The organism is Ralstonia sp. UBA689, assembly GCF_002298975.1.
In the GTDB taxonomy this organism is placed as follows: domain Bacteria; phylum Pseudomonadota; class Gammaproteobacteria; order Burkholderiales; family Burkholderiaceae; genus Ralstonia.
Window position 1 is genome coordinate 1 of sequence record NZ_DBMV01000044.1, and the last position, 57,671, is coordinate 57,671.

43 protein-coding genes, 1 tRNA gene and 1 pseudogene (1 of these 45 running past the window's edge) are annotated in these 57,671 nt (G+C 62.7%); 11 read left to right on the plus strand and 34 right to left on the minus strand.

Going from position 1 to position 57,671, the window contains the following annotated elements; all coding sequences use genetic code 11:
* Positions 1-59: 59 nt before the first annotated feature.
* From B4F51_RS21530 to cyoA, 4 genes are read right to left on the minus strand one after another with little or no spacing between them, the layout of a single operon-like run.
* The gene (locus B4F51_RS21530) at positions 60-428 is read right to left on the minus strand and encodes a cytochrome o ubiquinol oxidase subunit IV (protein ID WP_296228741.1); all 369 of its coding nucleotides are present in this window, start codon (positions 426-428) and stop codon (positions 60-62) included.
* Entirely contained in the window at positions 429-1,070 is a 642-nt protein-coding gene (cyoC, locus tag B4F51_RS21535; protein WP_296228742.1) for a cytochrome o ubiquinol oxidase subunit III, read from the minus strand.
* A 3-nt stretch (positions 1,071-1,073) separates the two neighbouring features.
* Complete coding sequence (gene cyoB / locus B4F51_RS21540) at positions 1,074-3,053, minus strand: cytochrome o ubiquinol oxidase subunit I (protein WP_296228743.1); 1,980 nt, start codon at positions 3,051-3,053, stop codon at positions 1,074-1,076.
* Positions 3,054-3,062: 9 nt separating this feature from the next.
* Entirely contained in the window at positions 3,063-4,040 is a 978-nt protein-coding gene (gene cyoA, locus B4F51_RS21545; RefSeq protein ID WP_414706806.1) for a ubiquinol oxidase subunit II, read from the minus strand.
* A gap of 651 nt (positions 4,041-4,691) precedes the next feature.
* On the opposite strand from cyoA, the gene B4F51_RS21550 reads away from it, so the two are divergent.
* The 3 genes from B4F51_RS21550 to B4F51_RS21560 all read left to right on the plus strand — a co-directional run bounded on the left by B4F51_RS21550 (position 4,692) and on the right by B4F51_RS21560 (position 8,511).
* A complete protein-coding gene (locus B4F51_RS21550) occupies positions 4,692-5,189 on the plus strand; it encodes an RNA polymerase sigma factor (RefSeq protein WP_296228744.1) in 498 nt (165 codons plus the stop codon).
* Between the two features lie 13 nt (positions 5,190-5,202).
* Complete coding sequence (locus tag B4F51_RS21555) at positions 5,203-6,030, plus strand: FecR family protein (protein ID WP_296228745.1); 828 nt, start codon at positions 5,203-5,205, stop codon at positions 6,028-6,030.
* 111 nt (positions 6,031-6,141) lie between these two features.
* A complete protein-coding gene (locus B4F51_RS21560) occupies positions 6,142-8,511 on the plus strand; it encodes a TonB-dependent siderophore receptor (protein WP_296228746.1) in 2,370 nt (789 codons plus the stop codon).
* 59 nt (positions 8,512-8,570) lie between these two features.
* Here B4F51_RS21560 and B4F51_RS21565 read toward each other — a convergent pair whose 3' ends face one another.
* From B4F51_RS21565 to B4F51_RS21575, 3 genes are all read right to left on the minus strand, one after another.
* Positions 8,571-10,214, minus strand: coding sequence for an Nramp family divalent metal transporter (locus B4F51_RS21565; protein ID WP_296228747.1), 1,644 nt, complete (start codon positions 10,212-10,214; stop codon positions 8,571-8,573).
* 35 nt (positions 10,215-10,249) lie between these two features.
* The gene (locus tag B4F51_RS21570; RefSeq protein ID WP_296228748.1) at positions 10,250-10,465 is read right to left on the minus strand and encodes a hypothetical protein; all 216 of its coding nucleotides are present in this window, start codon (positions 10,463-10,465) and stop codon (positions 10,250-10,252) included.
* Between the two features lie 336 nt (positions 10,466-10,801).
* A complete protein-coding gene (locus B4F51_RS21575; protein ID WP_414706807.1) occupies positions 10,802-12,139 on the minus strand; it encodes a carbohydrate porin in 1,338 nt (445 codons plus the stop codon).
* Between the two features lie 675 nt (positions 12,140-12,814).
* Between B4F51_RS21575 and B4F51_RS21580 the strand changes: the two genes are divergently transcribed.
* Positions 12,815-13,504 (plus strand): nuclear transport factor 2 family protein, encoded by a 690-nt coding sequence (locus B4F51_RS21580; RefSeq protein ID WP_296228836.1) that lies wholly within the window; start codon positions 12,815-12,817, stop codon positions 13,502-13,504.
* A gap of 314 nt (positions 13,505-13,818) precedes the next feature.
* Here the strand turns inward: B4F51_RS21580 and B4F51_RS21585 are convergent, their stop codons facing one another.
* The 17 genes and pseudogenes from B4F51_RS21585 to petA form a co-directional block, all read right to left on the minus strand.
* A complete protein-coding gene (locus B4F51_RS21585; RefSeq protein ID WP_296228751.1) occupies positions 13,819-17,571 on the minus strand; it encodes a M48 family metallopeptidase in 3,753 nt (1,250 codons plus the stop codon).
* A gap of 150 nt (positions 17,572-17,721) precedes the next feature.
* Positions 17,722-18,567, minus strand: coding sequence for a peptidyl-prolyl cis-trans isomerase (locus tag B4F51_RS21590; RefSeq protein WP_296228752.1), 846 nt, complete (start codon positions 18,565-18,567; stop codon positions 17,722-17,724).
* 75 nt (positions 18,568-18,642) lie between these two features.
* Complete coding sequence (locus B4F51_RS21595) at positions 18,643-19,353, minus strand: hypothetical protein (RefSeq protein WP_296228754.1); 711 nt, start codon at positions 19,351-19,353, stop codon at positions 18,643-18,645.
* Positions 19,353-21,080: a ShlB/FhaC/HecB family hemolysin secretion/activation protein gene (locus tag B4F51_RS21600; RefSeq protein ID WP_296228756.1), complete on the minus strand. Its 1,728-nt coding sequence runs from the start codon at positions 21,078-21,080 to the stop codon at positions 19,353-19,355. Before B4F51_RS21600 ends, B4F51_RS21595 begins: the two co-directional genes overlap by 1 nt.
* A gap of 11 nt (positions 21,081-21,091) precedes the next feature.
* A complete protein-coding gene (locus B4F51_RS21605) occupies positions 21,092-23,635 on the minus strand; it encodes a filamentous hemagglutinin N-terminal domain-containing protein (protein ID WP_296228757.1) in 2,544 nt (847 codons plus the stop codon).
* Positions 23,636-24,373: 738 nt separating this feature from the next.
* Positions 24,374-24,832 (minus strand): DUF2846 domain-containing protein, encoded by a 459-nt coding sequence (locus B4F51_RS21610; RefSeq protein ID WP_296228759.1) that lies wholly within the window; start codon positions 24,830-24,832, stop codon positions 24,374-24,376.
* A gap of 265 nt (positions 24,833-25,097) precedes the next feature.
* Positions 25,098-25,505 (minus strand): hypothetical protein, encoded by a 408-nt coding sequence (locus B4F51_RS21615; protein ID WP_296228760.1) that lies wholly within the window; start codon positions 25,503-25,505, stop codon positions 25,098-25,100.
* A 10-nt stretch (positions 25,506-25,515) separates the two neighbouring features.
* On the minus strand, positions 25,516-34,233 hold the full coding sequence (locus tag B4F51_RS21620) for a hemagglutinin (RefSeq protein ID WP_296228762.1): 8,718 nt from the start codon (positions 34,231-34,233) through the stop codon (positions 25,516-25,518).
* 937 nt (positions 34,234-35,170) lie between these two features.
* Complete coding sequence (istB, locus tag B4F51_RS21625; protein ID WP_296228764.1) at positions 35,171-35,956, minus strand: IS21-like element helper ATPase IstB; 786 nt, start codon at positions 35,954-35,956, stop codon at positions 35,171-35,173.
* Positions 35,946-37,472, minus strand: coding sequence for an IS21 family transposase (gene istA, locus B4F51_RS21630; RefSeq protein WP_296228766.1), 1,527 nt, complete (start codon positions 37,470-37,472; stop codon positions 35,946-35,948). The genes istB and istA overlap by 11 nt, the downstream gene beginning before the upstream one ends.
* Positions 37,473-37,575: 103 nt before the next feature.
* Positions 37,576-37,656: pseudogene (locus B4F51_RS21635) on the minus strand (site-specific recombinase); the annotation flags it as partial.
* 97 nt (positions 37,657-37,753) lie between these two features.
* Positions 37,754-37,829, minus strand: a tRNA-Thr gene (locus tag B4F51_RS21640).
* A gap of 29 nt (positions 37,830-37,858) precedes the next feature.
* Positions 37,859-38,356: a ClpXP protease specificity-enhancing factor gene (locus B4F51_RS21645; RefSeq protein WP_296228767.1), complete on the minus strand. Its 498-nt coding sequence runs from the start codon at positions 38,354-38,356 to the stop codon at positions 37,859-37,861.
* Positions 38,357-38,428: 72 nt separating this feature from the next.
* Positions 38,429-39,040, minus strand: a complete 612-nt coding sequence (locus tag B4F51_RS21650; protein ID WP_296228769.1) for a glutathione S-transferase N-terminal domain-containing protein — start codon at positions 39,038-39,040, stop codon at positions 38,429-38,431.
* A 150-nt stretch (positions 39,041-39,190) separates the two neighbouring features.
* Positions 39,191-39,937: a cytochrome c1 gene (locus B4F51_RS21655; RefSeq protein WP_296228771.1), complete on the minus strand. Its 747-nt coding sequence runs from the start codon at positions 39,935-39,937 to the stop codon at positions 39,191-39,193.
* A gap of 26 nt (positions 39,938-39,963) precedes the next feature.
* A complete protein-coding gene (locus B4F51_RS21660; RefSeq protein ID WP_296228837.1) occupies positions 39,964-41,367 on the minus strand; it encodes a cytochrome b in 1,404 nt (467 codons plus the stop codon).
* A complete protein-coding gene (petA, locus tag B4F51_RS21665; protein WP_296228772.1) occupies positions 41,367-41,975 on the minus strand; it encodes a ubiquinol-cytochrome c reductase iron-sulfur subunit in 609 nt (202 codons plus the stop codon). The genes B4F51_RS21660 and petA overlap by 1 nt, the downstream gene beginning before the upstream one ends.
* Before the next feature lie 245 nt (positions 41,976-42,220).
* Between petA and mscL the strand changes: the two genes are divergently transcribed.
* Positions 42,221-42,655, plus strand: coding sequence for a large conductance mechanosensitive channel protein MscL (gene mscL / locus B4F51_RS21670; protein ID WP_296228773.1), 435 nt, complete (start codon positions 42,221-42,223; stop codon positions 42,653-42,655).
* Between the two features lie 13 nt (positions 42,656-42,668).
* On the opposite strand, the gene B4F51_RS21675 is transcribed toward mscL, so the two are convergent.
* Positions 42,669-43,415 (minus strand): Nif3-like dinuclear metal center hexameric protein, encoded by a 747-nt coding sequence (locus tag B4F51_RS21675; RefSeq protein ID WP_296228774.1) that lies wholly within the window; start codon positions 43,413-43,415, stop codon positions 42,669-42,671.
* 19 nt (positions 43,416-43,434) lie between these two features.
* On the opposite strand from B4F51_RS21675, the gene B4F51_RS21680 reads away from it, so the two are divergent.
* The gene (locus B4F51_RS21680; protein WP_296228775.1) at positions 43,435-44,640 is read left to right on the plus strand and encodes a Do family serine endopeptidase; all 1,206 of its coding nucleotides are present in this window, start codon (positions 43,435-43,437) and stop codon (positions 44,638-44,640) included.
* 458 nt (positions 44,641-45,098) lie between these two features.
* On the opposite strand, the gene B4F51_RS21685 is transcribed toward B4F51_RS21680, so the two are convergent.
* Complete coding sequence (locus tag B4F51_RS21685; RefSeq protein WP_296228777.1) at positions 45,099-46,217, minus strand: porin; 1,119 nt, start codon at positions 46,215-46,217, stop codon at positions 45,099-45,101.
* A gap of 333 nt (positions 46,218-46,550) precedes the next feature.
* A complete protein-coding gene (locus tag B4F51_RS21690; protein ID WP_296228778.1) occupies positions 46,551-47,702 on the minus strand; it encodes an ABC transporter substrate-binding protein in 1,152 nt (383 codons plus the stop codon).
* Positions 47,703-47,797: 95 nt separating this feature from the next.
* Here B4F51_RS21690 and B4F51_RS21695 point away from each other — a divergent pair, with 95 nt between their 5' ends.
* From B4F51_RS21695 to B4F51_RS21715, 5 genes are all read left to right on the plus strand, one after another.
* Positions 47,798-48,502, plus strand: coding sequence for a response regulator (locus B4F51_RS21695; protein WP_296228780.1), 705 nt, complete (start codon positions 47,798-47,800; stop codon positions 48,500-48,502).
* Positions 48,499-50,022, plus strand: coding sequence for a sensor histidine kinase (locus B4F51_RS21700; RefSeq protein ID WP_296228781.1), 1,524 nt, complete (start codon positions 48,499-48,501; stop codon positions 50,020-50,022). Before B4F51_RS21695 ends, B4F51_RS21700 begins: the two co-directional genes overlap by 4 nt.
* A 112-nt stretch (positions 50,023-50,134) precedes the next feature.
* Complete coding sequence (locus tag B4F51_RS21705; protein WP_296228782.1) at positions 50,135-51,253, plus strand: ABC transporter substrate-binding protein; 1,119 nt, start codon at positions 50,135-50,137, stop codon at positions 51,251-51,253.
* A gap of 86 nt (positions 51,254-51,339) precedes the next feature.
* Positions 51,340-53,151 carry an ABC transporter permease gene (locus B4F51_RS21710; protein WP_296228783.1) on the plus strand — a complete coding sequence of 604 codons (1,812 nt, stop codon included), beginning with the start codon at positions 51,340-51,342 and terminating at the stop codon, positions 53,149-53,151.
* A complete protein-coding gene (locus B4F51_RS21715; RefSeq protein ID WP_296228786.1) occupies positions 53,144-54,220 on the plus strand; it encodes an ABC transporter ATP-binding protein in 1,077 nt (358 codons plus the stop codon). Before B4F51_RS21710 ends, B4F51_RS21715 begins: the two co-directional genes overlap by 8 nt.
* Before the next feature lie 64 nt (positions 54,221-54,284).
* On the opposite strand, the gene tatC is transcribed toward B4F51_RS21715, so the two are convergent.
* The 7 genes from tatC to hisF all read right to left on the minus strand — a co-directional run.
* Positions 54,285-55,088, minus strand: a complete 804-nt coding sequence (gene tatC, locus B4F51_RS21720; protein ID WP_296228787.1) for a twin-arginine translocase subunit TatC — start codon at positions 55,086-55,088, stop codon at positions 54,285-54,287.
* A 60-nt stretch (positions 55,089-55,148) separates the two neighbouring features.
* Entirely contained in the window at positions 55,149-55,667 is a 519-nt protein-coding gene (gene tatB / locus B4F51_RS21725; RefSeq protein WP_296228788.1) for a Sec-independent protein translocase protein TatB, read from the minus strand.
* Positions 55,668-55,685: 18 nt separating this feature from the next.
* Positions 55,686-55,934 carry a Sec-independent protein translocase subunit TatA gene (gene tatA / locus B4F51_RS21730; protein ID WP_296228789.1) on the minus strand — a complete coding sequence of 83 codons (249 nt, stop codon included), beginning with the start codon at positions 55,932-55,934 and terminating at the stop codon, positions 55,686-55,688.
* Between the two features lie 63 nt (positions 55,935-55,997).
* Positions 55,998-56,372: a DUF4870 family protein gene (locus B4F51_RS21735; protein ID WP_296228790.1), complete on the minus strand. Its 375-nt coding sequence runs from the start codon at positions 56,370-56,372 to the stop codon at positions 55,998-56,000.
* 46 nt (positions 56,373-56,418) lie between these two features.
* Positions 56,419-56,793 (minus strand): phosphoribosyl-ATP diphosphatase, encoded by a 375-nt coding sequence (locus B4F51_RS21740; protein ID WP_296228791.1) that lies wholly within the window; start codon positions 56,791-56,793, stop codon positions 56,419-56,421.
* Positions 56,786-57,208 carry a phosphoribosyl-AMP cyclohydrolase gene (gene hisI / locus B4F51_RS21745; protein ID WP_296228792.1) on the minus strand — a complete coding sequence of 141 codons (423 nt, stop codon included), beginning with the start codon at positions 57,206-57,208 and terminating at the stop codon, positions 56,786-56,788. The genes B4F51_RS21740 and hisI overlap by 8 nt, the downstream gene beginning before the upstream one ends.
* A gap of 2 nt (positions 57,209-57,210) precedes the next feature.
* Positions 57,211-57,671, minus strand: the 3' portion of a protein-coding gene (gene hisF / locus B4F51_RS21750) for an imidazole glycerol phosphate synthase subunit HisF (protein ID WP_296228793.1). 310 nt of this gene lie beyond the right edge of the window; 461 of the gene's 771 nt are visible here — the last part of the coding sequence; its start codon lies off the right edge, out of view — the gene reads right to left on this strand; the stop codon is at positions 57,211-57,213.

Consider the following 57,671-nt stretch of genomic DNA (forward strand, 5'->3'; position numbering starts at 1 on the left):
CTTAACTGAACGGCATTAGCCCGCTAGGGGCGCCCTTCCGATGCAGCAAAAGGCGAGCCTCAGTGCATCATCATGTTGGCGTTCATGTTGTGCATGACCCACAGCGAACCGACGATCACGATCGCCAGGATCAGCAGCGTGAACAGGAAGGCCATCACGTTCCAGCGCTGAGCGGACGAGCCATCCAGGTGCAGGAAGTAGATCAGGTGCACGACGATCTGCACGACCGCCAGTGCCATCACCGTCACCAGCACGGTGCTGTGCGAGTAGCTGCCGTCCATCACCATGTGGAACGGGATGAGCGTGAGGATCACCGCCAGCACGAAGCCGATCAGATAGCCCTTGACGGTGGCGTGGGCCGCGCCGCCGGCAGCGTGACCGTGAGCCTCGCCGTGCGCGGCGGCAGCCGTTACGTTGGTCTGTTCCATTTACATCGCTCCCAGCAGATACACGACGGTGAACACGCCGATCCACACCACGTCCAAGAAGTGCCAGAACAGGCTCAGGCACGCCAGGCGGGTCGATTGGGTCGGGGTCAGGCCCTTGGCAGCGATCTGCCACATCAGGACGGCGATCCACAGCAGGCCGCTTGCCACGTGCAGGCCGTGGGTGCCCACCAGCGTGAAGAACGACGACAGGAACGCGCTGCGGTTCGGGCCCGCGCCTTCAGCGATCAGGTGGTGGAACTCGTTGAGTTCCATGCCGACGAACGCGGCGCCCAGCAGGAAGGTGATACCCAGCCACAGCATGACCTGATCCTTGCGGTTGGCCTGCAGGCCGACCATCACCATGCCGTACGTAATGGACGACACCAGCAGGATGCCGGTTTCGATCAGCACGTACTTCAGGTCGAACAGCTCCTTGCCGTTCGGGCCACCGGCTGTCGCGTCGCGCAGGACACAGAACGTGGCAAACAGCGACGCGAAGATGATCAAGTCGCTCATCAGGTACACCCAGAAGCCGAAGACCTTGGTGTCTGCGGCATCGTGGTGGTGCGCATGATCATGCGCGTGGTCGTGGCCGGACGTGTGACCGTGCGCGGCGTGACCGTCTAGAACATTGGAAGCCATGGTTTAAGCCTGCGAACCGATACGTTGGAAGTAGGCCGACTCGGTCTCGTGGACCTCTTGAGCGGGCACGTAGTAATCGATGTCGTCGTTGTTGCTGCGGAGGATGAAGCTGCCGATCATGCCGACCAGACCCAGCACGGCCATCCACCAGATGTGCCAGATCAGCGCAAAACCCATCACGATCGAGAACATGCCGATGAAGAAACCGGCGCCGGTGTTCTTCGGCATGTGGATCTTCTCGTAGCTGGCTGCAACTTGCGTCGGCACCTCGCCGCGCGCCTTCAGGTCGGCAAAGGCGTCGACGTCACGGATGACCGGCAGGGTCGGGAAGTTGTAGTGCGCCGGCGGCGACGACGTCGCCCACTCCAGCGTGCGGCCGCCCCACGGGTCGCCCGTCAGGTCAGCCAGCGCATGACGATTGCGGATGCTGACGAAGATCTGGATGAGCTGCGAAGCGATACCGCAGGCGATGATCGCGGCACCGATCACGGCGACGATCAGCCACGGCTGCCAGGCCGGGTTGTCGGTATGGTTCAGACGACGCGTCATGCCCATGAAGCCCAGCACGTACAGCGGCATGAAAGCCATGTAGAAGCCGACGAACCAGCACCAGAAAGCACGCTTGCCCCACTTCTCGTCCAGCTTGAAGCCGAAAGCCTTCGGGAACCAGTACGTGATACCAGCCAGGTAACCGAACACCACGCCACCGATGATGGTGTTGTGGAAGTGAGCGATCAGGAACAGGCTGTTGTGCAGCAGGAAGTCGGCGCCCGGCACGGCCAGCAGCACGCCGGTCATCCCGCCGATCACGAAGGTGATCATGAAGCCGATCGTCCACAGCATCATCGAGTTCAGTTCGACGCGGCCGCGGTACATCGTGAACAGCCAGTTGAAGATCTTCACCCCGGTCGGGATGGAGATGATCATCGTGGCGATGCCGAAGAACGCGTTGACGTTCGCGCCCGAGCCCATGGTGAAGAAGTGGTGCAGCCACACCAGGAACGACAGCACGGTGATGCCGGCGGTCGCCCACACCATCGACGTGTAGCCGAACAGCTTCTTGCGCGAGAACGTGGAGACGATTTCCGAGAACATGCCGAATGCCGGCAGGATCAGGATGTACACCTCGGGGTGACCCCAGATCCAGATCAGGTTCACGTACAGCATGGCGTTGCCGCCCAGCTCGTTCGTGAAGAAGTGCATGTCCAGATAGCGGTCAGCGCCCAGCAACGCCAGCGCCACGGTCAGCACCGGGAAGGCGGCGACGACCAGAATCATGGAGCACAGGGAAGTCCAGGTGAAGATCGGCATGCGCATCAGCGTCATGCCCGGCGCGCGCATCTTGAAGATGGTCGCGACGAAGTTCACCCCGGTCAGCAAGGTCCCCAACCCGGATATCTGTAGCGCCCAGAGGTAGTAGTCGACCCCCACGCCCGGGCTGTAGGCCAGTTCCGACAGCGGCGGATACGCCAGCCAGCCGGTGCGCGCGAACTCACCGACACCCAGCGACACGTTGATCAGCACCACGCCTGCCGCGGCCAGCCAGAACGACAGCGTGTTCAAGAACGGGAACGCCACGTCGCGCGCGCCAATCTGCAGCGGCACGATCAGGTTGATCAGGCCCGTCATCAGCGGCATGGCCATGAAGAAAATCATGATCACGCCGTGCGCGGTGAAGATCTGGTCGTAGTGCTCAGGCGGCAGATAGCCGGCACCGCCGCCCGAGGCGACCGCCAGTTGCGAGCGCATCATGATGGCGTCGGCAAAGCCGCGCAGCAGCATCACGATGGCCAGAATGCAGTACATCACGCCGATTTTTTTGTGATCGACCGAGGTGATCCACTCATTCCAGAGGTACGTCCACTTCTTGAGGTAGGTGATCAGGCCGAACACGCCCGCGCCACCCAGCAGAATGGCCGACACCGTCACGACCACGATGGGCTCGTGCAGCGGAATGGCCTCCAGACTCAACTTGCCAAACATCGTCAACCCCTAGGAATTCTTGCGCGCGGCGGCGGACGCCGGCAGGGCGGACTGCACCGGCAGCGGACGCGTTGCCGCTTCAGCCGTGGCCGTGGTGCAGTTGGCGCCTTCGAGCGCCTCGTCGAGCGTCAGGACCTTGTCCGAGTCGCTCATGTATTTGTGCAGGATGCTGTGATAGAGCGTCGGGTCCACCGAGGCGTACATCGCCGGCGGCACCTTCTCGCTCGGCTTGGCCAGCTCGGCGTAGCCTTCCTTGGTCAGGTTTTGCGACGACTCACGAACTTGCTTGACCCAGGCGTCGAACTCTTCGTTCGTCATGGCCGTGGCCTTGAACTTCATGCCCGTGAAGCCCGAGCCGCTGTAGTTCGACGACATGCCGTCAAACACGCCCGTCTCGTTTGCGATCAGGTGCAGCTTGGTCTGCATGCCAGCCATGGCATACACCTGGCTGCCGAGCTGCGGGATGAAGAACGCATTCATCACCGTGTCGGACGTGATCTTGAAGTTAACCGGGGTGTTGGCCGGGAACGCGAGCTGGTTGACCGTCGCGATCTTCAGTTCCGGATAGATGAACAGCCACTTCCAGTCGAGCGAGACGGCTTCGACGGTGATCGGCTTCACATCCGACTCGATCGGCTTGTACGGATCAAGCGCGTGCGTCGAACGGTAGGTGATGACGCCCAGCACGATGATGATCAGGCACGGGATCAGCCACACCACGGCCTCGATGGCGTTGGAATGCGACCAGTCCGGCTCGTAGCGGGCCTTGGTGTTGGTGGAGCGGTACTTCCACGCAAACACCAGCGTCAGCACGATCACAGGAATGACCACCAGCAACATCAGGCCGGTCGCCACCAGGATCAGCGTCTTCTCCTCCGCCGCGATCATCCCCTTCGGGTCCATGACCGTCAGGTTGCAGCCCGCCAGCAGGAGCGGGAGGCTTGCGGCCAAGAGCCGCTTCATATGTGGAACGAGTGTGTTCTTCATGTCTTGCACAGTTGCGCCGGCGACGCTTACCAACATCACGGAAGCCGAACAGCCCAAACAACGGGCCATAGGCGGAAAACGCGGGAAATGAGAAAAGACCGTACTGGAGGGACCCCGGGATCACCCGGGTGCCACAGCGGATCTTCGATCACATCTGGCGCCGGTCAGGGAGAAGCTGAACCCAGCGCACCCCTCTGGCGAGGCGGACTTCGGCCATGGCTGGCATGGACGAGGATGAACACCGCCGCATCGCACAAGGCGACGGATGACAGTCGGGGCGCGGATGGAGTCGGAGCAGGCACTACGTCATGCGCTTGTTGGGGCAAGCGCGGTTGGAAGTGGAATGCGGGCGCGATCTTACCGCCAGACAGCGCTTCGGATTGCTCAATTTGCCCAGGCAAATAGAAATCCAGACCGATTGACAAGCGCAGCCCGCCAAGCACGGCTAGGGTTTACGCGGCTTTGCGGGTAAGCAAATCGAAAGTGGATGTTGTTGCACTGCGACAATCAGCCACAGTGGTGCGCACCCCACGGCGCCCCCAGATGTGCGCCCCAGCACGTAATTGCAAATAAGAATCCATCTCATTTACAATCAAGCGCTTTCCTGCCTCGCATCGCCGACCGGTGTCCTGCGATTCCTCCGTCCCGCCCTTGCTCACTGCACTCGTCCGTCATTACGACGAACTGGTCGAGCTGCTGCGCCGGCGTTTCGGGGCTGACCGCAGCCTTGCACGCGATGTCGTGCACGACGTGTGCGTGAGCCTGCTCGCCGAACCGCCCTGCCAGCCGGTCACCACGCCGGTGGCCTACCTGCGGCGCGCAACCGTCAACCTCGCCATCGACCGGCATCGTGTTGAAACAGCCCGCCGCGCCTGGGTCGACAGCGCCGACGAACTGCCCGAATCCGCAGACGAGGCTCCCGGCCATGACCGCCACATCGACGCCGGCCGCGAACTGGATCGCCTGTCGGCAGCCATTGCTCAATTGCCGCCGCGCTGCCGGCAGGTTTTTGTGCTGCATAAGATCCACGAGATACCTCAGGCCGAAGTGGCGATACGATTGGGGATTTCGCGCAAGGCGGTGGAGAAGCACATCCGGCTGGGCATGACGGCCTGCCGCGCCGCGCTTGACCGCCCCACTCCGCGCTGAACATCCACCCCGCATGCCCCACACTCCCGACGACTTCTCTCGCGAGGAAGCCAGTCTGGCGCGCCACCGCAGCGCGTTGCGAGAGCGCTTTGCCTTGCTGGAATTGCCGGCGCGCGCACCGCACCGGCGGGTGCCGATGGTGGTTGCCTGTGTCGCCACGCTGCTCGGTGCGCTGCTGTGGGCCGACCCGGCCTTTCACACGCAGCGCTACGCCACCGCGGCCGGCGAGCGCCAGCACCTGACGCTTGCCGACGGCACCGAACTCACGCTCAACACGCGCACCGTCGCCGAGGTCGAATGGCACCTGCGCACGCGCCAAGTCCGCCTGGTCGACGGGGAAGCGTTCTTCGACGTCGCACACGCGGCGTGGCGACCTTTCCTGGTACGCGCGGGCGACACGACCGTGCGCGTGGTCGGCACCATATTGAACGTGCGACGTGCCGATCCGCGCGTAATGGTCACGGTGTTGCGCGGCCGCGTGCACGTGGAAGATGCCTCGGGCGATGCCATGCTGCTCAGCGCGCGGCAGGCGGTGGAATCCGTGGGCGGCATGCTCACAGCCCGCGCCGCACCCGACCCCGCCGCCGCCGTTGCTTGGAAGGACGGCAAGCTGATGTTTGAGCGCACACCGCTCGTCCAGGTGCTGGCGGACATCAACCGCTATCGCGCCGCGCCTGCCACGCTGGCCGACCCCGCACTCGAGCGCCTGCAGATTTCCGGCGTATTCGACAGCGCCCGCACCGACGCGCTGCTCGATCTGCTGCCCTCGATCCTGCCGGTCACCATCCGCCGCGAAACGGACGACACGGTGCGCATATTCGCCCGCAGCGTCGCCCGCTAAAAATCTGCGTGCCGAGGTAGGGATGCCCGGCGCGCGGTTCGTCTACTCCCCTGTGACCGAAGACCAACCAACACACGGGGAGCTTTTACAGTGATTCGCCTTCAACGACGCATGCCGCGTCTGATTACCGTGGCCGCAGCCGCACTGCTGGCCGGTGCCGCCTTTGCGCAGACCCGCATAACCATCGACATCCCCGCCGAGCCGCTCGATGCCGCGCTCAATGCATTGGCGCGACAGGCCGGCGCACAGCTTGTCTTTGCGAGTTCGCTCACAGCGGGCAAGACCGCGCCACACGTGCAAGGCCAGTTGAGCGTGGAAGAGGCGCTCGACCGGTTGCTCGCGCAGTCGGGCCTGATGGCGCGCCGCCAAGGCACCAATACCTTCACCATCGAAGCGGCGAGCGCCAGCGCGCAGGTCACGCTGCCGGCCACCGTGGCGACCGCGCGTGCGCAACCGGAATCCGCCACCGGCCCGGTACGCGGCTACATTGCACAGCGCAGCGCCACCGGCACCAAGACCGACGTACCCCTCGCGGAGATTCCGCAATCGATCAGCGTGGTGCCGCGCGACCGCTTCGAGGCGCAGGGCGCACAAAGCGTGAACGAGGTGCTGCGCTATTCGGCCTCGGTGTCGTCTTATGGCGCGGGCACGCGCTCGGATTGGTACACCGCCGTGCGCGGCTTCGTGCCGGCGACCTATCTGGATGGCCTGCAACTGCCCAACACCATCAACTTGGCAAGCTGGCGTGTCGACCCGTGGCTGATCGAGCGCGTGGAACTGCTGCGCGGGCCGGCGTCCATTCTGTACGGCCAGGGCGACCCTGGCGGCACCGTCAACATCGTCACCAAGCAGCCAACCACCGAGCCGATCCGCGAGATCGAGGTGCAATATGGCAGCCACGCGCGCAAGCAGGTGGCCGGCGATTTTGGCGGCGCGCTCGATGCGGACGGCAAGTTGTCGTACCGCCTCACGGCCGTAGCGCGCGACGGCAACCTGCCCTTCGGCCCATTCAAGGATCAGCGGCTGATGGTTGCGCCCTCGCTCACCTGGAAGCCATCGGCCGACACCACGCTCACGCTGCTGGCGAGCTATCTGCGCGACAAGACCAACGCTTCCGACAGCTTCCTGCCCGCGAGCGGCACCATCCTGCCGAACCCCAACGGCAAGATTCCGGCCACGCTATTTACCGGTTCGCCGGATTTCGATGCGTACGAGAAAACGCAGTATTCGCTCGGCTACCAGTTCGAGCACATGCTCGACGACACCTGGACGGTGCGCCAGAACACGCGCTACATGCACCTGAAACTGGACGACCGCATGACGTACGGCGTGGGCCTCGACCCGAGCGACCGGACTCAGCGCACGATGTGGCGCTACGCCGGTATTGCCCAGCCAAGCTATGGGCGGCTCGACGTCGATACGCAGGTACAGGCCAAGTTCACCACCGGCATCGCGCGGCACACTTTCCTGACCGGCGTCGACTACCAGCGCCAGACCACCAAGGACCCGCAGACCTACGCCCTCACCTCATCGCTGGACTTGTACAACCCCGTGTATGCGCCGTTCGACTGGTCGATCTTCAACGGCTCGGGCGCGTCGCCGCAGAACATCCAGCAGAAGCAGACGCAACTGGGCGTGTACCTGCAGGATCAGATCAAACTGGGTGAACGCTGGGTCTTCACGCTGGGCGGCCGCCACGACTGGAGCGACATGCGCACCGACGACCTGCTCGCCGGAACGAACACCAGCCAGCGCGATTCGGCCTTCACGGGCCGCGTGGGCGTGGTGTACCTCGGGCCGTATGGGCTGTCGCCGTACGTGAGCTATTCAACGTCGTTCAATCCCACGATCGGCACGGACCGCAACAACCAGCCATTCAAGCCCTCCAAGGGCAAGCAGATCGAGGCCGGCATCAAGTTCGCACCGAGCAGCAAGACGTCGATCACGGCGGCGGTATTCCAGATCCACCAGACCACCGTGCTCACGCCCGACCTGAACGACCCGACCGGCATACACAACGCACAATCCGGCGAAGTGCGCTCGCAGGGCATCGAGCTCGAAGGCACGACGCAACTGCTGCCGGGCTGGAACGTGATCGCCAGCTATACATACCAGGACGTGCGCAACACCAAGGCCAACGACGCGACGCTCAACAAATGGCCGATCGCCATCCCGATTCCACGCCAGATGGCCGCGCTGTGGACGGACTACCGCATCCGCACAGGTGTGCTGCAAGGCGTGGGGATCGGCGCCGGCATGCGCTACATCAGCCCGACGGCCGGTGCGCCCGACAACTCGCTCAAGGTGCCGGGCTACGCGCTGTTCGACGCAGCCATCTTCTATCAGGTCGGCCACTGGCGCCTCGCCCTCAACGGCACGAACCTGGGCAACCGCGAGGTCATCTCCGGCTGCTACGACGCCACGCGCTGCATCTACGCCAACGGGCGCACAGTGCTGGCGACAGCGAAGTACGCCTGGTAACGCCGATCGGCATCACCCAAAGGAAACGGGCCACACATGGGCCCGTTGTCCTGATTGCCTCATTGAGTGACCAGCCCTGCGATGCGCACCAGCACCAACCCCGCCGCCACCACGAGGTAGCCGCGCAGCACGAACATCCACGTGCGTTTGAGCGGCGTCCAGCGTGCCGGCGTGAGCTGCTCCAGCGGCGGCATGGTCCAGTGATTGCGGTCCAGCACGCTCACACGTTGCGGATGATGCGGCCGATGGTTGCGCCGCTCGATGCGCCACAGCACCAGCGACATCACCACGGCGATGATCGATCCTCCGATCAGGATCGCGCCGATCTCGAACTCGCCGATGCACGGAAACAGCACGGCCGCCGTCAGGATGACGGAGAGCATCACCAGCACGGCGACCACACCGCCGGTGAAGATGTTCATGGCACGGCCGTTCGTCCACGGGCCCAGCACGGCCTTGTCGTTGCACAGCAGCAGCAGGAACACCGTGGCGCTCGGCAACAGCACGCCCGCCAGCGATTGCACCGCGTTGGTCAGCAAGCCCAGCGGCACGCCCGGCGTCAGTACCAGGCCGGCTGCCAGCAGCGTCAGGCCGAAGTACACAGCGTAGAAGCCCTTGGCCTCGGTCGGCTTGCGATGCAGCGAATGCCGCACGGCAAACACGTCGCCAATCGCATAGGCCGTCGACAGCGACACCGCGCACGCGCCGATGATGCTGGCATCCAGCAACGCAATCGCAAACAGCACGCCGGCCCAGCGGCCCGAATGGCGCTCCAGACCTTGCGCCGTGCCCAGCGCATCGGTGTAGTTTCCGAACTCCGGCGTGTCGTCGAAGGCCTGCGCGCTGAACGCGATCATCGCCACCGCCCCGGCAATCACGAGCACGATGCCCAGCCACAGGTCAGCGCGCTCGTAACGGATGAAGCGTGCAGTGATGCGCTTGTCGATCACGTAGCTCTGCTGGAAGAACAACTGCCACGGCGCCACGGTCGTCCCAACGATGGCAATGATCAGCAGCATCACCTCGGCCAGCGGTGCACCGGCCGGTAGAGCAGGCACGAAGAAATCGCGAGCCACCTGCCCCATCGGCGGATGCACCATCAGGAAGACGGGAATCAGCGTCAGGCTGCCCGCCACGAGCGCGAGCGCGAAACGCTCGAAGCGGCGGAAGTCGCCGGTGGACGCCGCGAGCATCACCAGCGCGGCCGCCGCGCACACGCCCCAATGGCGAGGGATGCCAAGATATTCCAGTGCCAGGCTGATGCCGATGAACTCCGTCACCAGCGTCAGCGCGTTGACGAGGAACAGGTCGATGACAGAGAAGCTGCCCCAGAACTTGCCGAAGCGCGCGAAGATCAGCCGCGCATGGCCGACGCGCGTGACGGCGCCCAGGCGCAGCACCATCTCCTGATTTACGTACAGCACGGGAATCAGCAGCAGCAGCGTCCACAGCAGCGTGGTGCCGTAGTTCTGCCCGGCCTGCGTATAGGTGCCGAAGGCGCCAGCGTCGTTATCGCCAACCATCACGATCAGGCCAGGCCCGAGGACGGCCAACAGCGTGCGCAGGCGTGCGCGCCAACTGTCGCGCGCGCCGGTATCGTGATGCGCGATGGTGCCGAGTGCACCACGAATGTCGCCCACGTGCGCGTCGTCGAGTGCGGCATGATGTGGTGGTGCGTCGATGCCCGAAGTCATTTGGGTCATATCGACCTCCGATTGAGTTGGTTTGCGTTGTTGGATTACCAGTACGTGCGCGACAGCCGGATGGCGGCGGCAGCGTAGCCTTGGTTGGAAAGGGGTTGGCCGTCGTCGCCGGCGCGCCGGTTGGACTTGACCAAGGTGGCCGATGAAGCGTCGGCACGCTCGGGCGCACCGGCCCGGGCTTGCACGAACGGCGAGCTGAACGGCAGAGCGATCGCCGAGAAACGACGGGCGGGGATGTTGAATTTGCGCATGACGCACTCCTGGCCGCACGCGCACGGCATGCGGCAATCGCCACGCACGGGGCGTCGTACCCCCGCGGCGAATTCGAACAATTCAAGGAGCGATGCGGACACCGCTGCCTTGCCTGGGTGGCAAGTCAGCAGCAGGGAACAACCGTGCGGCGGACTCGCCTAGTGGAAAAAAGATGTCGGGTAAGGTCGACTCGGACTGTCCATATGGGTCCTCCTGGGTTTAGATGCCGTTGCAAAATGAAGTGAAGCGGTTCTGACGGTTCAACGCCGACGCAGACAGTACAAGGCGTACGGCAAGGAGGGGTTGGGCCGTCAGAATCATTTTGCAGCGGGCTCTTAGAATTCGGCGTGGGCGCGGATGCCAATGAACTTGGCGGGGCCGCGATCCCGGTTGTAGCCAGGGTTCTGAATGAGCTGGAAATCTGGGCTGATCGCCAGGCCCTTCGCCAGTTGCACGCTGTAAAACACCTCGAGCACGCGCTCCGGGCCGTAGTTCAACGTGCCGTCGCCCAGAAACGCACCGTTGCCGCCAGCTGCCAGGTACGCGCGATGATCGGGCCCCAGCATGTTCTGCGCATATGCCACGCCCAGTACATCGTTCGGCCGGCCCCATGCGGCACCCCTGAGCAACCCGCCGAATGACACGCTGCGGCCGGCCTCGGTAAAGGCATAGGTTTCGGTCTTGTCATCCGACCAGCTCAGGCGGGTGAACAGGCCCAGGTTTTCGCCCACCTTCTGCTCGAACGAAAGCCCCACGCCCACCTTGGCGCGCTCCTTGCGCACCAGCCCGACGTCGGGTGCGCTGTCCGTGGCGGCGCCAAGCGAGATGGCATCGTCAAAGCGGCCCATGCGCGCCTGATTGCGCCAACCGAGCAAGCGCACCTTGCCGTCCTGACCAAACAGCGTGTAGCTCTTTTCGAGCTCCACCATGTCGCCGTAATGCTTGAGGAAGCGCGTGTCGAGCGGCAGGCCATTGGATTCGACAGGTTGCAGAAAGCGCCCCGCGCGCACAGTCCAGCCGTTCTCGCTATCGATGTACTCAAGCGCCACGCCCCAGTTGTAGCCGCGCGCATCAGCCGGATAGTCGAACGATGGATGCGTCATGAATGACCAGTTCAGGAACTGGGTGCGCGGGTCGTGCGCATATTCCACCGCATCGAACACATCGAGGACGGGAAAGTTACCAGCCGTCAGCACGACGCGGCGCTTGTCGACGATGTCGGCAAACTGGTTGAAATCGGCGTCGATCTTTTCGGTGTCGCCACCCAGGCCCCAGGTCTGGCGCAGGAAGGCGCGGGCGCGGTACAGCATCGGATTGGCACCCGAAGTCTTGGCGAGTTCGCCGTTGGGCAGACCGGCCATGCCATGCAGTTCTGAAAACGCCACGCCCTGCGAAACTTCGGGGTTGAAGTGGAACTCGGCCCCCTTCCACAGGCGCATCCCCAGGTCGAGCGTGGCCGTAAACGAGTAGCTCTTGGCACGGCCGGCAGCGAGGCTGTTATCGCCGCTATAAGCGGCATCAAAAGCGGGCTTGCGCTGCCAGACATAGGTGGTCTGGCCATGAAAGCCGAAACGATCGTCCAGCTCGCCACCGGCGATCAGCGGGGCTTCGTCAGCCGCAGGCACCGAGGCCGGTGCGCCTGCAGCATGGGCCACCGACACGGCTGACACCATGGCCGCGACCACCATCAGCACGCGAACCCAAACCAGCGGGCGAATTGCCACCCAAACGTATTGCAGCATCGAGAGAAACAACATCAGACCTCCCTCGTCCGTTTCTATGACGGACGTAGGCGTACGCCGACCGCCATCCTCGTGTGAGCGGCGCGCAAACGCACGCGCAACCACGTGGCCGTGTCGGTACAACAATCGAATGAAGGAGAGAGGCTTGTACGGAGAACCCGCACAAGATCCACTACCTGCCGTGCAATGCGGCTAGGCAGTGGTGAGGCACGATTGGGCGCCCGAAACTGTCTAGCCGTTCAACGTGCGACCCAAGGTCGACTAGAACAACTGTCCATGGAGATCACTCCGTAGCTTTGACGGGGCGCAGAGTAACAAAGTGTGGATCGGGTCGGCAAGCGTTTTTTGGAGGGATGCGAAGTGCATTGCGCGACGGCGACAACGGTGCGATTGGATCACCAAAGAATGACCTCACGCGCACTGGGGACAGGTCCGTAACTGGCGTATCGGCGCCGTTTGCGGGCACTACGATCGACGTAGACCTCCTGCCGGAGACATCCTCGCAATAATCACGCGAACCAGCAAGGAAATCATCATCGATGCATGGCGCGCATTCGCTTCGCGCGAGCCTGCCAGCATTGCCGATTGCTTCACTGCGGACGCGCAATGGCTCGCGCCCGAGGGCAACGCCACCGCGGTCGCACTCGCGTGCACGCATCACATGATCGGCCGCGAGGCGATCGTGCACTTCCTCACCGTGATTTTTCGAGGCTGTTCGTGGCAAACGTCTCTGTGCAGTTCAGCGGCATCCATGCGGACGGGGACACGGTGATCGTGGAAGAGCGCATGCGCGCGACGCTCGCGAATGGGCGGCAGTATGACAACACGTACTGCTTTGTCTTTACGCTGGCGCAGGGCCGTATTGCCTTTGTGCGGGAGTACATGGATACGCGGCGAGGGGGCGGCGTGCATTTTTGGGCCGGCCGCGCACGCATAGCCTCAGCCGGGACGGACACAAAAGAAAACGGCCTCCACATGGGAGACCGTTTCGCAAAGCTGGTGCGGCTGCAGGAATGGAATTCATCTAGCATATCCATGCTAAACAAGGATTTTCTAAATTCGCCGATTCTTCCATGCCCCCAAATATGCCCCCAATTCTCGGGAACACTTTGGTTCGATTGTGAATCTGCGTACGGCGCACTCAATGGGCAAGCTCGACACTCACGGCGACAACTGACAGTTGGACAAGATTTTAGCCCACCGTACTGCACTGGACGAACCCTCGGCTCCGCCCACGGCAAACCCGCCGCTGGATCAGCAGCTCACCCTAAACGATGGGTGTCGCTTGCAGGCTAGCCACGTCCGACGAAAGGCTATCTGTCGGCTATGCCTGATCGTCATCCGCCCTGGCCGTGGCTTTCCCTTCCCAAGTTCTCAATGATCCGCTTGCGGTGGTACTGCCGCTGGAATGACCAGCAAAAGCTCAGACTCATCCTCCGCGATTAGCAATGGGAAGACAGCGGTTAATACAAATCCGAACCGCAGGCCCAAACGGGTGCGCCTTTACTGAAAGAACCAGACTGGCGCCTATGTGCCGAAAACCAGGTGATGCGTTTAGCCCGAAAATCGATCGGCGCCGTCCGGATAAATGCTCGTAAAGCCCGTTCACATCACCCAAGATACGGCCGCTCCGCAGCAAAGAGCGCGCGCTGTGCGAAGGTGCGCCATTGCGCTGGAGCGCGATCTCCCATCACGGTGATTCCCGCCACCAAGGCCTGGGCGTGCAATACCACGGGCAGGCCGTCCAGCGCACGCTCTGCCGCAGCGGCATTGCCCTGACGCGCCAGGGTGAGGAAGCGATCCAGCCGGGCTGACAGATCCGGAATCTCGTACCGGGTGGCTTGCGCAGCCAAGAGCGCCTGGATGGCTGGCGTTGCAGTCGACGGCCCTGCGGCGAGCGCCAGAATGGCCGTGTACTCGTCAATGCCCTGGTCGACGGGCAGGGCACGAGCGCGTTCGCACAGCGCGGCCACAGCGCCAACCGAAGCGGCCGCCATCCGAAGCACATGGGCGTGGGCTGGTGTGCCTGCGGAAGCCGATACCGCCTCTTCCAACTTGCCTCTGGCGATCAACGCAATCGGTTGATACGCGCCAGGCGGCAACGCTGCACCCGGCTCGTACATCAGCACGTCCCGCACGGCGGGGGACTGCCCCGCCAGCTCTGCCTGTCGGGATTTGGCTGCTTCCGGGTCCACTAGGCGTGCCATCCGCAGCAATTCGATGCTGGCCGATTCACGCAGCGCCGGGCTCTTGGATTGGGCCACCTCGTAATCGACCAGCGCATCACGGTAGCGTCCCTGCGTGGCGGCGTGCCAGCCGGCGGCGTTCGCGTACCACGCAGCTTGCGGCCACCGCCGATGACCGGCCTCAAACGCCGCATCCTGCTCGGGGCCGGCCGGCAAGCAACGCGTGGCGAGGTAGGCCAGGTCCGGCTGATCTGGCGCTTTGTCGGCCAGAGCCCGTTGCCGCGCGCACACGGCGTCGCGGGCGGCCGTGCCTTTCGCGGCATCCTGTTCAAACCGCAGCGCCACCACGTCGATCGGAAAACGCGCACGACGGGCCGCAAAGGCTTCTTCGAAGCCCGGCACTTCGCTAGCCAGGCTCAGCCAATCAACCAAATAAGTAGTGTCGGGCGCATCAAAGCGGACATGCGACAAGAGCATCGGCGCGGCGGCAGACTTGTCCTTCAGCGCCCCGACCAGCGTGCTGGGGGTAATGTCGCTGGAGCCCTCTAGCACCGTACGGATGCCGCCGGCACTGTTCGATTCGATGCTGGTGGGCGGAGCTGCAAACACCACGTCGGTGGTGGCGGACTGCCAGCGCTGCGGCGACAGCAGGCGCGGCGGTACGGCAGTGGCCGGGCCATAGGTGGCTGTCCACTGGCGCAACGGTGCGGCACTCGCCACGGTGTAGACCAGATTCTTGTCCGCGCGATTAATCGACACATGAAAGGCTTCGATCGGATCGCCGTCTTGCGTTTGCGCGGCCACCGCCAAGTCACGACCCACATGCACATTCACACTGGCGTGCGCATTGGGTGCAAGCGCGACCCGCTGGCCGTCAATGGTGGCCATGACCGGTCGGGCCAAGGGGTTGTAGACAAACACCGTCGCCTCGTCCATCGACCAGCCAAACAGCAACACAGCCCCCACGATGCCGATGGCCACCACAGCCCGCGCCAACCCGGGGAAGAACCCACTGGCGGAACGAAAACGCTCCCACAAGTTCGGCTTTTCGACCCGCTGGATACGTTCGGCGTCGATGACCAAGGTGTCGTAACCGGGCGGAGCCAAGGGTGTCTCAGCAGGTGCATCGGCAAGCGGCTCGCCACGGGTAGCCGCCGCAATGGTGACCTCAGCCCGCAACAACTCGCCCAATGTGACGCGACCAAGTCTCGACAGGCAGCCTACCGCATGGTTCACCCAGCTATCCGCGTAGCGCAGCCAATCGTTGATGTTGTCACGCACGGGGCTACCCAGGCCGAGTTCGCCCAGCATGGCAGACCAGCTTTCTACCCCAAGCTCGGCCAGCACCCGCTCGCCTGGCTTAACATAGGCTGTCATGCGAAACACCTCATAGAGCGCCCGTTGTACGGCTTCCGCGCTGGCCAGCACATCCTTGACACCGCGTTCGTTGACGGAGCCGGTTGTGGTCACACGTTGCCAGCAACGTGCCAAGGCGGCTTGCGTGTCGCGTAGCTCGGCCTCGGTGTGGTGAGCGTAGTGCAACACGTGCAGCAGCCCTTTCAGGTAGGGGGGCCACTGCGGCGACAGTTGCTCGGCATGGGCCTGATGCAGGCTGCGTACCCGTTTGAGCACGGCGGCCAGACGCGCTCGCACCTCGGCACGCTCGGCACCCACCGCATCGATGGTCGGTTGCAGCTCGCTCGGCTTGAGAATGCGGCCGCGATGGCGGATCACACCATCAGCGGCGGTATACACACCATCACGCAACGAGCGCAGCAGCGCATGCTCTTGATCCAGCGCTCGCAGAGCTTCCAGATCCTCGCTGATAGACGGCGGATACAGGGCATCCAGGTCAAGAGTGCCATCTGCGGGCACTTGCGCGTACAACTCATGCGCGCGTGCGGCATGGCGCGTAACAGGGAAGCCGAGATAGATGCCGCGATAGTGCGGCTTGAGCTGCTCAATGGCGAATTGATCGTCGAGCTTCTGCAGCGTGATATCCGGCTCGACCACAGAATGCGCGGTCTCGCCGATCAGCTCTTGCGTCATTCGCTCCCGCAATGCTTGCGCATTGTCGAAGATGGCCCAAGCGCTGCGGGTGTCCTCCGGCGCCGCCAGATAGACGCGCTTGGCGTTCTCCTCACGCTCATGGTTGAGCGGGTGGGTCGCCCACATGCGCGGCGGCTGTGCCAACTCCGCCTTGAAGACGCGAAATGCAGCTGCGTCACCAACAGACACCTGCGGCCGCTGGCCGTACGCAGGGTCGTTGTAGATCAGCCCCAGCCGGGCCGCGATGGCCTCCTGTACAACAAACACGTCGCGCGGTGGACGCTCGGCACCGGCTTCCCCACGCACGAAACCCACGGCGCGCTCCCACGCGTCGTCGGCGACTTGCAACCGGTGCAGCGCGTGGATGAGCGCATCGCTACCGGTGAGCGAAACCGCCACCAGATCGGCCTGCATCTCCATCTCGCGCGACAGCGCCCGCTGCACGATCATCACGAGGCGGAAGCCCGTATCCACGATCGAGCGCAGCGACCAGACGATGAGGCTTAGAATCCAACCGACCCAAGCCACCCTATAGTCAACGCGCGACAGGCCGCGCAGAAAGCCATCCAGCGCGTCACGCTTACCGACGATATGCGCCGCAATCTGCTGGGTGGTGTAGACCCACCGTCCCAACGCCATGGAACGCTGCGCGAAATGCCCGAATTCATGTGCGCAGACCGCTTTGAACTCGCTCAGGTTGAGCATGTTGACCAGCCCAAGGCCGATCTCCAGGTTCTTGCGCGACGGAAACACCAAGTTCATCAAGGACAGGTCGTAGAACACCGCTGCATTGACCCGCCCACTCACGAACACCTTGTGCGGTCGCGGTGCACCGGCATCGTCTGCCACCTGATCGAGAAAGCTGAACAGCCCCGGCTGCTCGGTGCGCTTAAGCTCAATGACGCCCCGGTACTCGCCCTTCTTGATGAAGAACAGCGCCTTCACCAAAAACACAGCCAGGAACAGGCTGGACGCACAAATGAGCATATCGACGGGGCTCGAATGCACATTGAGCGCCAGCAACCGGTTGATACCGATCGTGACAAACCAGACAGTCAACGCGAGGTACAGCACGATAAACGTCAGCAACCCGGCCACAGCTAGCCAAGCTTTGCGTTTGTAGGACACGCTGGGCCGCGTGAAACCGGCCGGCACTTCGGAAGGACCTGTAGGGTAGACGGGGTTCATGGTGACCGGACAGACTGACAATGATGTGGATGAAATCACTGCACTAGCGTTGCCGCCGACAACCCTCGGGCAACCGCGTCACTGTGTAAGTCACTGTGTAACCTTGGCCTGTTTAAGGAGTGCGCCGACGATCTGCACGGTGGCGCGCTCCAGTTCCGCTGCTTCCAGCGCCTGCTTAATTGCCGGCTTGGCTGTCTCGAACGCCGGCACTTGCGTCGGCCGCACCGCGTCCACCTTGACGATGTAGCGCTGATTGCCCGCCTCCACGGCTGCCGCACTGGCGGCACCGACCGATAGCGTCGAGATCTCGCGCGCCACTGGTAGCGGCAGGTTCTGCACCTTGCCTTCTTCCACCGGCACCTTGAAGCTCACCCAGTCCAATTCGCCGCCACGTGCCTTGTTCGGTGCGGTGCTGTACTGCTGAGCAAGCTTGGCGAAGTCGGTGCCCTGCTTCAGTAGCGTCATCACTTGCGTGGCCGTCACGTCGTCGCCGACCTGAATCACACGGGCCTTGTATTCCTTGTCACCCAAGCTGGAGACGATGGCGTCATAGCGGGCCTTCACCTGTTCGTCGGTCACAGGTGCCGGCTTGATGTTGTCCTTCAACCAAGCCTGAGTGATAGCGGCATCGTGGGCTTCCTGCACGGCCTGCTTGACCGCTGGCGATTTCTCATAGGCAGGGTTCTTCGCTGCTTGTTGGCGGAACAGTTCACGCGCGACCAGTTGCTGCTTCAGCGCCAGGACCACATTCGGGTTAGCTGGCACACCAGCTTGCGCCACGGCACGGTCGAGTTGGGCCTGCGTAATCTGCGTGCCGTTGACGATGGCCACAACGCCCGCCGGAACCCCATCAGCCCACGCTGGCGCTACCGTCACGGCAGCAAGTACCAACAAGATCGCGCTTGCACATTTCACAGATTGAATCGAACCATGCATGTTGTTTGTCCTTTAGAAGATTCCGACCGAGATCCGTGTGTCAAGCTGTGGATACCTGTCGGGATGGCAAGATGTTCAAGGGGTCGCCAAATTTTCACTTACCAGCCCCCGATAGACGGCTGCAATTGCGCCTACAACCAGCAATGTGGCGACCACGCTGACGCATGCCTGCACCACTGCGGCCGATAGCGTCGTGGGGCCACCGAAGACAGACATTTGTCCGGCGACCAACATCAAAAAGGACACGACGATAATGGGCACCACTGCGGCAGCAGTAACCATGAAAACGAACCAGAATCGTCCGGCCGTAGCGTTCCAAGACAGGCGGAATGGGGTCTGGCTTGCTCCGATGGCCATGGCAGGCAAGGCTAGGACCAGTCGGTAATAGAAGTGGTACATCGCAAGCACGGCAATGGAGCCAACCGATCCCAATACCGAGCGCAGCTGCGCGCCTAGCAAGGTGGTTCCACTCACCAGCGCCGTCAGAGCAAAAAATGCCAGGGTCCCGCCCGACCACCATCGTTCATTGCGATTTCCCTTTAGAAGCAACCGGTAACCGGCCACCTGCAAAGGCGCGGTCACTGACGTTTGCAAGATCGGCGAAATGATCGTGATATGCCACCACTGGAACCTCCAGGGCCCAGCCCCAAGCATCGCGAGTAGCCACGGCGCTGCCGTAGCCATGACCAAGGCCACAGCAGTCAGCCCGACAAGCAACGGATGGGCCGCCGGTATTTGGAAGGCCGATCGATAGGCGTTCCTGATGGTCGTGATTGTTGGGCTCATCAATAGGTCCAGTTCAATGTCGCCAGCAAAACGGTCGGCTTGCTACCTAGTTCAGCAGGCTGGACAAGTGCTCGGCCAAGCAGCAGTTCACTGGTCAACACGCTCTTTCCATAGGCTGCCGACAGACGCACACCAAGGCCCGTACCGGCTAAGTACTGCCAATGCTGCGTGGCCACCAATTGCGTCTGCCCGCCATCCAGGAATGCATACGGCTCGATGCGCACGCCTGCCATTGCGGGCGCGTTGGCCCACACCACTTCATTGCGCAATGTCAGCCCTCTGTCACCACTGATGATGCCCTCGCGGAAGCCGCGCACCGAACTCATGCCGCCAGCAAAAATCTGTTCCGAACCAAACAGCGCCACATTCGACCACTGCGCCGACACCTGTCCGCGGTAGGCCAGGGCTGCGTTTCCGATCTTCGGCAGCGGCAGTTGCGTGCTGGCATTGCCGTCGAGCTTCCAGAACTGGCTGTGCGCCTCTTCGCGTGTGATGTCTGGAGCGTCACGGCTCGCGCTGAGCGTGCGCATACCCCGCGAGAGCCCAGCTTCCCATGTCGCGTAGGCGCCTTGGCTGTCCACGGCGAACTTACGCAGCCCATTGATCGCTACGCGCAGCACTGTCAGGTATTGCGGGTCGAGCAGCAAATTGTTGACTTCGCGTTCAGTGCGGCGATGCGTGAGCGTGACATCGAACGCCGTGCGGCCGGCTGGATCGCGCTCGATAACCCGATTCCAACCGAAGGTGTGCGCGAAGGTGCGGCCGTAGACGAGCGCCGTGTCGCCAATCAGATTGTTGTATTCGGAGATCGAGCCGGTATAGCTGAAGGTGTTGTAGCCGAACGGCACCGCAGCCGAGGCGATGGCCGCGTTGGTGTCGGTCGTACCGATGTAGGACACGGACAACGCTTCCTGAAAGCCCAGGGCATTGTCCGCATCGATACCGGCACGCAATCGCGTAATTCCTGTCGCTCGGCTGCCGTAGTTGTCGGTACCGACGTTGAATCGGAAGCGGTCACCTGGCTGGTTGCTCAACGCAATCACGGAACCGCCCGGACTCTGGCCCGGCAGGATTTGGACTTCGGCCTGGTTGCGGCGCAGACGGTTAATCTGGTCAACGCCCTGCTCCAAGTCCGTGAGCTTCAAGGTATCGCCCACCGTTGGCATCGACCAGACTGTGCCTGCATCGGTCAGCCATCCGCCATTCTGCGGGCTGCTGGCGGTCGCTTGATTAGGAGCAGAGGTCTTGACCGTCTTGCCGTTAATCTGGAGGCTTTCCACCTTGCCCGGCACCACAGCAATAGTCAGCACCCCATCCTTGAGGTTCTGCGGCGGCAAATACGCGCGTGTGGTGACAAACCCCTGCTGCACAAACGCTTCGGTAAGCTTGCGCAGCAGCAGATTGATGCGGTTCGTGCCCAGCTCGTGATTGACGAACGGCTGTGTGATGCTCTCCACCGTAGCCGCGTCCAGTAGGGTGTTGCCGGTCAACTCGATACGGTGAATATCGAAGGTCGTGCCGAACTCGACTACGGATTCGACGGTCGCAGATTCTGGCACAGCTTGCGGCACTTGAATTTGTGGTGCTTGCTGGGTGGCTTCACGGCGACGCTCGGCTTCCTGGCGCTCACGTAGCGCACGCTGGGCAGGGTCTTCCAGCGGCGGCGTCTGGGCGTGGGCAGTGCTGGCAATCAGCATCGCCGCGATGGTGGCGGGCTTGAACATCATGCGCATTTGCTTCACCGCCACAACCACGAGGTCAGGCCAACGGGCGACTCGATCGACACCGGTTGACGCGACTTGGCACGCACGGTCACAATGCCGCCGCTCGCCGTCACGGCTTGGCCGTCGAAACCGCCTCCTTCGATCTGGCCTTGTCCGTTGATGGTGAGCGCCCCACCCAGCGCCAACCAGCTACCACCCACGTCGGTGGCATACAGCCGCGCCCACGTATCCCCGAAAAACGCCTTGAAGCCGCGATCACGCGCAAGCGCCGTGTAGCCAGTGATGCCGACCGCTCGCACCTTGGGAGCCGTGACGGTCATGTTGCCAACGGACAGAACCTGACCGCCGATGTTCTCAGCCAGCGTCCCGGCGTTGATCGTCAGGTTGCCACCTGCCGAAATCGTGCCGCCCGTGGTCGATACCGTGCTGGAGGCACTCTCCCGGCAGAAAATCATGCAACTGCGATAGAAGTGCGCGCTACCGGTTGCGAGCGCTTCATTGTGGAAGGTGTTTGCGGCAGTGATGGCGATATCAGCGCTGCCGTTGGCAAGGATCTGGCCCCCGGTATTCGTGACATTACGTCCGCTGATGGTCGTTCCAGTTTGCGAAACCAGATACGGCACCTGCCCCGTCTGTGGGATGGAACCGTAGTCCACGTCGAAGCCCGAACTGTGGTTGCGCAAGAACAGCCAGCGCGTGCCGCTGCTGGTCCACGTGGACGGTTGCTCGCCGTTGGCGCCTGTGGTCTTGTCCAGCAGGTTCTGCACGTCGCCATGGGCAACCAGGGTGAGCTTGGCGTTGGACAGGATGCGGCTCTGGTGGTTAACAATGTCACCACCGGCACGCAGCACCACATCGTCGTTCTGGCCGAAGATGATGCCTTGCGTGCTGGCCGTCGCGTCATTGCGAATCGTGCCGCCTGCGGCCAGCGTGACTGCACCCTCAGAAGCCGCTTGGCTCGTGTTGCGCGTCTTACCCTGGATCAAACCGCCGGTGTTGGTCAAATCGCCATCACTCTGGATCAGCACACCGCCATTGACGGCTGCAACCGTAGCGGGCTGTGAGGATGATGCGATGGTGACGCTGCCGCCGTGAATCGTGGCGTTGCCTGCGGCGATCACGCTGGAATCGGTCTGGCTACACGTGCCGGACGCATTCAGCGAGACATCGCCACCTGACGACTGCACTGTGCTGGCATTGCCGCTGGCGGACGTAAGCGCGATGGTGCCAGCCTGAATCGATGTGCCGCCGACGCCATCAATCTTGCTGCCGGCGATCTGCACGGCGCCGGGTGCGGTGACCGCAATCGTGCCCTGCTGCGAAGTCCATTGGGATTGTGCTGTGCTGTCCGCGTTGAGCGACAGGGAAGCGACCTGGGCGACAACGTTTTGTGCGGCGGTCAACCGCGTTGCCGTCATTGACACGCCCTGTCCGGCGTCATTGAGCCCCACGCCTCCGGTTGCTGTCAGCGTGCTGTGGTCGATGGTGATGGGCTCGCTGTGAACCTGTCCGGCGCTGCCGATCACGATGCTACCTGTCTGGCTGCTGGTCCCTGCCGCCAAGGTGCTGCTATCCAGATGCACCGCATTCGACGCGATCTGGATGTTGCGGTTGGCGGTGAGCGCTCCATTGCCGGTTAGGCCAGCCGAGTTGACCAGCACATCGTTGGCTGCTTGAACGCTGCCGGAAGCCAGTTGCAGGTTGCCGGTGCTGCTGATGACGAAATCGCCCGCTGTTGCATAGGTGGCGCCCGCATTGCGCACACCGGCACCCTGGTCCGTGGCAATCAACTCGATGCGGCCACCGGTGAGGGAGCCGCCCGAGGCAATGTCGATGGCATAGCCCAGCGGCGTACCGGTGCCGGTGCTGCTGTAGCTGATCCACGGATCGAGGTTATCGGTCGGTGAGACGCTCGTGTCAACTTCGGCACGGCTGTCGCCAGCGACGATACGCACGCGGCTGTTGGGGTTGGTGAAGCTGTTCTGCACAGCGCCCGCCACACGCACCTGCTTAGCAATCAGTTCCAGGTTGAGCATCGTGCCGGCTAAGCCACCCGAACCGATGTTGATCGCACCAGAGTTCGTGTTGAGCACCACGTTGCGCTGCAACTGGCCTGCGCTATTGGTGAAATCGTTGAATGACACCTGCCCCGTGGTGAGCGCGACGTTACCCGTGTTGGTGAACGAACCACCATCCACCGTGATGCCGTTGGGATTCGCCAAGATCACGTTGGCGCGTGGACCCAGCACGGCGATGTTGCCCTGGATCAGCGACGGGTTGGTGCTGGTGACCTGATTGACGATGGTACGGGCCGCGACCGTCGTGTTGTTCAGGTCGGCGCCTGCCGTGCCGACGTTGAACGACGTGTAGGTGTTATGCGAGACGCCTGCGACGCTCGGGGCGATGTTGACGGTCTGGCGGCCGTTGGCGCCAGTGCTCACCGTCGTGGCAGTGCCGCCGTCAGCGACGATGCCGGCCGCTACAGCGATGGGCGGCATGAAGACGGCACAGAGGCCGAGAACCGCGGCCAGCTTGGCTGGACGGAATGGTAACTGCACGAGACTCTTCCCCTAAAACTGCTTGTTCTACCGGTCCGACTTGGCACGCATTCCAACATCCACGAACACAGCAACACGAATATCGACACGCACTCCGGTCAGTCAAATCGGCCAACTACAGCTCATTGCCGAAGGCTTCAACGACTGCCGTCTGATTGCTTGTTCACCGCATACGCAGTAGTGCCAACACCGCTCCAAAGAAATACCAACCAGCCATCCTCGGATCGTATGTCCTTTGTGCTCGACTGCATTCTGGCCAACATAGGCGGATGGTATTCAAGCGCTCCCGACTCCGCCCTCGCGATGGCAAAGTGCTGCGCAAGACCCGGACCTGAGACTGCACACCTGATCACATCCGCCTCCTTTCCGCCAAGGAAACTAGATTTCCACGACAGCGCGTCCACAGTGCCACTATTCAGCACTGTGCAGCGCGTCAGAGCCATCTCGCGAGCGTCAGCGACATCGCCCTGTATCGCCACGGTGCCCGACTGCCCATGTAACGCCAGCTCAATCTGCTGCGTGCCGACTCGATCGCCGGAAGAATCGAGAACAAGGAAGCGCCCACTAAGCGCCTTACTTAGCTCGACACCGGGCGGCTGCGAGGCGCACCCGCTCAAGAATATCGGCGACAGAACAAGGGCTGCCGAAAACAGGCTTGGTTTGAAACACAGATTTCTCACAAAATTCCTCGTCAATTGGTCAATCCTGTCGACTTGGCGACACCTACATGACCAGCATCTACTTTGCTGCGGACTTCACCAACTCACCGGTATAGCTCAGCCCCGCAAGCTCTTCCACGGCATCTTCTTCCGACTCCTGCGACAACACCACGCGGCCAACGACAATGCCCACTGATGGCGAACTGCGCACGTATTTGGTTTCGCCGCTGCTCAACGTCAGGTGCAGCGTCTTCTCGGTCTCGGTAGCAGCCGACACAACGTACTTGCCAGCGGGACGGTCGACGAAGAAGAAGCCGCCCGGCTTCGACACGCCCACCACCTCGCCGTTTAGGCGAATGTCCGGCTGAACAGCCGCCCCGAGCATCGACGATGAGCGCAAGAAATAGATGCGACCCTCGCCCGCCTTGAGCGTGGGAATCGAAGCTGCCATGTCCGCATGTTTGACACCGGAGGCGCACGCACCTAATAGAAAAGCAGCAGCCAGTCCGATCAACAGCATCCGAGCAAATTGCTTCATACGAAATCACCTCATTAAGATGGCATTGAAATCTGTTACCGCAGCCAGCCGCAATTTTGGCGGGCGCCAAAGCTGATCCGCGCGCTAAGTCAAGCCCATCAAACGGCCGAGACGAACTCGGGCCGTGGCGCTTTGTACATGTCGTCGTGGGCTCTAAGCACAGTCTGGAGGGCTTTGGCGTCTCGGCGTCGCGCAATGCCACGTTTGAGCACAGCCGTGCAAAAAAGCATTCCCGGCGGAGTGCCCTCTCAGAAGGCCATGTATTTCAACTAAATTCGATCTTGCAGTCGCTTAACTGAAATGATTCGCCGTCACTCACTACGAACCGGTCCCCATCGATCACCCCCAATAGGAGATGCAGACCTCTTGCACCAGTCTCTATGTCCTTCCGCCAGCCCTCAATATCGCCGTGATAGCCAATCGCGTGAAACAAGACCCCATTTTTCGTGGTGATCTTGCAGCCACGCTCATTCACTCCGCCACCAGTGGCTTGAGGAGGACTGGAAAACATAGTCAGGCTCTTAAATTGCTTTCGAAAATTATTCTTACCGTCATCAGAGAAATAGACGATTTCGACACCATCAATAGGTATCGCACCTGGCACCAGGCGCGCATCATTCCTCTCAAGCTTCCCACCAAGCGCAGCCTCAAGACGTTCAAGTCGATCTGTCATAAACATCCCCTTATTTAACAGGTGTAATCAAGAATTTGAAATTCTTGACGCCAGCATCGCTAAACACCTTGCTGTAGTAGGCGGCCAAATCTGGACTGTTTGTGTGATAAACCACCCCACCCTCAAAGCCCGCTGCATATTTTTGCGCTTGCGCAACCATATTTTCCTGCTCCGCAACGGCCCATGGTGCTCTCCCATATTCGCTGTTCGGGTTACGTAGTGACGTAGACCAATCATCGACATATTTTGCTTCAACTGCAGTGACCTTCCCATTGACGGTCGTAACGTCATCGGCGACACCGTTAACCCGCTGCCCGTTGACTATAGCCGTGTACTCACGATCTGCGAGCGGGGCGTTGTTATACATGTTCTGAACGGCACTTTCATACGTTTGTGCTTTGTCAACCGCTCGACTACCGTTGACCGAAACGCTGTCTGTGGTCGGGAACTGATTGCCACCGTTTCCGTTGTCGTTTCCGCCATTGCTGTTCGACGCTATCGCATTGCTTGGCAAGCCTGAGCTCGGCGTTACGACCGGCGTCACTACCATGCCGCACGCACCTGGGCCTGCTGGGCAAGGGACCGCTGTTACAACCGCTCCTGCGGTAGGCGGCAAATTGTTGTTCCCAGGCTGCTGATTGCTCGGATCTCCTGCTTGGGCATCCCGTCCATTGCGGCTTCCTGTGGATAAGAAAGTTCTTACCCCTTTCACAAGGTCACGCGCACCTTGAAGCACAGATCCCGCAAAATCCACCGGAGACAAGATAATCCTCTTGCCAGCCGTCGCGTTGTTGACCGACTCGTTCTGCGCCCCATTGACTGCCGACAACGCATTCGTGCCCAGGGCACTCGCCAGTCCGCCACCCGCTAGCATCGCAATCGCCGTGATTGCCGCGTTGTAGTTGGTGTTGTCATAGCGGATGGTCTGCGTCACCGTCCCGTTACCGTTGTCGGTCACAGTGGTGGTCTGCGTGCCGTCGTACAGCGCATCGCGCACCAGCGGCGCTACCACCGCGCTGGCTGCCGCACCCACCGCTCCGCCCGCGCAACTTCCGCCACTTAGACTTTGAGCGGCACAGCCGACGAGCGCGTGGGCTGCTATGTTCATCGCAATGGTGCCGGCGTCGGCGTTGGGCATACCGATGCCCGGGATTTCTGCCCCAATCGCGTTGGCACCCAGTGCCGCCGCGTCGCTTACCAAACCATTCGCGAAGGCCCGCCCGAAACTGCCGCCATAGGCGACGGTGTTCACCCCAGCACTGATAGCCGAGCGCACCACACTGGCCTCCGCAAAACGGACGAAGCTCGACTGCGCCGCAGACCAGTCCCCTACGCTGATGTTGTTACCAATCGTGGAGACACCGGCACCCTCTAGATTCAGCGCCGACAACGCGCCTTCCGTGAGCCCAGCAGTCACAGCAGAGATCGCACCTGCCTCAAGTGCGCTCCCCCAATCCACGTGGCCTGTGGTCAGAGCCTGGCTGGCAACGCTGGACAGCATGCCGGCGAGCATCATGCCCATGAGCCCTGCACCTGCGCCCGCCGTTACGATCGAGACCGCTACGGCTACGATTGCACCCACCCACGTGGGGAACGGTCCCTGCTCCTTGATGAAGTCCTGGTGGATGTCGTCCTTGGCCGTGCCACTGGTGTAGCCCAAGCCAAGGTTGGACTTCATTTGCGCAATCAGCGCATCGGTAGCCGCCTGATTGGTCGTGCCATCCGCGTTGCGTACGATGAAGGCATCGTTGATCGCGTTGATCGCGTTGGCCTGCACGTTCAGGTTCACCGCGGACATGAAGCCGCCCGGCTGCACCTGCGTGCCCGTCTCCTGCAACCAACCGCCATCGACCTTGTAAGCCGACGTGCCGATGTCAACCACGTTCGGCGCGGCGTCGATGCTGCCCGCCTTCACGTTGAGCGTGTCACCGGCCATCACATCGCCAGAGTTCCGCAGCGTGCCGTCAACGTTCAGGTTGACGTTTTGCCCGGCGATGACGCCGCCTGCGGGCTGTGTGATGCTGTCCGCATAGCCTTGCGGCAAGTAAAGCTGCGGCACCAGCGCGCTCACCGTCGGGCACGAGGTGCTTGCCACCGTGTTGCAGTTCGGGTCTGGCACCTGCTGCGTCACGTACCAAAGCATCGGCTTGTCCAATTCGGCAATCTGCTGTTGCGTTAGCGCTTGGCCGAGTTGGATGTTGTGCGCCTTCGCGTAGTCAGCTGCGTCCTTGTACAGAATCAGCTTCTCTTGGTCCGTCACCGACAACTGATTCTGGTTGTCGTAGGTAAGGCCGCTGATGAAGCTGTTCTGCCCCGTCTGCTGCAAGGCCGCCTGTTGCAGCTTCTGATCTTCGGTGAACGGATCAAAGTAGAACGGCGTGCTCCCCGGTTGCAGATTGGCCGGCAGTTGCGAGAGCAGCGTATTCGGCGTGACGCCTGCCAGCACCGAGGTGGCAGCAGTTCCGTTCACATATGTCGCACCGTTGACGCTCGAAGTGGGCGTCGTGAGCGTGCTGCCTGCCACCGGCGCATTGAAGTGCCATTTGACCTGCGTACTACCCGGCGCGCTCGGCGTCGTTACGATGGCTGGCTGGAAGCTCCAAACGGGCGCTTGCACTGGCGCAACGTTCGCCTGCGGTGCGCCACCAGAAGCACCGGAAGTCGATGGGGTCGATCCGCCCGACTGCGCTGTCGGCCCACTACCAGTCGTGTTCGCTGTCGGCAGTGCACCAGTGGGTCCAGACGGCGGCGCCAGCGAGATGACTTGCTGACCTGCCACCGTCGGCGGCGTCGGCTGGTTCGGGTTCGTGATGCCGTTGGTCAGCGCAGCACCGGTCACATCGACCGTGTTGCCCAGCAGATTGCCGGTGTTCAACACCTGCCCACCGGAGGTCACCGACAGCGCATTGCCGGCTTGGATGCCCGACGGCAGGTTGCCCAAAACAGCCACGCCATTCGTGTAGTGGCGCACGTCCGAACCGAACCACCCAGTCTCCTCAACCCACACGCCGTGCCAGTTCGCATTGAGCGCGATGCTGCTGTTGTCGATGCCGCCAGCCATGCTGACCGTAACATTGCGGCCACCGGTAATGAGCGCCCCATTGTTGGAGAGCGTCGTGCCCGACAGGTTGACATCGCGTGCGGCAGAGATGACGCCCGCAGGTCCTGCCTGGGTCATCTCGTCCGACGTACACTGGCTTTCCTTGTAGGTGCCGGCACCCGGGTTGCAGCCACCGGCATAGCTCGGATTTTGGTTGCCGTAGCTCTTGTGCAGCGTCACTGGCGCCATGGTCGTGTTGACCGCGGTCGGCGCGCTGATGGTGATGTCGCCCGCTGTCGACTGGATCGCACCGGACTTGTTCGTCAGCCCAGTGGTCGCCGTCAGCGTCACGTTGCCAACGGCGGCGAGCGTGCCGTTGTTGTTCTGGATGTTCGCGGCATTGACGGTCAGCGTATCGCCGGCTGCGACCGTGTTGGGCGTCTGCTGCCAGGCCAGGGTATCCACGTGGGCACCGCCTTCCTTACAGGTGGCTGCCCCGGGCAGACAGCCTGGCGTGGTGGTGACCTGACTGGTATAGCCACCTTGGTTCGTAAACGTGCCCGGCGTGGTGATCGTGACCTTCTGCGCGGCAGCCAGATCGCCTGCGTTGACCAGATCGCCTGTGCCCGTCAGCGACAGATTGCCGCCGCTCAGAATCTGCCCGGCCTTGCCGAGCGTCTGCGTGACGGACGACTGGCTCGGTGCCGTGGTGGTGGCGCCCGATGCATCCTGGGCCAGCACCACCGGCGAGGCGGTCGGGATAGGCGCACCGCAAGTGTCACACGGCCCCGGCGCCGCCATCGGCTCGCCATACTGCAACTGGTAACTGGACGGGTAGCCAGCAATGTTGCTCTGCCCGATTTTCTGGAGCTGGGCGATGAAGGTCGCGTAGTCGTTCGCGTTGACCGTATCGGTGACGCTGTTGACGAGTGCTGCCGAGCGGCCGTTGTCCAGTGTCCCGACCTTGAGCGTCACGTCACCCGCCGCCTGGAGCAGCCCGCCCTTGTTGGAGAGGCTGCCAGCCGTGATGTCCATCGCGCGGCCAGCCACGATCTGACCAGCGGTGCCATCGGCCTGGCGAATGATGGTGCGGTCAACCGTCGGCAGCCCCAGGGTCTGGGTCGCCACATAACCCGTCGTCCAGTCGCCCGTGCCGTTGCCTTGCATGGAGACCGGCAGCACATGCCACATGCCGACGTAGCTGAGCGAAGCGCCGTTGTCCCCGCCACCTGAGTAGATACCGACAGCCCCAATGGCGATCTGCAGTGCCGCGCCATCGGGCGTACGCGCCAGGTCACCGATAGTGAGATTCGTGGTCGCGCCCGGCGCGACGGGGCTGGAGCAACTGTCGCAGTTGCTCATACTCACCCACGGCGCATAAGTACCAATGATGGTGGAGTTCAGCAGCGAGTCATTGACGATCTTGCTGAAGCTGCTACCGGCATCGACCGGTGCGCCACGATCGTTGATGACGTTCTGGGCGGCGATATGGATATTGCCGTTGGCGCCAATCGTGCTGGCGGTGTTGTTCAGCGTGCCGGAGAGGTCGAATTTGATGTCGCCGTTGGCTTGTGTCTTGCCACCCCGGTTGTCGTAATCGGAACCGGTGACGGCAATGTTGCCCAGCGCCTCAGCGGTGCCGCTATTCTGGATGTTGCCCGCGAGCGCCAGATTGCCGTCCGCGTGAATGGTGCCTGAGTTGGTGAGATTGCCCGCCGACAACGAGACGTTCGAGCCGCCTACGATCTGGCCGCTATTGGCCAGCGTGCCGGCGGTGGACAGCGACAAATCGCCCGCCTTCTGGATCGTGCCGCTGTTGGTGATGCCCTGCGCGGCGTTGATCGCCACGTTGGAACCCTGTACGTTCCAGGTCTGCGTGTTGTTGATCGACTGGACCGCCAGGGTCAGGATGTTGTTGGCGTTGAGCGTCCCGGTGCCGGCAGCGGACGGATCGAAGGCCTGATTGGGCGTGTTAAGCGTCAGGTCGTTGCCAGCCAGCAGTTGGCCTCCGGCATTGTTGAAGCTGCCGGCGCCGCCATTGACGCTGAAAGTCATGTCACCCGTGGTGGGCGACTTGCCGGTCAGGTCGCCCGCGAAGAACGTGCCGCCCTGGTTGCTCTTGAGGGTGGCTGTCGTGACGTTCAGCGTCTGCGCGCCGACCACGAGCCCCTTCGCGTTGTCGATGCTGTTGGCCGCGTTCAGGTTGACGGTCTGGCCGCCCACCGTGCCCCGGTTCACCACATCGGTCGCGTTGACCGTAAGCTGGTTGGCGGCGAGTGTGCCTGTGTTGGAAAGCGTCCCAGCAGTGACGGTCGCCTGCTGCGTGGCGAGCGTCGAGCCCTGGTTGGCAATCGTGGCGCCGGCCAGCTTCAGGTTGGTGGCGTTGCTGTTGCCGGTCAGCGTCAAGCTGTTGGTGGCCATCGCATCCAGCGTGCCCTGCACAACATTGGCTTGGGTTGCTGGTGAGCCAAGCGTGATGTCGGTGCCGCCCAGTGTTGCGTTGCCGCCCACGTAGTTCAGTTGCCCGACGGCGAGCGTCTGGCCGGCGCTGGCTTGCAGATCACCGCCAGTCTGAACTTGACCGGTTAGGGTCGTGTTCTGGCCGCTGGTGATCGTCGTCTTGCCCAGGCTCGCCAAATTGCCGGAGACCGTGGTGCTGCCGTTTTGCGACGCGAGAGTCGCGCCCTTACCGGCGTAGACGGCGCCGCCCACGGTCAGGTTCTGCGCCGCGCTGGCGTTGACGTTACCGTTGTAGGCCAGAACCGAGCCCGTACCGCTTAGTTGCCCGGTGTGCGCGTTCAGGCTGACGTTGCCGCCTGTGCTGGCCGCCGTCCCGTTGACACTCAAATTGCGTCCGGCCGTGGTGGTCAGATCACCGCCTGCGATCGCGCCACCGTCCAAGGTGGCATCGCGCGTAGCGGAAATCGACACGCTGCCCGGTGCGCTAACCGTACCGCCCAGATGCACGTCACCCAGGGTTCCCGTGCCGTTGGCCGTCAGATTGACCTGGCTGCCCTTCACTTGACCGCCCAGGTCGATGCTACCGGCCGTTACGCTGGTCGTCTGTGCAGCGCTCAGGTTGCCTGCGCCGGTGACGGTTTGTGTGGCATTGAGCGTCGCATTGCCGCCTGCGGCAATATCGCCTGCCACAGCGACGGATTGACCGGCAGTGACGGTGGTATTGCCGGTGCTCGACAGCGCGCCATTGACGCCAACCGTATTGCCTGCTTGCAAATTGGCATCGGCGCCGCTACCAACCTGACCGCCAACGGTGAGGTTCTGCCCCGCGTTGAGCGTCAGCGTGCCGTTGCTGCCGATCTGGCCAGCCGTGGTGAGATTGTTGCCAGCATTGACGGTTGCCGTACCCGCTGCGCTGACCAAGCCACCCAGATTCGTATCGGTGCCCGAGGTAACGTTCAGGTTGCCCGGGGTGATGACCGCACCATTGGTTGTCACAGCGCCCGTGCGGCCCGTCAGGCTGACGTTGCCCGTGGTGCTGCCGACCGTGCCGCCAACGGTGAGATTTCGCTGCGTGGCGAGGTTCAGGTCGCTATCGGAAACCACACTGCCGGTAACGGTAGTATCACGCGCGGCAGAAAGCGTAATCGTGCCCGGTGCGCTGACGTTGCCGCCCAGGGCGATGTCACCGATGCCGTCATGGCCTGCGGCTTGCATCGTGATCTGGTTTGCGGTGACATCGCCGTTGATACCGATACTGCCGCCCGCCTGGATACCGATGGCTTGGGTCGCCGTAAGACTACCTGCGCCGCTGACGGTGTTGCCTGCGGTGACGTTGAGGGTGCCGCCAGCCTGCGTAGCGCCGCCCAGATTAGCGTTCTGCCCTGCGGTGAGTGCAATGTTCTTTGCAGCGTTCAAGGTGCCGGCTGTCGTGATGCTACCCGCCACCGCATTGATGGTGGCGTTGCCATCTGCCGTCGTAGTGCCTCCCAGGCTGACGTCCCGCCCCGCGCTTGCGTTGAGATTGCCTTGTGTAGTGACCGCACCCGAGGTGGACAACGTACCGTTGGTGGCCCCGAGCGTGAGATCGCCTACGCTGCCGATGGCGCCGGCCACGGACAGATTGCGACCCGAGTTGACCGACGTGGTACTGCCGCCGGTCAGTTGACCGGCGATCGCAGTGTCGCGGGCGGCCGAGAGCGCAACGGCGCCAGGAGCGGAAACGTTGCCGCCCAGCGTTAGGTCGCCGGTACCATCCTGACCTTGGGCAGTGACGGCAATGGTCGAGGCGTTCAGATTGCCGGTCAGATTGACGCTGTTGGCTGCCGTAGCCGAAAGCGTCTTGGCGGCGGAGAGATTACCGGCCCCCGTCAGGCTGCTGCCAGCGTTCAAGGTCAGGTTGTTACCGGCTTGTGCCGGGCCGCCGACGCTCACATCCCCATTCGCAGAAACAGAAACATCTTGTTGGGCTTTAACGGTGCCGGTCGTGGAAACCGCGCCGGTGGACGTAATGCCGACATTCTGCTGCCCATAGACGTTGCCGACCGTGACGTTGCCGTTGCTGTCGATGTTCACATTCGACGTGTTGGCGGCCATGTCGCCCACCGCCTTGACCGCCAAGCCCTGTGCCGTGCTGATGAGCTTGATTTGCCCAGCGGTGAGTGCCCCAAAGGCCGTGGCGTCGATAGCGACACCATTCTGTGCGGTCGGGCTGTTGGCAGCGTTATTCTGGCCGGTGCTGGTTACTTGCCAATCGGAGCCTGCTCGACCTGTACTCGCTGCGACAGGCGTGACCTGTTGGTTGCCCGCGATGGCGTTGATCTGCTGCCCAGCGTAAAGCGCAGCGTTCACACCAATCGATTGCCCAATGAGGTTGAGACTCCCGACCGTGCCTTCGATACCCGCACCGTTCGTGGTGCCCGCCACTGGATCAATCTGGACACGGCCGCTGTTGACCGTGTAGCCTACGGCGGTCGCTTGATCGAAGCCGACGGAACTACCGCTGCTGTTCAAGAATTGCGGCGTGCCGGTGACGAGCGTGACGCTAGGGGTGTTTGTGAAGCCAGCCCCGGCCAGATAGATGCCTGCTGGCGCCGCGAAGATGATGGAAGCCGGCGCGCCAAACACCTCGACAGTGCCGTTAATGCGGATCGGCGCGGTCCCTGTGACCTGCGTGAGAATAGTCGATGCAGGCCCCGACGAAGCTAAGTTTGGGTTGCCAGAAACGTTCCCGCCGAGGAACGTTCCGCCTCCCGTCAAACTGTTGTTCATCACCAGACCGATTGCATCGACTGTCAGCGAGCGCAACTGGTTCAGCGAAATCCCAGCCCCATTCGGCGTGGTGATGTTCATCACAGGCACGCCCCCATTCGTCCCCGTCGTCTGCGTGATGGTGGGCGTGAAGCGGATGGGCGCTGTCGGATCGGTGATCGGTGCGGCCTCGGCTTGCTGTACGCCCCAACGAACGAGGATGCGGCCCGTGGTGCGCCATGACGCCATCAGGTCGGACAACGCATCTGCTGATGAACGAGAGGCAATGGTGGCCGCGCTCTGCCGAGCCGCTTGCCAGGAAATCTGCACCGGCCCAACCCAGGACACCACGGCAAGCACCGCCGCCAACGAACGCGCCAAGACCGAACGCCGCATACTGCTATGCCGGCTGGTGAAGTCTTCGGTGTCCTGCTCGACGGGCACGACATCGGAAATCGTTCGGGATGACTTAGCGTCCATGACGTTCTTGTTGCTTTTGTTGCGCACAGCATTGTGCGTGCCAGGCAAATTCTTGCCTGGCAATGCCGAAAAAGAGAGATCGGACAGGCGACCGCGCTGTTTAGAAAGCAGCGGGACTATTCGTTCTGGGTCAAGCGATGCGGGGCGTCAGCACACGGCGCCAACACATAGACGACCGGAAGTAATCCCCGGCCGAGATGGCGTGCGCAAAGGCACGAGGGGTTTCGGCTCACTGAAGCTCTCCATTTGCGGAAAAAAGCACTCCCGTTCCCGTTTGATTGAACGAGCCCCCGGCCGGCGTTGCCCTGTCTGTTGCAGAGCAATCGTCATTTTGTGTGATTTATGCGGCGGGATGATACTGCAAAGCCGCGCGATTGCGCCCCACCCGATTATCAAAAATCGCCAAATATAAGTGAAACGTTTTCAAATCTGATGTAAGGCATTATTAAATCAAGCGGCCGCATTGGGCCATGCTGACCATACTTTCTGGCGGTCCTGTTTACGGGCGGCTGCAAGCGGGCGATCGAAACGAATCCCTGGCCGCCCAAGTCGCTGTCAGGAGCATAAGCTCCAGCCCCAGCATCCGAGGCACCACGAGCGTTCGAAGCTGAATGCCCGCCTCCGGTGGTGCACCGTCCGGACGCCGCAAGCACCACGCGAGGTGAATGCGTGGCGTGTCCAGGGACATGCCGATAATGCGCAGATCCGCAGAGAAGCAGGCCTTGAGCGGGCGACCGCTTCAGGATTCCAGATTTTTTGAGTCACATATCACCTCCCTGAGCACGGCAGCAGCCTGCCGCTCCGCCTGCCCAATCCCGGGCGGGCGAATTCCGTCTCCGGAGTTCGGTGATGCCCCCAATATCCCCTATCGAGTTGTTGATTTGCACGGAATCCTGACCCAGGATTTGCATCGAAAACTGACCCACCCCAAAGGCTGTTAGGTGTCGCTTTGTGCGGGCTGTTTGGCGGTGCGTTTCTCCTTCTTGGGCTGGGTGGTGCTGTGCTTGAAACGATAGCTATCGTTGCCGGTTTCAACAATGTGGCAGTGGTGCGTGAGGCGGTCCAATAGCGCGGTGGTCATCTTGGCGTCCCCGAAGACGCTGGACCACTCGCCGAAGCTCAGGGTCGTGGTGATGACGAGGCTGGTGCGCTCGTAGAGCTTGCTGATCAGGTGGAATAGCAATGCGCCGCCGGTCTGGCTGAACGGCAGATAGCCCAGTTCATCGAGGATCACCAAGTCGGCATACATGAGTCGCGTGGCCAGGTGTCCCGGCTTGCCGGAGACCTTCTCCAGTTCCAACGCGTTGACCAGCTCCACGGTCGAGAAGAAGCGCACTCGACGGTGATGGTGCTCCACGGCCTGCACGCCGATGGCGGTGCCGAGATGGGTCTTGCCGGTGCCAGGGCCGCCGACCAACACGATGTTGTGTGCCGACTCCAGGAACTCGCAGCGGTGAAGCTGCCGCACCAGCGCCTCGTTGGCCTCGCTGCAACTGAAGTCGAAGCCGGTCAGGTCTCGGTAGGCCGGGAAGCGCGCCACCTTCATCTGATAGGCCAGCGAGCGCACCTCGCGCTCGGTGAGCTCGGCCTTGAGCAGACGCGACAGTATGGCCACGGCCGACTGGTAGGCCGGCGAGTCCTGCGCCGCCAAGTCGCCCGGCGCTTGCGCCATGCCGTGCAGCTTCAAGGACTTCAGCATCTCGACCATGGCTTCATGCTGCATGATGCACCTCCCGGTCGCGCAGTCTGTCATAGCGGCCGACGTTGGCCTGCGGTTCGACGTGCAGAGCCAGCGCCTGCGGTGAGGTGATCGGTGCCACGGGCTCGCCTTCCAGGAGGCGGCTCAGGATGTTCAGGATGGTTTGTTTGGACGGTGCGCCCGCCTCCAGTGCGAGTTCCACCGCAGTCAGCACAGCCTGCTCATCGTGCAACAGCACCAGTGCCAGAATCTCGACCATCTCGCGATCGCCAGCGGGGCGCTTGAGCAGTGTGGATTGCAGGCGCCGGAAGCCCTCTGGCAGTTCAGCAAACGGGGCACCGTTACGCAGCGCACCGGGCTTACGCTGCAGCACTGCGAGGTAATGGTGCCAGTCATAGATCGTGCGCCCAAGCTGATGACTGCGGTCGATGTGCCGCGTGTGCTCGGCAATCACTTGGCCTTCGGCCACGAACACGAGCCGGTCGGCATAGACGCGCAGGCTGATAGGCCGGTTGGCAAACGACGCCGGCACGCTGTAGCGGTTGCGCTCGAAGGTCATCAGGCAGGTTGGTGAGACGCGCTTGGTGTGCTCGACAAAGCCATCGAACGGCTGCCCCACCGGCATCAGGTGCGGCCGCTCCAGCGACCAGGCTTCCCAGAGGGTCATGTCAAGTTCAGGATGGCGGGTCTGCTGCCACAGCCGCACGCACTGGTCGGCCAGCCAGTCATTGAGCGCAGCCAGAGAGCCAAACGCCGGGATACGCTGCCAGATGCGGTGACGGCTGTCCTGCACGTTCTTCTCGATCTGCCCCTTCTCCCAGCCTGAGGCCGGGTTACAGAACTCGGCGTCGAACAGGTAGTGGCTGACCATGGTGCTGAAGCGCAGGTTGACGTCACGCGACTTGCCCTGGCGCACCCGATCCACGGCGGTCTTCATGTTGTCGTAGATGCCGCGACGGGGGATGCCGCCCCATGCCACAAAGGCGTGGTGATGGGCATCGAACAGCATCTCGTGGGTCTGCAGCAGATACGCGCGCAAGAAGAAAGCGCGGCTGTGGCTGAGCTTGAACTGGGCTACCTGCAGCTTGGTGCGCTCGCCGGCGATGACCGCCCAGTCCTCGCTCCAGTCGAACTGGAAGGCCTCACCCTCGGCGAAGCGCAGCGGGATAAAGGTGCCGCGACTGGACGAACGCGCTTGTTCCTGTTGCTCTTGGCGCCAGCGGCGAGCGAATGCAGCAACACGGTCATAGGAGCCGGTGAATCCCAGGGCACACAGATCGGCGTGGATCTGCTTGAGCGTGCGCCGTTGCTTGCGCGGCTTGTTGGTCTCGGTCTTGAGCCAGGCGGAGAGCTTGGCGGCATGGCCGTCGAGCTTGCTCGGACTCTGGCGTGCAGGATAGGCCGGTGCGGTGACGTCAGCGCGCAGATAGCGCCTGACCGTGTTCCTGGAGATGCCCAGGCGTCTAGCGATCTCGCGCAGCGGGATCTGGTCGCGAAGATGCCAGCGTCGAATGATGCTCAGTATGGCCACGTCGATCACTCCGATCTCCCGCTCGTTGCCGAGCGGGACAGTGTTCTATACGTGGGTCAACATTCGATGCAAAAACCTACCTCGGGTGGGTCAGGATTCGGTGCAAATCAACAGTCTTGGCCGTGGTCGGCCAGCCGAGCTTGCGAATGAGCGCCTTCCACGTGCCGGAAGGGGTCTTGACGATGGTCGCCATGTACCTGTTCTGAGAGCTGACTGTACCGAAAATGTACTTTTCAACACCCAGAAAGCACAAGGGGTCACGTGAAATTCACGTAACCCCTTGATTTTATTGGTGCCGGCTGCAGGACTCGAACCCGCCACCTGATGATTACAAATCAACTGCTCTACCTGATGAGCTAAGCCGGCAAAGAACCGCGATTCTAGCGCAACATGTGCTACTTGACGACCTTCAGTGAAGGTTTGCCACCAATACGCGGCACGTTGGGGGGTGTCGGCTCGTCATCTGGACCACTTTCAACCTCTGCGGCAACCGGTGCGGGCGCCGGTTCAGAATCCACCGCCGCCAGCTTGGGCGGCGGATTATTCTCGCGTTCGGTTGCTGCCTGCGTGGTCGGCGTGCTGCGTTCGACCGGGAAGGCCATGCCCTGCCCGTTCTCGCGCGCGTAGACGGCGAGCACATTGTCGACCGGCACCTCGATCTTGCGGGACACGCCCGAGAAGCGCGCGTGGAACGTGATCCACTCGTTGCCCATGTCGAGCTGGCTGGTCGCATCAAAGCTCACGTTGAGCACGATTTCATCGTTCTTGACGAACTCGCGCGGCACGTTGGTGCTGTTGTCGACGAAGACAGCGATGTACGGCGTAAAGCCGTTGTCCGTGCACCATTCATAGATGGCCCGGATCAGGTAGGGCTTGGTCGAAGTTTCCGGCATGATGGAATCGGTAACCGTTGGGCGCGGCCGCGGTGGTTCAACTCACCTACACGGCCGGCAACCTGGCGGCGATCAGCGGCGCATCACCTTTTCCGACGGGGTCAGCGCTTCAATATACGCCGGACGGCTGAAGATACGTTCGGCGTATTTCATCAGCGGAGCGGCGTTCTTCGAGACTTCGATGCCGTAGTGGTCCAGGCGCCACAGCAGCGGCGCAATCGCCACGTCGAGCATCGAGAACTCTTCGCCCAGCATGTACTTGTTCTTCAGGAAGATAGGAGCAAGCTGCGTCAGGCGGTCACGGATGGCGGCACGCGCCTTCTCGTGCGACTTCTCGGCGGCCTTGCCCTTCTCGTTCTCCAGCACGGACACGTGCGTGAAGAGTTCCTTCTCGAAGTTGAACAGGAACAGGCGGGCGCGGGCACGCTGCACCGGGTCGGCCGGCATCAGTTGCGGGTGCGGGAAGCGCTCGTCGATGTACTCGTTGATGATGTTCGACTCGTACAGGATCAGGTCGCGTTCAACCAGGATGGGCACCTGGCCGTACGGGTTCATCACCGCGATGTCTTCCGGCTTGTTGAAGAGATCGACGTCGCGGATCTCGAAATCCATGCCCTTTTCGAACAGGACGAGGCGGCAACGCTGCGAGAACGGGCAAGTGGTGCCCGAGTACAAGACCATCATGGTTGTAGTTCCTTGGCGCATGGGCCGGGGGCGGCCCGATGACGGTACAACCGCAGCGACAAACCGCATCGCCGCGGCACAAAAGCGAAAAGGCAAAGGGCTAGGACCAGTTCAGCACTGGCCTAGCCCTTGCCCCGGAAAACATGGATTTTACTTGATGTCCTTCCAGTAGGCCGCATTCAGGCGCCAGGCCAGCACGAAGAACACGCCGATGAACAGCAGCACCCACACGCCCAAGCGCTTGCGCAGGTTGCCAGCGGGCTCAGCCATCCAGTCCAGATACGTGACGATATCCGCTACGGCCTGGTCGTACTCGACGGTGTTCAGCTTGCCTGGCGTGACCTGATCGAAGCCGACCAGCTTGTGTTCGGGCTCGCCGCCATGTTCGGACTTGACCGTCTCGTACCTCGGTACGCGCTGGCCCTGCAGCTCCCACAGCACGTGCGGCATGCCAACCTTGTCGAACACCAGGTTGTTCCAGCCGGTCGGACGCGTGTCGTCACGGTAGAAGGTGCGCAGGTAGGTGTAAAGCCAGTCGCTGCCGCGGGCGCGGGCGATCACCGACAGGTCAGGCGGCACGGCGCCAAACCACTTCTTGGCGTCGTCGCGGTCCATGGCGATGCGCATCGTATCGCCGACCTTGTCAGACGTGAACAGCAGGTTCTGCTTGATCTGCTCTTCCGACAGGCCAATGTCACGCAGCCGGTTGTAGCGCATCGCGCTGGCGCCGTGGCAATTCAGACAATAGTTGACGAACAGCTTGGCGCCGCGCTGCAGCGCTGACGCGTCGCTGGACTGGTTGGGTGCCGGATCGAGCGGCACGCCGCCCTCGGCGGCCATCACGGGCGCGGCAAACACGAGGCCGGCCAAGGCGAAAATCGCAAGCAGCTTTTTCATTCTTGTGTCCTTATCCTCGGCTGGAATCAGTGCGGCTTGAACGTGACCCGCTCAGGCACCGGCTTGAAGGTCCCGATCTTGCTCCAGATCGGCATCGCGAGGAAGAACGCGAAGTACACGATGGTACCGATCTGCGAGACGATCGAACCTGCCGGGCTCGGCGGCTGGATACCCAGGTAGCCCAGCACCGCGAAGGCGATCACGAAAATGACCAGCAGGATCTTGTGGAAACCCGGACGATAGCGGATCGACTTGACCGGCGACTGGTCCAGCCACGGCATGAAGAAGAAGATCACCACCGAACCGCCCATCACCACCACACCCCAGAACTTGGCGTCGATGAACGCAAAGCCCAGCGCCAGGATCACCGCCACAGCCACCGCCACGCCCTTGACCTTCATGCTCTTGGAACGCACGAACAGCAGACCCAGCATGATCGCGATGAAGCCCCACAGCCACGGGAGGAAGTCCGACGTGGTCGCGCGCAGCATGGAGTAGAACGGCGTGAAGTACCACACCGGCGCGATGTGCGGCGGCGTCTTCAGTGAATCCGCCGGGATGAAGTTGTTGGCTTCCAGGAAGTAGCCGCCCATTTCCGGCGCGAAGAAAACAATCGCACTGAAGATGAACAGGAACACCGCCACCCCCACGATGTCGTGCACCGAGTAGTACGGGTGGAACGGAATGCCGTCGAGCGGAATACCGCGCTCATCCTTCTTGGCCTTGATCTCGACGCCGTCCGGGTTGTTCGAGCCCACTTCATGCAGCGCGATGACGTGCGCCACCACCAAGCCCAGCAGCACCAGCGGCACCGCGATGACGTGGAACGAGAAGAAACGGTTCAGCGTCGCATCCGACACCACGTAATCACCGCGAATCCACAGAGACAGGTCCGGGCCGATCAGCGGAATGGCGGAGAACAGGTTCACGATCACCTGCGCGCCCCAGTACGACATCTGGCCCCACGGCAGCAGGTAGCCCATAAAGGCTTCGGCCATCAGGCACAGGAAGATCAGGCAGCCGAAGATCCAGACCAGCTCGCGCGGCTTGCGATACGAGCCGTACAGCATGCCGCGGAACATGTGCAGGTACACGACGATGAAGAACGCCGATGCGCCGGTCGAGTGCATATACCGCACCAGCCAGCCCCACGGCACCTCGCGCATGAGGAACTCCACGCTCGCATAGGCGACGGGGATGCCGGCGGCGTTGAGCGTGCCATCCGGCTTGTAGTTCATCACCAGGAAGATGCCCGTGACGATCTGGATCACCAGCACCAGCAGCGCCAGCGAGCCGAAGAAATACCAGAAGTTGAAATTCTTGGGTGCGTAGTACTCCGACAGATGCGCCTTCCAAGTGTCGGTCAGCGGGAAGCGAGCATCGATCCAGCCCAGCAGCCCGGTTGTCTCCACCTTCTTCTCGGCCATGATCAAGCCTCTCCTTTCTCGTCTTTACCGATCACCAGCTTCGTGTCGGACAGGAACATGTACGGCGGGACGTCCAGGTTCTGCGGCGCCGGCTTGTTCTTGAACACGCGGCCGGCCAGATCGAACGTGGAGCCGTGGCAGGGGCAGACGAAGCCAGGGTCGCCGGCGAGCTGCGGATTGGCACCGGCTACAAACGGACCGGACGGCGAGCAACCGAGGTGGGAGCAGATGCCGACCACGACCAGCAGGTCCTTGTGTTCGGCACGAGAGCGGGTTTCGTTCTTGCAGTAGTCCGGTGTCTTCATCGTGTAAGGCACATCGGACTTGGGGTCGGCGACTTCGGTATCGGTCTTCTTGAGCGATTCCAGCATCTCGGGCGTGCGCTTGAGCAGCCAGACAGGCTTCCCGCGCCATTCCACGACCTTCATCTGGCCGGGGGCCAGGTCGCTGACATCCGCCTCTATGGGCGCGCCCGCTGCGCGGGCTTTTTCAGATGGTGCGAACGTGCAAACGAAAGGGGCCGCCACTGCAACCCCTCCCACACCACCAGCCACGGACGTCGCAATCAACAGATTGCGGCGACCCTTGTCCACGTTTTGCTGGTCACTCATTCAAGACCCCAGGATGAGAAATCAAGATAGGTTCGCGTCAACCAAAAATTATACCCGAGCGTACCTGACCGACGATAGCGGTCGCAGGGAACGTGGCTTGCAGATATAGTTGACTCACCGATCTCCCGCCAGCCCAGTGCCGGCGCGGCTTCGGAGTGTCTCCTACAAACTCGCTTTCAACAATTCAGGTCAACGAATCAGCAGCTTGACCGTTTGTGTCGAATCAAACAATCCGGAGAAAACCGATGGCCCTGATGCAAGACTTCAAGAATTTCGCGATGCGCGGCAACGTGATCGACCTGGCGGTGGGTGTGATCATCGGGGCTGCATTCGGCAAGATCGTCGACTCGCTCGTCAACGATCTGATCATGCCGCTGATCGGCCGCATCATCGGCAAGCTCGATTTCTCGAATCTGTACGTCCAGCTCGCCGATGCTCCGGCCGGTGTGCCACAAACGCTGGCCGACCTGAAGAAGGCGGGCGTGCCGGTTCTCGCGTACGGCAACTTCATCACCGTGGCCGTCAACTTCGTGATCCTGGCGTTCATCGTGTTTCTGATGGTGCGCGCGATCACCCGCCTGACCGAATCCAGCCAGCCGCCCGGCGCCGCCCCGGCCACGCCGGAAGATGTCCTGCTGCTGCGGGAGATCCGTGACAGCCTGAAAGCCAAGAGTCAGTAAAGCGATCGTTACATCACACTGGATTCGGGATATCGATGAAGGTGTGACGCACCCCGAAGTGCTCGGCGAGGTGGTTGCCGAGCGCTCGCACGCCACCGCGCTCCGTTGCGTGGTGGCCCGCCCCGATATAGGCAACCCCCGATTCGCGCGCCAGATGCGTGGTCTGCTCGGAGGCCTCACCGCTCAGGTAGACATCTACGCCGGTCGCGATCGCCGCGTCGAACCAGCCCTGCGCACCGCCTGTGCACCAGCCAACCGTGCGCACCGGCGTGTCCACCTCACCGAGCACCAACGGCGTCCGGCCCAGCCGTGCCGCTACGGTTTCGGCAAACATGCCCAACGTGGTTGCCTCTGGCAACTCGCCGATCCAGCCCAATTCATCGTCGCCGAAACGGCCTTTGGGCTCGATGTCCAGCAGGGCGCCCAATTGCGCGTTGTTGCCCAATTCGGGATGCGCATCCAGCGGCAGGTGGTAAGCGAACAGGTTCAGATCGTGGTCAAGAAGCCGCTTCAAGCGCGCATGCTTCTGCCCGACAATGCGAGCGTCTTCTCCTTTCCAGAAGTAGCCGTGATGCACGAGGATGGCATCGGCACGCGCTTCAATGGCCGCTTCGAGCAGGGCCAGACTGGCGGTCACGCCAGTCACGACATGCGTGACTGTCTCGCACCCCTGCACTTGCAGCCCGTTGGAGCAATAGTCCCGAAAACGGGCCGCCTGCAACAGGTCGTTCAAGTACAATTCAAGTTGTTTTCGATCCATTTCGACTCAATTTCGCCCTATGTTGCGCCGCTTTTGGCTATTTTTTGCGCAGGCCGTCACGGTCGTCCTGGCCATCTGGTTTGTGGTCGCCACCCTTAAACCCGATTGGCTGCAGCGCGGCAGGATGGCGGTGCAGTCCGGCTCGCCCATTGTCGCGCTCAAGGAAGTCGCACCGAGCGCGCATGGCGGTACGCCAAGCAATTCCTACTCGGAAGCCGCCAAGGTGGCGATGCCGGCGGTGGTCAACATCTTCAGCAGCAAGAACGCCCCCAAGCGCAATAGCCCGCAGACCAGTAACGATCCGTGGTTCCGCTTCTTCTTTGGTGATCGCGCCCCCGAGCAGCGCCAGGAGCCGACAGCCAGCCTGGGCTCCGGCGTGATCGTCAGTTCGGAGGGCTACATTCTAACGAACCACCACGTGGTGGACGGCGCCGACGAGATCGAGGTCGCCCTGACCGATGGTCGCAAGGCCAACGCCAAAGTGGTGGGCTCCGACCCCGAGACGGATCTTGCCGTCCTGAAGATCGGCCTGCCCAACCTGCCCGCCATCACGCTGGGCCGCCTGGAAAACGTGCGTGTTGGCGACGTGGTACTCGCGATCGGCAATCCGTTCGGCGTGGGCCAGACGGTCACCATGGGCATCGTCTCGGCGCTGGGTCGCAGCCATCTGGGCATCAACACCTTCGAGAATTTCATCCAGACCGACGCCGCCATCAACCCCGGCAACTCCGGCGGTGCGCTGGTGGACGCCGACGGCAACCTGCTCGGCATCAACACGGCCATCTACTCGCGCTCAGGCGGTTCACTGGGCATCGGCTTTGCGATTCCGGTGTCGGTGGCCAAACAGGTGATGGAGTCGATCATCTCGACCGGCAGCGTAGTGCGCGGCTGGATCGGCGTCGAACCACAGGACGTGACGCCGGAAATCGCCGAGTCGTTCGGCCTGTCGCGCAAGAACGGCGCGCTGATCGCCGCGGTGGTCCAGGGCGGTCCAGCCGATCGCGGGGGCGTGCGCCCGGGCGACATCCTCACTAGCGTCAACGGCGAGTCGATTCCCGACACGACGGCCCTGCTCAACAGCATCGCCCAACTCAAGCCGGGCGCGGAAGCCAAGGTAGCGGTATCGCGCAAGGGTAAATCGGTGGAGCTGACCGTAGTCGTCGGCAAGCGTCCGGCACCGACCCGACGGAACGTGCCAATGCCTTCGCCGGACGAAGAGCAGTAGGCGCAGGAACTTGAAGCATGCAGACGGCGGCCGATGTGCCGCCGTCTTTTTGTCCCCTCGCGCTGAAGGCTGGACGCGCCCCTCGCCTGAAGAGGCCCCGCTCGAAGACGACAATCACTCATTCAGAATCAGAACGCAGCTCATACGTCGCGCCAAGCCCTCTATCGCCACCGCCCGGGCACGATGTCCGGGGCAATTGTGCCGACCGAAGAGGCACCGTTAACCGCGGCAGACGCTCGAATCGCACCCGCAAGCTCGGAAAGAACATTGAGCCCCATCCGGGGACCAACACATCGGCGCTCCGACGATACCGCCGGCAACTCGAGCACCTCACCGCCGATCTTCTGCACCGACAACACGACAACTCTCACGCGGGTCGCGCACAAAGAAAAACGCCGACCCCTTTCGGGATCGGCGTTTAACCGTTTAATTCGATGCGCTCTTACGAGCGCGTCAAATTAGAACTTGTGACGCAGGCCAACCACAGCACCAACTTGGTTGTTGGTGTTGCCAGCGCCCGAGAACACTTGGTTGCTGGACGACTGCAGCGTCGTAGCATTACCCGACGAGGCGCCGTTGAAGCCAGCCACACCCAGCGTCGAACCGTTGCTGTTCTTCGCGTAGGCCAGGTTGAAGTAAGCGTCAGTGCGCTTCGACAGTGCGTAGTCGGTCGACACAACGAACAGCCACGGGTTACCCGTACCGCTGTTCTTGAACTGCTGATAGTAAGCCGTACCAGTCAGCGACAGAGCCGGGGTAACTTGGTAACCAGCGCCCAGCCAGTACAGGTTCGAACGCAGGTCGCCACCCACGCCAGCGGCGTCGTAGTTAGCCTTGTACCAACGATAGCCAGCGTACAGCTTGGCCGGGCCGAAAGCATATGTGCCGCCGATCGTGGCACGCTGTTCCTTACGGCCGCCGTTCGTCACATAGGCCGTGCTGTTCGTGCTGTCATACACGGCACCCAGCGCGAACGGACCCGCAGCGTAGTTTGCACCCAGGCTCCACTCACGGCCGTTCTGGGCTGCACCGGCAGTTTCGTTGCCGTTGTAGTTGAACGCATACAGGGCCGAGACGCTCAAGCCACCGAACGTGCCGATGTACTTGACAGAGTTGTCAGCACGGCCAGCCATGAACGAGTCTTGCGAGCCAATCGAGTAACGCGTCGCGAGCGCCATCGGATCATAGTTCAGACCAAAGTCGTACAGCAGGTTTTGCTGACGACCCAGGGTCAGTTGACCCCACTGACCTTGCAGGCCAACAGTGGCAGTGCGGTTAAACAGGCGATTCGAATCGCTCTGTGCGCCCGTATCCAGCGCAAAACCGCTTTCCAGATTGAAGATACCCTTCAGGCCGCCGCCCAGATCCTCAGAGCCGCGCAGACCCCAACGGGAAGTAGACATGTTGCCAGCTTGCATAGCAACACGCGAGTTACCTTGCGTACCAGCAGCATTCGGCACCTTGTTTGCCCACTCGACACCAACGTCGGCCACGCCGTACAGGGTCACGGAGGATTGTGCATAGGCGCCACCGGCGGCCAGAGCTGCAACAGCAGCTGCAAACAGTTTCATCTTCATATCGACACTTTCCTTGTCAACTGATTGGGAAATCTTGACTGTCCTTATGGACGACGCAGATACCTCACGTCTGTCGGCATTATGGGCCAGCGTTGACAGATTCCGGAAACCCTTTTTGGCTCTGGGAGACGATTTGCGGCCAAGTTGTTGCTCATGGGCAACACGCAGGAGCCCCCCTCGGACGGGGGTCTCGGCCGGCATTTGGCGCAATGGCGCGGGGGTTGGCGGGCGATTCTCGGGGCGGCGAGCGCACCAAATTTGTCACCTGAGTGTCGACATAAATTGTCGCCTTCCCGCCACGCCACGTCATTAAGAGACGATTAATTCTCTTTTCTATCGACCGAGCGCAGCGTGCCATCGCTTCAGAAAATCGGCACGGCGGAGTTGATCTTGATGGGCGAGTAAACCCGGGCCAACTGGAATCGGCCGGTGCGTATTGCCCAACTCGGCAAGGAGGCGCTCGGCAGTCAGCCCGGTTTCGACGTCCTGACGCAGCGAGAACAGGAACGCGCGGTCAGCCATCACGCCTTGGCCGTCACGCGAGAGCATGAAGTCCAGCCACAGACGCGCAGCGTTCGGCCGGGCGGCGCGACGAGCGATGAAGGCGACGCGCGTAGCGACCAACGTGTAGTCGGTCGGCATCTTGATGGCGAGTGCGGGGTTGCGGTCGGCGTAGCGTGCGGCGTACGAGCCGATCACGTTGTAGGCCAGCAGGCTTTCTCCCGAGGCCACGCGCTCAAGCATGGCGGCCGTCGTGATGTACAAGTTGACGTTGACACCACCCAATGCCCGGGCAACATCCCAGAACACCGGAGTGGTGCGCGCGTCCTCGGCGGCGAATAGGAAGGCCGAGCCGGAGTGCTCGATGTCATACGAGGCAACGCGGCCGCGCAGCAGATCGCGGTGGCTATTCAGGATACGGGCGAAATCGGCGTGGGTGGCAGGTACCAGATCGGCGGCAAGCTGGCGCGCGTTGTAGACGAAGACGACCGGCTCATAGCTCGTACCGTACGCCTCGTTCTTCCAGATCGCCCACGAGGGCAGGTACGGCCGCTCGGGTGATGCATACGACAGCGCGTGACCGTCGTTCACCAGCTTGAACTGCTCGGGCATAGCCGAGCTCCAGACGACATCCGCACCGGGCGACTTGGAGGCGAGTTCCGCCAGGAAGCGCCGGTAGAGGTCGTCGCTGTTCTGTTCACGGTAATCGACGGTGATGCCGGGATAGCGCGTCTCGAATGCACGGATGAGCGGATGCGCGGCCGCGAAGTCCGTCGTCGAGTAGACCGTGACGCGACCCTCGCGGCGCGCAGCATCGATCATCGCGTCGTAGTCACGCGGGTAGTAGGACGGCAACTCTGGCGCCGTGCGAGCCAGCCATTGCGCGCGGACCTCGCCTGCGCCAAGCGCGGCGGTGCCGCCCGCGGCCAGCAGCGCGGCGGCCTGGCACAGCCAGCGACGACGAGAATTCAGGATGGGCGGCATGCGAGTCTGGCCGCATCAGGTAAGCAATGTGATCGGGATGCGGGCGCCACGCATTATCATGAAAAAGCACTCAGAACGATATTGAGAGACACCCGATGCGAATCTTGCTGGTGGAGGATGAAGACGAATTGGCGGCGTGGCTGGCGCGCGCGTTGGCGCAAAGCAGTTTCGTGGTCGAGCGTGCGGCCGACGGTGTCGCGGCCGAGGCCTTTCTCGGCTCGGGCGAATTCGACGCGGTGGTGCTGGACCTGCGCCTGCCGCGCAAGGACGGCTTTGCCGTGCTGGCCGGCATGCGCGCGCGCGACGACCGTACGCCGGTGCTGATCCTCACCGCGCAGGGCGCGCTGGACGAACGCGTGCGCGGCCTGAATGCGGGCGCGGACGATTTCCTCACCAAGCCGTTCGCGCTGTCTGAACTGGAAGCGCGACTCATGGCGCTGATCCGCCGCAGCCGCGGCCGGGCGTTCCCACGGCTGCGCTGCGGGCCGCTGGAGTTCGATACCGGGCGCAAGGCATTTCTGCTCTCCGGCGAGCCGCTGTCGCTCACGCCGCGCGAACATGCCGCGCTGTCGGCGCTGCTGCACAAGACCGGCCAGCCGATCAGCAAGGTGCATCTGTTCGACAAGGTCTTCAATCTCGACAGCGATTCGAGCCCCGATGCGGTGGAGGTGGTCGTGCACCGCCTGCGCAAGAAGCTGGCGGGTACCGGCGTGCAGATCGTCACCGTGCGCGGCCTGGGCTACATGCTCGAAGCCGGCGCCGCCGACGCGAGCACGCTTAGCGACAGCGCCACCTCATGACGCAACGTCTTGCCCTGCTGCCGCGCAGCCTGAAACTCACGCTGCTGTGGCTGCTGCTCCCCGGTCTGGTCGGCGTGCTGGCGATCGATATCGTGACGGCGTACCAGGCGCTGCGCGGCGCCACCGACCGCGCGTATGACCGCGCCCTGCTCGGCTCGGTGCGCGCCATCGAGAATGGCGTGACCATCGAGCGCGGGCAGGTGCAAGTCAACGTGCCCTATGTGGCACTGTCGATGTTCGAATCGACCGCGCAGAGCAGTGTCTACTACCGCGTCGCCTTCGAGCCCGCCCCAGGCAAAGCGCCCGAGGCCGCGCTCACCGGGTATGACGACTTGCCACTGCCCACTGCGCACCTGGAGAACGACACCGAACTTTTCTACGATGCGGCGTATCACGGCGAGCCGGTCCGGGTGGCCGCTGTCGCTAAACCGCTATACCAGCCGGGGCTGCCAGCGCGCATCGTGATCCAGGTGGCCGAAACCATCGAGACACGGCGTGCGCTGCAGCAGGCAGTCTGGCGGGGCACGCTCCTGCGCGATGCGGCTCTGGTAGTGGTGAGCGCGGCGCTGCTGTGGCTGGGCGTGACGGTGGCACTGCGCCCACTGAACCGTCTGGCACGTAGCATCGCGGTGCGTGCTTCCGACGACCTGCGGCCGCTCGATGCCGCCGACGTGCCCGCCGAGGTGCGCCCACTGGTGGAGGCAATCAACCACCATATCCATCGCTACGCAGAGTTGGCCGAGGCGCAGAGCCAGTTCCTCGCCGACGCGTCGCACCAGCTGCGCACGCCGCTGGCGGTGCTGCTCACGCAGGCCGAGTACGCGCTGCGCGAGACCGACCCGGTGCGCGTACGGGAAAGCTTGTCCGCCATCATCGCGCGGCTGCAGTCGACCAACCGGCTGACCACGCAGTTGCTCGCACTCGCCCGCGCGCGTCACGCCGGGCAGGACGCGCCACCCGAGACCTTCGACCTGGGCGACCTCGCACGCGACGTGGTGGTCGACGCCCTGCCGCTGGCACGCGAGAAGCAGCAGGACCTCGGCTGGGACGATGGCGGGCTTCCCGTGGCGCTGCCCGTCACGGGTTATCCGGCCTTCCTGCGTGAGGCGCTCTCCAATCTCGTGCACAACGCGATCCGTTACACGCCGGCCGGCGGGCGCATCACCGTGCGCGCGAGCGCCGACGGCGATGCTGCCCTCGTCTGCGTGGACGACACCGGCCCCGGCATGAGCCCCGACGAACGCGCGCATGCGTTCCAGCGTTTCCGTCGCGCACATGAGGGCGGCGCGCGCGCGGTGAAAGCCAAGCATGCGCCCAAAGACGCGCGCTATGCCGCCGAAGGCTCCGGCCTCGGCCTGGCCATCGCGCAGGCGTACGCTGCGCGCAGCGGCGGACAGATCGAACTGGCGGATGGGGAGCCGAACGGGCACGGCGGCGTGGGCCTGTCGGCGCGGATTCGCGTGTCGCTGACGACATCTACGGCGCACACGGAACATGCTGCGACGCAGCAATCTCAATGAAAGCGTGGCGAAAGCGCCCGATTTCTATAATCCGCTGCACCTGGGGCCATCCGTCCGAGCTATTCGCAAATAGCCGGCCCCACACCATCACAAGCAAACAGGAGACAAACCCATGCTTCGTGGCCGCACCATGCCCGCGCACGCCGCTCTCGCTTCGACGCTTTGTTCGATTACGGCTGCCGCTCTGACCCTCAGCACCGCCGCCTTCGCACAGGTCCCGGCCGGCTATCCCGCCAGCTACGCCGACACCATCGCCGCCGCCAAGAAAGAAGGCAAGGTGGTGGTCTACGCCACGACCGACACCAAGGCCGCCGATCCGCTCATCAAGGATTTCGAGTCGCTCTACCCCGGCGTGAAGGTCGAGTACAACGACATGAACAGCAGCGAGCTATACAACCGCTTCATCAGCGAGCAGGCTGCCGGCGGCGCCTCGGCCGACATGATGTGGAACTCCTCGATGGACTCGCAGCTCAAGCTCGCGCAGACCTACGCCCTGAAGTACGACTCGCCCGAAATGCCGAACCTGCCGAAGTGGGCCGTCTACAAAGGCCTGGCCTACGGTACGACCTACGAGCCGGCGGTGTTCCTGTACAACAAGCGCCTGATCAAGGACAGCGAAGTGCCGCAGACGCATGCCGATTTCGCCAAGCTGGTCGGCAGCCAGGCCGAGCGCTTCAAGAATAAGGTCACGACGTACGACATCGAAAAGTCGGCCGTGGGCTTCATGATGGCTGCGCAGGACAACCAGGATTCGCCGCAGTACTTCGACTTCGTCAAGGCCGTGGGCCCGAACCTGGTGCTGCAGTCCTCCACCGGCACGATGATGGAACGTGTGGCCTCGGGCGAGAACCTGTTGGCTTACAACATCCTCGGCTCGTACGCGATGGCGCGAGCCAAGAAGGACCCGTCGATCGGCATCGTCTATCCGAAGGACTACACGCTGGTGGTTTCGCGCGTGGCGATGATCGCAAAGAAGGCGAAGAACCCCAACGCGGCCAAGCTGTGGCTGGACTACATCCTGTCCAAGCGCGGTCAGGACATCCTCGCCAACAAGTCGGACCTGCACTCGCTGCGTGAAGACGTATCGGGCGAAGCCACCGCCGCGGGCTTGAAGAAAATTCTCGGGGCATCGATCAAGCCGATTCCCGTGGACGATTCGATCCTGACGTTCCTGGAACCGAAGAAGCGTCTGGACTTCATCAAGCAGTGGCGCACCGCCGCCGGCCGTTGATCTGAACTGCTGATCACAGCCACTCCTCTCTTCTGACCGATCTGCCGGCGCCGCTGCAATTGGCGCCGGCCCCTCCTGGAGGCACCATGCGTTCCCTGACGCAAGACCGTGCCGCCGTTCGCCAAGTCATCCCGCAACGCTCGATCTTGTCGCGCATGGGACAGGCTTTGCCGCGCGGCGTGGTCATCCTGCTCACTGCGCTGGCGATTTTCACGCCGCTGGCGCTGATCTTCTACCAGAGCTTCCTGTCCGCGCCATTCTTCATGCCGGACGCACTGGCAGGGCTCGATGCGTACCGCTTCATCTTCGACGACCCGGACTTCTGGCACGCGTTCGAGAAATCGGCGGCACTGGCCCTCGGCCTCGCTGTGATCTCGGTGCCGCTGGGCGGCATCCTGGCCTTCCTGATGGTGCGCTCGGACCTGCCGGGCCGCCGCATCATCGAGCCGATGCTGATGATTCCGGTGTTCGTTTCGCCGATGGTGCTGGCGTTCGGCTATGTGGTATCGGCCGGGCCAGTCGGCTTCTACACGATCTGGTTCAAGCAGGTCTTCGGTGGCGTGCCCTGGAACGTGTATTCGTTCACCAGCATCATCATCATCGCCGGCCTGACGCACGTACCGCACGTGTATCTGTACGTTTCGTCGGCGCTGCGCAGTCTGGGCTCCGATGTGGAAGAAGCCGCGCGCATTGCTGGCGCGTCACCGTTGTCGGTGGCGCTCAACGTAAGCCTGCCGATGGTGCGCCCGGCCTTGCTGTACGCGGCCGTGCTGGTCGTCTTCCTGGGTTTCGAGGTGTTCGGCCTGGTGCTGGTGCTGGGCGATCCGGAAGGCCACCTGGTGCTGGCGACATACCTGTACAAGCTGACCAACAAGCTCGGCACGCCGGCCTATCACCTGATGGCAGCGGTGGCGGTCTGTCTGGTGATGGTGACTTTTCCGCTGGTGCTGCTGCAGCGCTACATGCTGCGCTCGGCCAACCGCTTCGTCACGGTCAAGGGCAAGGTCACGCGCAGCCGCCCGCTGCCGCTTGGCTCTTGGCGCTGGCCTGCCTGGGCGCTGGTGGTGCTGTGGTTCTTTGTCTCGGTAGTGGTGCCGCTGTCGGGCATCGCGCTGCGCGCCTTCGTATCGAACTGGGGTGAAGGCGTGTCGCTCATGGAGGCCGTATCGCTCACGGCGTTCCACCAGATCTTCGAGCAGCCGCAGTTCCTGCGCGCCATCGTCAACACGGTGCTGATCGGCGTCATCGGCGGCGCCATCGCAGTGGCCTGCTATACGTTCATCGGCCTGGCGATGCACCGCAAGCCCGATGGCTGGACTCGCTTCCTCGATTACAGCGTTCTGGTGCCGCGCGCGATCCCGGGTCTGTTGGCCGGTCTGGCCTTCCTGTGGGTGTTCCTGTTCGTGCCGAACTGGGTCGAGACCTTGCTGACCGACAGCGGCCTGCCTTTCGCCAACTGGATCGTCGAGCACGTGGTGCCGAGCCTGCGTGACCTGCGCAGCACGATCTTCAGCGTGTGGATCGCCTACACGGTGGTGTGGATGGCCTACGGCCTGCGCCTGATCTCGGCCGCGCTGCTTCAGGTCGGGCCGGAGCTGGAAGAAGCCGCGCGCTCGGTCGGCGCCAGCCGCGCCCGCACCACGCGCGACGTGACCGTACCGCTCACGCGCTACGGCCTGCTCGGCGCATGGCTGCTGGTCTTCCTGATCTTCGAGCGCGAGTACTCGACTGGTGTGTATCTGCTCTCGCCGGGCACCGAGACGATCGGCTCGATGCTGGTTTCCCTGTGGGCGGGCGGCGCCATCGACATCGTCGCCGCGCTGTCCTTCGTCAATATCGTGCTGGTGGCCGTCGGCCTCGGCATTGCACTGCGTTTCGGAGTGAAGCTCCATGATTGAACTCACCGTCAACGACCTGCACCTGCAATACGGCAACAACCCGGTGCTCAAGGGTGTCTCGATGCAGTTGAACAAGGGCGAGGTCGTCTCGCTGCTGGGCCCATCCGGCTCTGGCAAGACCACGCTGCTGCGCGCCGTCGCGGGCCTCGAACAGGCCAGCCGCGGCACCGTCAAGATCGGCGATCGCGTCATGTTCGACGGCGCCAACAAGCTCGACGTGCCCGCCGAAGGGCGCAACCTGGGCCTGGTGTTCCAGTCGTACGCGCTGTGGCCACACAAGACCGTGGCCGAAAACGTCGCCTACCCGCTCAAGCTGCGCAAAACGCCCGCCGCGCAGATCAAGGAACGCGTGCAGGCTGTGCTGCAGCAACTGGGCCTCGGCCACCTGGGTGAGCGCTTCCCGAGCCAGCTCTCGGGCGGCCAGCAGCAGCGTGTGGCGATCGCCCGTGCGTTGGTCTACAACCCGCCCGTGATCCTGCTCGACGAGCCGCTCTCCAACCTGGACGCCAAGCTGCGTGAAGAAGCCCGCGCCTTTCTGCGCGAACTGATCGTGCGCCTGGGCCTGTCCGCGCTGATGGTCACGCACGACCAGGGCGAAGCGATGGCAATGTCCGACCGCATCCTGCTGCTCAACAACGGCGTGATCGAGCAGCAAGGCACGCCTGAGGAGATGTACGGCACGCCGAAAACCCTTTTCACTGCCGAGTTCATGGGCAGCAACAACCGCATCAACGGCAAGATCGCTGAGGTGCGCGACGGCATGGCACGCCTGGTGGACGAGGCCGGCGGCTGGTCGCTGTGGGGCGTGGCGCGCGGTGATCTGAAGCCTGGCACGCCGGCGCACGGCGTGATCCGCCTGGAGCAGGTGCGTGTCGGCCTGGACAACGCCGACAACACCATCCGCCTGCCGCTGGCCACGCGCATGTACCTGGGCGACCGCTGGGAATGCCTATTCCGTGCTAGCGGCGATGCCGGCACCGGCCTGCGCGCCTACGCCAGCAATGCGCCGAGCGACGGCCAGTACGCGCTGACGTTCCCGCGTGAGCAGTTCTGGTTGTTTGCAGCGTAAATCGCTCGCACCAGCAACAAGAAAGGCAGCCTCGGCTGCCTTTCTCTTTGATGCGACGGGTGGATCAGTCCTTCACGACTGGCAGGTGCTCTGGATCCGCGTCCGGCGCAACGGTCTTGCGCAGGAAGATCGCCGCCAGAATCAGCCCCAGTTCGTACAGCAGCCACAGTGGCACCGCCAGCAACAACTGCGACATCACGTCCGGCGGCGTGACGATCGCCGCAATGATGAACGCGCCCACCACGACATACGGCCGCACCTGGCGCAGCTTCTCCAGGCTGACGATGCCAAAGCGCACCAGCACCATCACCACGACCGGCACCTCGAAGGTGATCCCGAAGGCCAGGAACGTCGTCATGGCAAAGCTGAGGTACTTGTCGATGTCAGTCGACATCTCGGCGCCCAATGGCGCGTTGTAATGCGCCATGACCTTGAACACCGTCGGGAAGACGAGGAAGTACGCAAACGCCACGCCACACAGGAACAGGATGTAGCTGCTCACCACCAAAGGCATGATCATGCGCTTCTCGTGCGCATAGAGCCCCGGCGCCACGAAGCGCCAGATCTGGTACAGCACCCACGGCAGCGCGATCAGGAACGCCGCCAGCAGCGTCACTTTCATCGGCACGAAGAACGAGCCAGTGACGTCCGTCACGATCATGTGGCCATTCTTGGGCAGCGCCTGGATAAGCGGCCGGGAGAACAGATTGAAGATGTCCGGCGCCCAGTAGACCAGGCCCAGGAAGATCAGCAGCACGCCGGCGCCGGCCTTGACGATGCGCTCGCGCAACTCGACCAGGTGCGAGATGAAGGTTTCCTGCGCGCCGTCCTCTGGCGATTCTTGTGGATCGTGCGGAGCGGCACTCATGTCGGCGGAAATGGGATGCGGTCAGGGCGCGGCACCGCAAGTGCGGTCAGCGCCCGAAAATCATTCGAAGAAGGAACGCGCACGCGACTGCGCGGCAACGATGGGCGGCCGGTGACGCTTGACGCGTGCGGCGCCCGATTGCGCCCACATGCGCACGCCCTGCTTCTGGCGGTACCACCTGGGCATCGAGAGCTGCTTGTTGCGCCAGCTATTGCGCCCGTTGCGCGACTTGGCCGGCGCCGGGCGCCAGTCGGGTGCGGCGGTGGCTGTCTCGCGCAGCGCAGGATCGCCGAGCGCCTCATTCAGGCGCTCGTTGATCTCTGACGTGTGCTTGCTGACCTCCTGGTGGATGGTCTGCTCGACGTTGCGCGCGGCCTCCTCGAACTCGGTGCGCATCTTGCGCAACTCCTCGAGTTCGATCTCGCGGCTGACCTCGGCCTTCACGTCGGCGATGTAACGCTGCGCGCGGCCAAGCAACGCCCCGGCTGTGCGCGCCACCTTGGGCAGGCGCTCCGGCCCGATGACGACGAGCGCCACCGCGCCAATCAGCGCCAGCTTGGAAATGCCCAGATCGATCATCAGTCAGCGCGACAGTGCTCAGCCCTGCTTGGACTTCTCGCGCGCCTCGACGTCGATCGTCGTCGAGTCGTGCAGCTCGCGCGGCGGCTGGCCGGCGGTTTGTTGCGGTGCTGCCGGCTTGTCTTCCGAACCTTCGCGCATGCCTTCCTTGAAGCCCTTCACGGCACTGCCGAGGTCGGAACCGATGTTGCGCAGCTTCTTCGTGCCGAACACCATCATGATGATCACCAGCACGATCAGCCAATGCCAAATGCTAAAGGAACCCATGTCCTACTCCCACGTGAAATACAGCTAGCGGCGCCGCAGCGGTGGCGACGCCATTGGTTGATTCTACTGGTTGGCGTACATCGGCTTGCTGTCGTTGAGATACAGCCAGCCTTTCACAATACGATACAGCATCCAGATGCCCAGAACCCACAACACGGCAAAGCCGAGAAAGGCCAGCGGGATCAGCAGGACGCCCACCACACCCCACAATACGCACCACCAGAACGAACGGATTTGCCAACGGAAGTGCGACTCGTACAGCGTACCGCGCACATCGTCGCGCTTAACATACCCGACAATGATGGCAATCAATGCAGTGATGCCGCCGGTCAGCCAAAAAATGGCGTAGAGCGCATACAGGATATGTGTTAGCCGCCGCAGTCCGGCCAGACGCTCTTCTTCCGTCGCCGTCACCACCGCCGAGCCGTATTTGTCCACACTGCCTCCCTGCAACAATTCGCCGCCCGATCAGTCACCTGCGGCGCTATTCACCCGCCGCATCCCGGGCCTGCGACTTGCGCAACGCCTTCTCTTCCAATCCTGAGAGCCCTTCGCGGCGCGCCAGTTCGTTGACGACATCATCCGGCGTGAGGTCGAAGTGCGACAACAACACCATGGTGTGGAACCACAGGTCAGCCACTTCGTAGACGACCTTGCTGCGTGCTTCGTCGGTCATGCCGGCGGCGCGGGCGTCCTTGGCGGCCATGACCGTCTCGGTAGCCTCTTCGCCGATCTTCTTGAGGATGGCGTCATCGCCCTTGTTGAACAGGCGCGCGATGTAGCTCTTCTCCGGGTCGCCGCCGTTGGCGAGCTTGCGGGATTCGAGTACCTCGCTCAGGCGGCGCAGGGTGTCACTCATGGTTGTGGCCGGGCTTGCCGGCATAGATGTCGTCAGGGTTTTTGAGCACGGGCTCGACGGTGAGCCAGTCGCCGTCTTCCGCTGTGCCCTCGAACTTCTGGAAGAAGCACGCGTGGCGGCCAGTATGGCAGGCGATACCGCCAACTTGTGTGACGCGGAGCAAGACCACGTCTTCATCGCAATCGAGACGGATCTCGTGCACCTTCTGGATGTGGCCGGATTCCTCGCCCTTGTGCCACAGGCGCTTGCGCGAGCGCGACCAGAACACGGCCTCGCCGGTCTCCACGGTCTTCTGCAAAGCCTCGCGGTTCATGAAGGCGAACATCAGCACGTCGTTGCTGCCCTGCTCCTGCACGATCACCGGCACCAGGCCGTTGTCGTCCCAGCGGACCTTGTTGAGCCACTTCTTGGTCATGATCAGATCCGTACCGGAATGCCTTGGCTCGCCATGAACTGCTTGGCTTGGCCGACGGTGTATTCGCCGTAGTGGAAGATGCTGGCGGCCAGCACCGCATCGGCATGGCCGAGCTTGATGCCATCGGCCAGGTGCTGCAGGTTGCCGACACCGCCCGAGGCAATGACCGGCACCGGCACAGCGTCGGACACCGCGCGCGTGAGTTCGAGGTCGAAGCCGGCCTTGGTGCCGTCGCGGTCCATGCTGGTGAGCAGGATCTCGCCGGCACCGCGCTGCGCCATCTCGCGGGCCCACGCCACAGCGTCCAGGCCCGTGCCCTTACGGCCGCCATGCGTGAAGACTTCCCAGCGCGGCGCTTCGCCTTCGGCCGAGACCTTCTTGGCGTCGATGGCCACCACGATGCACTGCGCACCGTGGCGGGCGCTGGCGTCTGAGACGAGCTGCGGATTCGCCACGGCCGATG

Coding starts and splice junctions, on each gene's coding strand:
- B4F51_RS21530 (WP_296228741.1), bottom strand. CDS start 428: ATGGAACAGACCAACGTAACGGCTGCCGCCGCGCACGGCGAGGCTCAC.
- cyoC (WP_296228742.1), bottom strand. CDS start 1,070: ATGGCTTCCAATGTTCTAGACGGTCACGCCGCGCACGGTCACACGTCC.
- cyoB (WP_296228743.1), bottom strand. CDS start 3,053: ATGTTTGGCAAGTTGAGTCTGGAGGCCATTCCGCTGCACGAGCCCATC.
- cyoA (WP_414706806.1), bottom strand. CDS start 4,040: ATGAAGAACACACTCGTTCCACATATGAAGCGGCTCTTGGCCGCAAGC.
- B4F51_RS21555 (WP_296228745.1), top strand. CDS start 5,203: ATGCCCCACACTCCCGACGACTTCTCTCGCGAGGAAGCCAGTCTGGCG.
- B4F51_RS21560 (WP_296228746.1), top strand. CDS start 6,142: ATGCCGCGTCTGATTACCGTGGCCGCAGCCGCACTGCTGGCCGGTGCC.
- B4F51_RS21565 (WP_296228747.1), bottom strand. CDS start 10,214: ATGACCCAAATGACTTCGGGCATCGACGCACCACCACATCATGCCGCA.
- B4F51_RS21570 (WP_296228748.1), bottom strand. CDS start 10,465: ATGCGCAAATTCAACATCCCCGCCCGTCGTTTCTCGGCGATCGCTCTG.
- B4F51_RS21575 (WP_414706807.1), bottom strand. CDS start 12,139: ATGGTGTCAGCCGTGTCGGTGGCCCATGCTGCAGGCGCACCGGCCTCG.
- B4F51_RS21580 (WP_296228836.1), top strand. CDS start 12,815: ATGGCTCGCGCCCGAGGGCAACGCCACCGCGGTCGCACTCGCGTGCAC.
- B4F51_RS21590 (WP_296228752.1), bottom strand. CDS start 18,567: ATGCATGGTTCGATTCAATCTGTGAAATGTGCAAGCGCGATCTTGTTG.
- B4F51_RS21595 (WP_296228754.1), bottom strand. CDS start 19,353: ATGAGCCCAACAATCACGACCATCAGGAACGCCTATCGATCGGCCTTC.
- B4F51_RS21600 (WP_296228756.1), bottom strand. CDS start 21,080: ATGATGTTCAAGCCCGCCACCATCGCGGCGATGCTGATTGCCAGCACT.
- B4F51_RS21610 (WP_296228759.1), bottom strand. CDS start 24,832: ATGAAGCAATTTGCTCGGATGCTGTTGATCGGACTGGCTGCTGCTTTT.
- B4F51_RS21615 (WP_296228760.1), bottom strand. CDS start 25,505: ATGACAGATCGACTTGAACGTCTTGAGGCTGCGCTTGGTGGGAAGCTT.
- B4F51_RS21620 (WP_296228762.1), bottom strand. CDS start 34,233: ATGGACGCTAAGTCATCCCGAACGATTTCCGATGTCGTGCCCGTCGAG.
- istB (WP_296228764.1), bottom strand. CDS start 35,956: ATGCAGCATGAAGCCATGGTCGAGATGCTGAAGTCCTTGAAGCTGCAC.
- B4F51_RS21645 (WP_296228767.1), bottom strand. CDS start 38,356: ATGCCGGAAACTTCGACCAAGCCCTACCTGATCCGGGCCATCTATGAA.
- B4F51_RS21650 (WP_296228769.1), bottom strand. CDS start 39,040: ATGATGGTCTTGTACTCGGGCACCACTTGCCCGTTCTCGCAGCGTTGC.
- B4F51_RS21655 (WP_296228771.1), bottom strand. CDS start 39,937: ATGAAAAAGCTGCTTGCGATTTTCGCCTTGGCCGGCCTCGTGTTTGCC.
- petA (WP_296228772.1), bottom strand. CDS start 41,975: ATGAGTGACCAGCAAAACGTGGACAAGGGTCGCCGCAATCTGTTGATT.
- mscL (WP_296228773.1), top strand. CDS start 42,221: ATGGCCCTGATGCAAGACTTCAAGAATTTCGCGATGCGCGGCAACGTG.
- B4F51_RS21675 (WP_296228774.1), bottom strand. CDS start 43,415: ATGGATCGAAAACAACTTGAATTGTACTTGAACGACCTGTTGCAGGCG.
- B4F51_RS21680 (WP_296228775.1), top strand. CDS start 43,435: ATGTTGCGCCGCTTTTGGCTATTTTTTGCGCAGGCCGTCACGGTCGTC.
- B4F51_RS21685 (WP_296228777.1), bottom strand. CDS start 46,217: ATGAAGATGAAACTGTTTGCAGCTGCTGTTGCAGCTCTGGCCGCCGGT.
- B4F51_RS21690 (WP_296228778.1), bottom strand. CDS start 47,702: ATGCCGCCCATCCTGAATTCTCGTCGTCGCTGGCTGTGCCAGGCCGCC.
- B4F51_RS21695 (WP_296228780.1), top strand. CDS start 47,798: ATGCGAATCTTGCTGGTGGAGGATGAAGACGAATTGGCGGCGTGGCTG.
- B4F51_RS21700 (WP_296228781.1), top strand. CDS start 48,499: ATGACGCAACGTCTTGCCCTGCTGCCGCGCAGCCTGAAACTCACGCTG.
- B4F51_RS21705 (WP_296228782.1), top strand. CDS start 50,135: ATGCTTCGTGGCCGCACCATGCCCGCGCACGCCGCTCTCGCTTCGACG.
- B4F51_RS21710 (WP_296228783.1), top strand. CDS start 51,340: ATGCGTTCCCTGACGCAAGACCGTGCCGCCGTTCGCCAAGTCATCCCG.
- B4F51_RS21715 (WP_296228786.1), top strand. CDS start 53,144: ATGATTGAACTCACCGTCAACGACCTGCACCTGCAATACGGCAACAAC.
- tatC (WP_296228787.1), bottom strand. CDS start 55,088: ATGAGTGCCGCTCCGCACGATCCACAAGAATCGCCAGAGGACGGCGCG.
- tatB (WP_296228788.1), bottom strand. CDS start 55,667: ATGATCGATCTGGGCATTTCCAAGCTGGCGCTGATTGGCGCGGTGGCG.
- tatA (WP_296228789.1), bottom strand. CDS start 55,934: ATGGGTTCCTTTAGCATTTGGCATTGGCTGATCGTGCTGGTGATCATC.
- B4F51_RS21740 (WP_296228791.1), bottom strand. CDS start 56,793: ATGAGTGACACCCTGCGCCGCCTGAGCGAGGTACTCGAATCCCGCAAG.
- hisI (WP_296228792.1), bottom strand. CDS start 57,208: ATGACCAAGAAGTGGCTCAACAAGGTCCGCTGGGACGACAACGGCCTG.